Origin of the sequence: Microbispora sitophila, assembly GCF_014892245.1 — a bacterium.
GTDB classification, from domain to species: Bacteria; Actinomycetota; Actinomycetes; order Streptosporangiales; family Streptosporangiaceae; genus Microbispora; species Microbispora siamensis.
The window spans coordinates 172,533-228,215 of the sequence record NZ_JADBGC010000001.1 but is presented as its reverse complement, the minus strand read 5'-3'; the positions used below and the strand labels follow the sequence as shown (position 1 = coordinate 228,215).

Annotated in this window: 56 protein-coding genes and 1 pseudogene (2 of these 57 running past the window's edge); 18 read left to right on the top strand and 39 right to left on the bottom strand. The window is 71.5% G+C overall.

The window, feature by feature from the left end; genetic code table 11:
* Positions 1 to 971 carry the 3' portion of a translational GTPase TypA gene (gene typA, locus IL992_RS01010; RefSeq protein ID WP_193201398.1) on the top strand. Its footprint begins 883 nt before the window's first position, so 971 of the gene's 1,854 nt are visible here — the last part of the coding sequence; the start codon falls outside the window, past its left edge; the stop codon is at positions 969 to 971.
* 91 nt (positions 972 to 1,062) lie between these two features.
* Here typA and IL992_RS01005 read toward each other — a convergent pair whose 3' ends face one another.
* From IL992_RS01005 to IL992_RS00985, 5 genes are all read right to left on the bottom strand, one after another.
* The gene (locus IL992_RS01005; RefSeq protein WP_193201397.1) at positions 1,063 to 2,037 is read right to left on the bottom strand and encodes a helix-turn-helix domain-containing protein; all 975 of its coding nucleotides are present in this window, start codon (positions 2,035 to 2,037) and stop codon (positions 1,063 to 1,065) included.
* Between the two features lie 122 nt (positions 2,038 to 2,159).
* Positions 2,160 to 2,909, bottom strand: coding sequence for an SDR family NAD(P)-dependent oxidoreductase (locus tag IL992_RS01000; protein ID WP_193201396.1), 750 nt, complete (start codon positions 2,907 to 2,909; stop codon positions 2,160 to 2,162).
* The gene (locus IL992_RS48155) at positions 2,906 to 4,045 is read right to left on the bottom strand and encodes a 2,3-butanediol dehydrogenase (protein ID WP_319018246.1); all 1,140 of its coding nucleotides are present in this window, start codon (positions 4,043 to 4,045) and stop codon (positions 2,906 to 2,908) included. Before IL992_RS48155 ends, IL992_RS01000 begins: the two co-directional genes overlap by 4 nt.
* Positions 4,042 to 5,325, bottom strand: coding sequence for an MFS transporter (locus IL992_RS00990; protein WP_193201395.1), 1,284 nt, complete (start codon positions 5,323 to 5,325; stop codon positions 4,042 to 4,044). The genes IL992_RS48155 and IL992_RS00990 overlap by 4 nt, the downstream gene beginning before the upstream one ends.
* Positions 5,326 to 5,354: 29 nt before the next feature.
* The gene (locus IL992_RS00985; RefSeq protein ID WP_193201394.1) at positions 5,355 to 5,888 is read right to left on the bottom strand and encodes a 2,4'-dihydroxyacetophenone dioxygenase family protein; all 534 of its coding nucleotides are present in this window, start codon (positions 5,886 to 5,888) and stop codon (positions 5,355 to 5,357) included.
* Positions 5,889 to 6,186: 298 nt separating this feature from the next.
* Here IL992_RS00985 and IL992_RS00980 point away from each other — a divergent pair, with 298 nt between their 5' ends.
* Positions 6,187 to 6,834: a superoxide dismutase family protein gene (locus IL992_RS00980; protein ID WP_193201393.1), complete on the top strand. Its 648-nt coding sequence runs from the start codon at positions 6,187 to 6,189 to the stop codon at positions 6,832 to 6,834.
* A gap of 26 nt (positions 6,835 to 6,860) precedes the next feature.
* On the opposite strand, the gene IL992_RS00975 is transcribed toward IL992_RS00980, so the two are convergent.
* The 5 genes from IL992_RS00975 to IL992_RS48150 form a co-directional block, all read right to left on the bottom strand.
* The gene (locus IL992_RS00975) at positions 6,861 to 7,487 is read right to left on the bottom strand and encodes a DUF2461 domain-containing protein (protein WP_193201392.1); all 627 of its coding nucleotides are present in this window, start codon (positions 7,485 to 7,487) and stop codon (positions 6,861 to 6,863) included.
* Positions 7,488 to 7,545: 58 nt separating this feature from the next.
* Positions 7,546 to 9,051, bottom strand: a complete 1,506-nt coding sequence (locus IL992_RS00970; RefSeq protein WP_319018245.1) for a helicase HerA-like domain-containing protein — start codon at positions 9,049 to 9,051, stop codon at positions 7,546 to 7,548.
* Complete coding sequence (locus IL992_RS45645) at positions 9,048 to 9,869, bottom strand: polysaccharide deacetylase family protein (protein ID WP_226872046.1); 822 nt, start codon at positions 9,867 to 9,869, stop codon at positions 9,048 to 9,050. Before IL992_RS45645 ends, IL992_RS00970 begins: the two co-directional genes overlap by 4 nt.
* A 34-nt stretch (positions 9,870 to 9,903) precedes the next feature.
* Positions 9,904 to 10,188 (bottom strand): hypothetical protein, encoded by a 285-nt coding sequence (locus IL992_RS00965; protein ID WP_319018244.1) that lies wholly within the window; start codon positions 10,186 to 10,188, stop codon positions 9,904 to 9,906.
* Between the two features lie 142 nt (positions 10,189 to 10,330).
* A complete protein-coding gene (locus tag IL992_RS48150; protein ID WP_193201390.1) occupies positions 10,331 to 10,999 on the bottom strand; it encodes a helix-turn-helix domain-containing protein in 669 nt (222 codons plus the stop codon).
* 98 nt (positions 11,000 to 11,097) lie between these two features.
* Here IL992_RS48150 and IL992_RS00955 point away from each other — a divergent pair, with 98 nt between their 5' ends.
* Entirely contained in the window at positions 11,098 to 11,901 is an 804-nt protein-coding gene (locus IL992_RS00955) for a DMT family transporter (protein WP_319018243.1), read from the top strand.
* 85 nt (positions 11,902 to 11,986) lie between these two features.
* Here IL992_RS00955 and IL992_RS00950 read toward each other — a convergent pair whose 3' ends face one another.
* Positions 11,987 to 12,580: a sigma-70 family RNA polymerase sigma factor gene (locus tag IL992_RS00950; RefSeq protein WP_079312684.1), complete on the bottom strand. Its 594-nt coding sequence runs from the start codon at positions 12,578 to 12,580 to the stop codon at positions 11,987 to 11,989.
* 327 nt (positions 12,581 to 12,907) lie between these two features.
* Between IL992_RS00950 and IL992_RS00945 the strand changes: the two genes are divergently transcribed.
* Positions 12,908 to 13,978 carry a PLP-dependent cysteine synthase family protein gene (locus IL992_RS00945; protein ID WP_193201388.1) on the top strand — a complete coding sequence of 357 codons (1,071 nt, stop codon included), beginning with the start codon at positions 12,908 to 12,910 and terminating at the stop codon, positions 13,976 to 13,978.
* Between the two features lie 46 nt (positions 13,979 to 14,024).
* Here IL992_RS00945 and ftsY read toward each other — a convergent pair whose 3' ends face one another.
* From ftsY to IL992_RS00885, 12 genes are all read right to left on the bottom strand, one after another.
* Positions 14,025 to 15,206, bottom strand: a complete 1,182-nt coding sequence (gene ftsY, locus IL992_RS00940) for a signal recognition particle-docking protein FtsY (RefSeq protein ID WP_193201387.1) — start codon at positions 15,204 to 15,206, stop codon at positions 14,025 to 14,027.
* Between the two features lie 328 nt (positions 15,207 to 15,534).
* On the bottom strand, positions 15,535 to 19,263 hold the full coding sequence (locus IL992_RS00935; protein ID WP_193201386.1) for a chromosome segregation SMC family protein: 3,729 nt from the start codon (positions 19,261 to 19,263) through the stop codon (positions 15,535 to 15,537).
* 260 nt (positions 19,264 to 19,523) lie between these two features.
* Positions 19,524 to 19,718, bottom strand: coding sequence for a hypothetical protein (locus IL992_RS00930; RefSeq protein ID WP_036331364.1), 195 nt, complete (start codon positions 19,716 to 19,718; stop codon positions 19,524 to 19,526).
* Between the two features lie 188 nt (positions 19,719 to 19,906).
* The gene (locus IL992_RS00925) at positions 19,907 to 20,176 is read right to left on the bottom strand and encodes an acylphosphatase (RefSeq protein ID WP_179154936.1); all 270 of its coding nucleotides are present in this window, start codon (positions 20,174 to 20,176) and stop codon (positions 19,907 to 19,909) included.
* 46 nt (positions 20,177 to 20,222) lie between these two features.
* Positions 20,223 to 21,104, bottom strand: a complete 882-nt coding sequence (gene mutM / locus IL992_RS00920) for a bifunctional DNA-formamidopyrimidine glycosylase/DNA-(apurinic or apyrimidinic site) lyase (RefSeq protein ID WP_193201385.1) — start codon at positions 21,102 to 21,104, stop codon at positions 20,223 to 20,225.
* 16 nt (positions 21,105 to 21,120) lie between these two features.
* Positions 21,121 to 21,870, bottom strand: a complete 750-nt coding sequence (rnc, locus tag IL992_RS00915; protein ID WP_193201384.1) for a ribonuclease III — start codon at positions 21,868 to 21,870, stop codon at positions 21,121 to 21,123.
* A 246-nt stretch (positions 21,871 to 22,116) separates the two neighbouring features.
* On the bottom strand, positions 22,117 to 22,296 hold the full coding sequence (gene rpmF, locus IL992_RS00910; RefSeq protein ID WP_030506036.1) for a 50S ribosomal protein L32: 180 nt from the start codon (positions 22,294 to 22,296) through the stop codon (positions 22,117 to 22,119).
* 1 nt (position 22,297) lies between these two features.
* Positions 22,298 to 22,852: a YceD family protein gene (locus IL992_RS00905; protein ID WP_193201383.1), complete on the bottom strand. Its 555-nt coding sequence runs from the start codon at positions 22,850 to 22,852 to the stop codon at positions 22,298 to 22,300.
* Between the two features lie 70 nt (positions 22,853 to 22,922).
* Complete coding sequence (gene coaD / locus IL992_RS00900) at positions 22,923 to 23,399, bottom strand: pantetheine-phosphate adenylyltransferase (protein ID WP_142562236.1); 477 nt, start codon at positions 23,397 to 23,399, stop codon at positions 22,923 to 22,925.
* 17 nt (positions 23,400 to 23,416) lie between these two features.
* Entirely contained in the window at positions 23,417 to 23,986 is a 570-nt protein-coding gene (gene rsmD / locus IL992_RS00895; protein ID WP_193201382.1) for a 16S rRNA (guanine(966)-N(2))-methyltransferase RsmD, read from the bottom strand.
* Between the two features lie 437 nt (positions 23,987 to 24,423).
* Entirely contained in the window at positions 24,424 to 26,586 is a 2,163-nt protein-coding gene (gene recG / locus IL992_RS00890; RefSeq protein WP_319018241.1) for an ATP-dependent DNA helicase RecG, read from the bottom strand.
* A 36-nt stretch (positions 26,587 to 26,622) separates the two neighbouring features.
* On the bottom strand, positions 26,623 to 28,197 hold the full coding sequence (locus IL992_RS00885) for a DAK2 domain-containing protein (protein ID WP_193201381.1): 1,575 nt from the start codon (positions 28,195 to 28,197) through the stop codon (positions 26,623 to 26,625).
* Positions 28,198 to 28,402: 205 nt separating this feature from the next.
* Here IL992_RS00885 and rpmB point away from each other — a divergent pair, with 205 nt between their 5' ends.
* Positions 28,403 to 28,588, top strand: a complete 186-nt coding sequence (gene rpmB, locus IL992_RS00880; protein WP_079312702.1) for a 50S ribosomal protein L28 — start codon at positions 28,403 to 28,405, stop codon at positions 28,586 to 28,588.
* Between the two features lie 120 nt (positions 28,589 to 28,708).
* Positions 28,709 to 29,539 carry an NAD(P)H-binding protein gene (locus tag IL992_RS00875; RefSeq protein WP_193201380.1) on the top strand — a complete coding sequence of 277 codons (831 nt, stop codon included), beginning with the start codon at positions 28,709 to 28,711 and terminating at the stop codon, positions 29,537 to 29,539.
* A gap of 4 nt (positions 29,540 to 29,543) precedes the next feature.
* Here the strand turns inward: IL992_RS00875 and thiD are convergent, their stop codons facing one another.
* The 3 genes from thiD to IL992_RS00860 all read right to left on the bottom strand — a co-directional run bounded on the left by thiD (position 29,544) and on the right by IL992_RS00860 (position 32,927).
* Entirely contained in the window at positions 29,544 to 30,341 is a 798-nt protein-coding gene (gene thiD / locus IL992_RS00870; protein WP_193201379.1) for a bifunctional hydroxymethylpyrimidine kinase/phosphomethylpyrimidine kinase, read from the bottom strand.
* A gap of 94 nt (positions 30,342 to 30,435) precedes the next feature.
* Positions 30,436 to 31,644: a hypothetical protein gene (locus IL992_RS00865; RefSeq protein ID WP_226872044.1), complete on the bottom strand. Its 1,209-nt coding sequence runs from the start codon at positions 31,642 to 31,644 to the stop codon at positions 30,436 to 30,438.
* 332 nt (positions 31,645 to 31,976) lie between these two features.
* Complete coding sequence (locus IL992_RS00860; protein WP_193201766.1) at positions 31,977 to 32,927, bottom strand: thiamine-phosphate kinase; 951 nt, start codon at positions 32,925 to 32,927, stop codon at positions 31,977 to 31,979.
* A gap of 65 nt (positions 32,928 to 32,992) precedes the next feature.
* Between IL992_RS00860 and IL992_RS00855 the strand changes: the two genes are divergently transcribed.
* Positions 32,993 to 33,226, top strand: coding sequence for an Lrp/AsnC family transcriptional regulator (locus IL992_RS00855; RefSeq protein WP_193201377.1), 234 nt, complete (start codon positions 32,993 to 32,995; stop codon positions 33,224 to 33,226).
* A 23-nt stretch (positions 33,227 to 33,249) separates the two neighbouring features.
* A complete protein-coding gene (locus tag IL992_RS00850; protein ID WP_193201376.1) occupies positions 33,250 to 33,705 on the top strand; it encodes a DUF3515 domain-containing protein in 456 nt (151 codons plus the stop codon).
* On the opposite strand, the gene IL992_RS00845 is transcribed toward IL992_RS00850, so the two are convergent.
* From IL992_RS00845 to IL992_RS00835, 3 genes are all read right to left on the bottom strand, one after another.
* A complete protein-coding gene (locus IL992_RS00845; protein WP_193201375.1) occupies positions 33,706 to 34,821 on the bottom strand; it encodes a D-alanine--D-alanine ligase family protein in 1,116 nt (371 codons plus the stop codon).
* 75 nt (positions 34,822 to 34,896) lie between these two features.
* Positions 34,897 to 35,904: an NAD(P)H-dependent glycerol-3-phosphate dehydrogenase gene (locus IL992_RS00840; protein WP_193201374.1), complete on the bottom strand. Its 1,008-nt coding sequence runs from the start codon at positions 35,902 to 35,904 to the stop codon at positions 34,897 to 34,899.
* A gap of 53 nt (positions 35,905 to 35,957) precedes the next feature.
* Positions 35,958 to 36,743: a lysophospholipid acyltransferase family protein gene (locus tag IL992_RS00835; protein ID WP_319018240.1), complete on the bottom strand. Its 786-nt coding sequence runs from the start codon at positions 36,741 to 36,743 to the stop codon at positions 35,958 to 35,960.
* A 77-nt stretch (positions 36,744 to 36,820) separates the two neighbouring features.
* Between IL992_RS00835 and cofC the strand changes: the two genes are divergently transcribed.
* The gene (cofC, locus tag IL992_RS00830; protein ID WP_193201373.1) at positions 36,821 to 37,471 is read left to right on the top strand and encodes a 2-phospho-L-lactate guanylyltransferase; all 651 of its coding nucleotides are present in this window, start codon (positions 36,821 to 36,823) and stop codon (positions 37,469 to 37,471) included.
* A gap of 117 nt (positions 37,472 to 37,588) precedes the next feature.
* On the opposite strand, the gene IL992_RS00825 is transcribed toward cofC, so the two are convergent.
* On the bottom strand, positions 37,589 to 39,052 hold the full coding sequence (locus IL992_RS00825; RefSeq protein WP_193201372.1) for an MFS transporter: 1,464 nt from the start codon (positions 39,050 to 39,052) through the stop codon (positions 37,589 to 37,591).
* 198 nt (positions 39,053 to 39,250) lie between these two features.
* On the opposite strand from IL992_RS00825, the gene IL992_RS00820 reads away from it, so the two are divergent.
* Complete coding sequence (locus IL992_RS00820) at positions 39,251 to 40,003, top strand: TetR/AcrR family transcriptional regulator (protein WP_193201371.1); 753 nt, start codon at positions 39,251 to 39,253, stop codon at positions 40,001 to 40,003.
* 13 nt (positions 40,004 to 40,016) lie between these two features.
* Here IL992_RS00820 and IL992_RS00815 read toward each other — a convergent pair whose 3' ends face one another.
* On the bottom strand, positions 40,017 to 41,249 hold the full coding sequence (locus IL992_RS00815) for an MFS transporter (RefSeq protein ID WP_193201370.1): 1,233 nt from the start codon (positions 41,247 to 41,249) through the stop codon (positions 40,017 to 40,019).
* A gap of 71 nt (positions 41,250 to 41,320) precedes the next feature.
* Here IL992_RS00815 and IL992_RS00810 point away from each other — a divergent pair, with 71 nt between their 5' ends.
* Positions 41,321 to 41,521 carry a hypothetical protein gene (locus IL992_RS00810; RefSeq protein ID WP_193201369.1) on the top strand — a complete coding sequence of 67 codons (201 nt, stop codon included), beginning with the start codon at positions 41,321 to 41,323 and terminating at the stop codon, positions 41,519 to 41,521.
* Between the two features lie 52 nt (positions 41,522 to 41,573).
* Here the strand turns inward: IL992_RS00810 and IL992_RS00805 are convergent, their stop codons facing one another.
* Positions 41,574 to 42,365 carry an SDR family oxidoreductase gene (locus IL992_RS00805; RefSeq protein WP_193201368.1) on the bottom strand — a complete coding sequence of 264 codons (792 nt, stop codon included), beginning with the start codon at positions 42,363 to 42,365 and terminating at the stop codon, positions 41,574 to 41,576.
* Positions 42,366 to 42,476: 111 nt separating this feature from the next.
* Between IL992_RS00805 and IL992_RS00800 the strand changes: the two genes are divergently transcribed.
* Together IL992_RS00800 and IL992_RS00795 are read left to right on the top strand one after the other, a co-directional pair.
* Positions 42,477 to 43,091: a TetR/AcrR family transcriptional regulator gene (locus IL992_RS00800; protein ID WP_193201367.1), complete on the top strand. Its 615-nt coding sequence runs from the start codon at positions 42,477 to 42,479 to the stop codon at positions 43,089 to 43,091.
* A 286-nt stretch (positions 43,092 to 43,377) separates the two neighbouring features.
* A complete protein-coding gene (locus tag IL992_RS00795) occupies positions 43,378 to 43,560 on the top strand; it encodes a hypothetical protein (RefSeq protein ID WP_193201366.1) in 183 nt (60 codons plus the stop codon).
* 76 nt (positions 43,561 to 43,636) lie between these two features.
* On the opposite strand, the gene IL992_RS00790 is transcribed toward IL992_RS00795, so the two are convergent.
* The gene (locus IL992_RS00790; RefSeq protein WP_193201365.1) at positions 43,637 to 44,851 is read right to left on the bottom strand and encodes an RNA polymerase sigma factor; all 1,215 of its coding nucleotides are present in this window, start codon (positions 44,849 to 44,851) and stop codon (positions 43,637 to 43,639) included.
* Entirely contained in the window at positions 44,848 to 45,219 is a 372-nt protein-coding gene (locus tag IL992_RS00785; RefSeq protein WP_193201364.1) for a YciI family protein, read from the bottom strand. Before IL992_RS00785 ends, IL992_RS00790 begins: the two co-directional genes overlap by 4 nt.
* Positions 45,220 to 45,368: 149 nt before the next feature.
* Between IL992_RS00785 and IL992_RS00780 the strand changes: the two are divergent.
* Positions 45,369 to 46,891, top strand: a pseudogene (locus IL992_RS00780) (MFS transporter).
* Here IL992_RS00780 and IL992_RS00775 read toward each other — a convergent pair.
* The 5 genes from IL992_RS00775 to leuC all read right to left on the bottom strand — a co-directional run bounded on the left by IL992_RS00775 (position 46,870) and on the right by leuC (position 51,758).
* Entirely contained in the window at positions 46,870 to 48,900 is a 2,031-nt protein-coding gene (locus IL992_RS00775; RefSeq protein WP_319018239.1) for a SpoIIE family protein phosphatase, read from the bottom strand. The pseudogene IL992_RS00780 and the gene IL992_RS00775 sit on opposite strands and share 22 nt — an antisense overlap.
* A gap of 263 nt (positions 48,901 to 49,163) precedes the next feature.
* Positions 49,164 to 49,460, bottom strand: a complete 297-nt coding sequence (locus tag IL992_RS00770) for an HU family DNA-binding protein (RefSeq protein ID WP_142562214.1) — start codon at positions 49,458 to 49,460, stop codon at positions 49,164 to 49,166.
* 53 nt (positions 49,461 to 49,513) lie between these two features.
* Positions 49,514 to 49,774 (bottom strand): SCO5555 family protein, encoded by a 261-nt coding sequence (locus IL992_RS00765; protein WP_079312744.1) that lies wholly within the window; start codon positions 49,772 to 49,774, stop codon positions 49,514 to 49,516.
* The gene (gene leuD, locus IL992_RS00760; protein WP_193201362.1) at positions 49,753 to 50,340 is read right to left on the bottom strand and encodes a 3-isopropylmalate dehydratase small subunit; all 588 of its coding nucleotides are present in this window, start codon (positions 50,338 to 50,340) and stop codon (positions 49,753 to 49,755) included. The genes IL992_RS00765 and leuD overlap by 22 nt, the downstream gene beginning before the upstream one ends.
* A 32-nt stretch (positions 50,341 to 50,372) precedes the next feature.
* Positions 50,373 to 51,758 carry a 3-isopropylmalate dehydratase large subunit gene (gene leuC, locus IL992_RS00755; protein ID WP_193201361.1) on the bottom strand — a complete coding sequence of 462 codons (1,386 nt, stop codon included), beginning with the start codon at positions 51,756 to 51,758 and terminating at the stop codon, positions 50,373 to 50,375.
* Between the two features lie 140 nt (positions 51,759 to 51,898).
* On the opposite strand from leuC, the gene IL992_RS00750 reads away from it, so the two are divergent.
* The 4 genes from IL992_RS00750 to IL992_RS00735 all read left to right on the top strand — a co-directional run.
* On the top strand, positions 51,899 to 52,615 hold the full coding sequence (locus tag IL992_RS00750) for an IclR family transcriptional regulator (RefSeq protein ID WP_079312748.1): 717 nt from the start codon (positions 51,899 to 51,901) through the stop codon (positions 52,613 to 52,615).
* 37 nt (positions 52,616 to 52,652) lie between these two features.
* A complete protein-coding gene (locus IL992_RS00745; RefSeq protein ID WP_193201360.1) occupies positions 52,653 to 54,356 on the top strand; it encodes a hypothetical protein in 1,704 nt (567 codons plus the stop codon).
* Between the two features lie 100 nt (positions 54,357 to 54,456).
* Positions 54,457 to 55,179: an MgtC/SapB family protein gene (locus IL992_RS00740; RefSeq protein WP_404804718.1), complete on the top strand. Its 723-nt coding sequence runs from the start codon at positions 54,457 to 54,459 to the stop codon at positions 55,177 to 55,179.
* Between the two features lie 495 nt (positions 55,180 to 55,674).
* On the top strand, positions 55,675 to 55,683 hold the 5' end (the start) of the coding sequence (locus tag IL992_RS00735; protein ID WP_193201359.1) for an AAA family ATPase. 744 nt of this gene lie beyond the right edge of the window; only the first 9 of its 753 coding nucleotides appear in the window; its start codon is at positions 55,675 to 55,677; its stop codon lies off the right edge, out of view.

The following is a 55,683-nucleotide window of genomic DNA, read 5'->3' as shown; positions in this document are numbered from 1 at the left end:
AGACGCTGGCCGACCCGGACGACCCGCGCCCGCTGCCGCTGATCACGGTCGACGAGCCGGCGATCTCCATGACGATCGGCACCAACACCAGCCCGCTGGTCGGCAAGGTCAAGGGGGCCAAGGTCACCGCCCGCCTCGTGAAGGACCGCCTCGACAAGGAGCTGGTCGGCAACGTCTCGCTGCGCGTGCTGCCCACCGAGAGCCCGGACGCCTGGGAGGTGCAGGGCCGCGGCGAGCTGGCCCTGGCGATCCTCGTGGAGCAGATGCGCCGCGAGGGCTACGAGCTGACGGTCGGCAAGCCGCAGGTCGTGACCAAGGTCGTCGACGGCAAGGTGCACGAGCCGGTCGAGCGCCTCACGGTCGACTGCCCCGAGGAGTACCTTGGCGCCGTCACCCAGCTCCTGGCCGTACGGAAGGGCCGCATGGAGCACATGACCAACCACGGCACCGGCTGGATCCGCATGGAGTTCCTGGTGCCGGCCCGCGGCCTGATCGGCTTCCGCACCGAGTTCCTCACCGAGACCCGCGGCACCGGCCTCGTGCACCACGTGTTCGAGACGTACGAGCCGTGGTTCGGTGACCTGCGCACCCGCAACAACGGCTCGCTGGTCGCCGACCGCGCGGGCCAGGTCACCGCGTTCGCCATGCTCAACCTGCAGGAGCGCGGCACGCTGTTCGTCTCCCCCGGCACCGAGGTGTACGAGGGCATGATCATCGGAGAGAACTCCCGCTCCGACGACATGGACGTGAACATCACCAAGGAGAAGAAGCTCACCAACATGCGCTCCTCCACCAGCGAGGAGACCGAGAAGGTGATCCCGCCGCGCGTCCTGTCCCTGGAGCAGGCCCTGGAGTTCATCCGCGACGACGAGTGCGTGGAGATCACCTCGGAGACCGTGCGCATCCGCAAGGTCGTCCTCGACGCGGCCAGCCGTGGCCGCGCCGCCGCCCGCGCCAAGCGCGGCAACTGAGTTCCTTGCCCCGAAGCCCCCGCCGATCGATCGGCGGGGGCTTCGGCTTCTCCGCCCGCACCCGGCTCAGGCCGATGCGCGCCGATCCCGGTCAGCCGGCGAGACGCTCCCGTGCGGCCTCCCGCACCTCACTCGGAGTGCGCCCGAACCGGTTGCGGAAGACCCGGGCGAAATGGGCCTGGCTGGAGAACCCCCACCGGTAGGCGACGTCGGCGATCCGCGTATCCTCCGCCCGGGGCTCGCCGAGTTCGGCGCTGGCCCGCTGAAGCCGGCGTTCCAGGATGTAACGGGCCGGGGTCGTGCCGGCCGCCTCGAAGATCCGGGCGAGCTGCCGCACCGAGATCCCGAGGACGCGGGCGACCTCCGCGGCGTTCAGTCGCGGGTCGTGCAGGTGTCTCTCGATGTGCTCCTTGGCGATGACGAGCTGGGCCGCGGAGGGAGTCGATCCCCCGGACCGCTCCAGCGCGAGCAGGCGGATCAACCCGAGCACGGCTCGCTGCGTCTCCTCCGGGCCGTCGCCGCCGCGCATCGCGACGAGGTCGCCGAGCAGCGAGCGCAGGCGCGACATGAGCGCGCCCTCGTGCGCGCCGCCCCGGCCGAAGAGCATCGGCACCGGAACGCCGCCGGGCCGGCATGCCTCGTCGAACAGGTCGTGCGGGATGTCCACCAGGATCTGCCGCATCGACGAAGAGAAGCCGAAGAGGTACGGCTTGCGCGTGTCGTAGACCAGCAGGTCGCCGGCCGACGCGGACACGCAGCCGCTCTCGTGCAGGAAGACCGCGTCGCCCCTGAGCAGCAGGCTGGCGAAGACCGAGTCCTTCGGCGTGGACCTCGCCATCTGCGGGGTCCGCTCGATCACGTGCGCGTTGCCCGCGATGTCCGCGAGCCGTACGTCGCCGAGCCGGATGTTGATCTGCCTGGCCAGCAGGCCGCGGTCGGAGTAGGACCGGCAGGAAAGGCCCACCAGCGTCTTGCGGTTGTACTCTTCCCAGTAGTCGATCCGCTCCGCGGGCGCGACGTTCTCCGTCGTCGCCCGGGAGATCACGGAGACGGCGTTCGCGGGCATCACAGATCTCCTTACCGCTTCATGCCTTGGGTCGCCTGACAAATCAAGCCCTGCTGCTCGTGGCCCAGCTCACGACGGGCGGCATTTGCCGGACGCTCCTTAGCGCAGCAGTATGTCCGGAATCAGACGCACAGGTAACCCCCGTCCACCGGAAGCACCGTCCCCGTGATGTACGACGCGGCGGGCGAGCACAGGAACGCGATCACCGTGGCGACGTCGCCCGGTCTGCCGTACCGTCCCAGAGGAATGCGGGCCAGCACCTCCGCCGCGGCCCGCGAGTCGTCGAGCAGGCCCCGGGCGAGCCGAGTCTCCACGAACCCCGGCGCGACCGCGTTCACGCGGACGCCCTCGGCCGCGTACTCCGCCGCGAGCGACCGGGTGAGCTGGGAGATCCCTCCCTTGCTCGCGCTGTACGCCGGCCGGTCCCTGCTGCCGAAGAAGGCGAACATGGAGGAGGCGTTCACGACACAGCCGCCCGTCTTCGCCAGGTGCGGCCGCGCGGCCTCGCAGGCGACCATGGTGGCGGTCAGGTTGACGTCGATCACGCGCCGCCACCGCTCCAGGTCATACTCCTCGCGGTCGTGGCTGACGCCCGCGCAGTTCACCAGTATCCCGATCTCCGGCTCCGCGCGGACGAGCCGGGCCAGACCGTCCCGGTCGAGAACGTCGTGCTCGACCACGCGGACGCGCGGATGGGCCGGCAGCTCGCCGGCGGCCCCGGACGTCAGGCCGAGGGCCACGACGTCGGCGCCGAGCGCGGCGAGCAGGGTGGCCGTCGCCGCCCCGATCCCCGACGTCCCCCCGGTGACGAACGCCGTACGGCCGGCGAACAGGTCGCCGCGGAATGCCGTGGACGTGAACTGATCGGTCACGTGCGTGTGCTCCCTTCGCCTGGCCGCACCAGAACCTTGATCTGATCGCCGCCGCCCAGCAGGGCCTCGAACCCGTCACGGACGACGTCTCGCAGGGCGATGGTCGAGGTGACGATCGCCGTGAGGTCCACGCCCTCCTCGACCAACCGGATCAGGTCGGGATAGACGTCCCGATAACCGACCGTTGCGGTGATCGACTGCTCCCTGTTCACCAGCGCGAACGCGTCGACGCTCACCGTCCCGGCGAGCCCGACCAGCACGACCCTGCCACCGCTCCTGGTCGCGTCCAGGCAGGTGCGCAGCGTGCCTTCCGAGCCGACCACCTCGAACGCCACGTCCGCGCCCTCGCCTCCGGCCGCCCGCCGCATCAGGCCGGGTACGGCATCGCGTTCTCCCGCCCGTACGAGGTCGGTCGCGCCGAGCCGGCGGGCCAGGTCGAGTCGCGCCGGGGAGAGATCGGCGACGATCACCCGGCCCGCGCCCTCCCGTACCGCCAACATCACGATGAGCAGGCCGATCGGACCGAGGCCGACCACCGCGACCGTCTCGCCCGCCCGCAGACTCGACCGGCGCAGCGCGTGCAGGGCGACGGCCGCCGGTTCGAACACGGCCGCCTGCTCCAGGGAGACCGTGTCGGGCAGGCGGTGCAGCATGTAGGCGGGCACGGTCGCGCGCTCCGCCATTCCACCGTCGCCCATGAGCCCCGCGAAGCCGAAGTGGCGGCAGATGTTGTACTCGCCGTTCCGGCAGCGAGGGCAGGTGCCGCAGCGGTAGTGCGGCTCCACCGCGACCCGGTCGCCGGGCGCCAGGCCCGGCACTCCCGGGCCGACCTCGGTGATCGTGCCGCAGAACTCGTGGCCGAGGACGAGCGGCGCGGTCGCCCCCGACTCGGGATGGGGGTGGGTCACGGGGATGGCGTGCGGCCCGTCGGCGTACTCGTGCAGGTCGCTACCGCAGATGCCGCAGTAGGCGACCGCGAGGGTGACCTCTCCGGGGCCGGGGGCGCGGACGGCCACGTCGACGACCCGGACGTCCCGCGCCCCGTACCAGACGGCGGCCCGCACGAGGTCGTCCGGCCGGCCCGGTCCGTGATCCCCCGCCCGGACGCCCGCCTCGGCGCCCGCCGCGCCGTTCACCGGGTCACCTCTGCGGCCGCCCTGCGGCGCAGCACGGCCGGAGCCGTCTCCCGCAGGCCGAACGAGAGCAGGACGACGATCAGCGCGCCGCCTGCCGCGATGAACATCGCGGTCTGCAGACCCCACAGGTCGGAGGCCCACCCCGAGATCACCGGGCCGAGGAATCCGCCTGCGAGCTCCCCCACGCCCATGATCAGGCCGAGGGCCGTGGCCAGCGTGCCGGGCGGCACGGTCTCTGCCGGGATCGTGGCCATGAACAGCGTGAAGCACCCCAGCCCGGTGTAGGTGAAGATCATGATCAGGCCGAGCAGCGCCGGGCTGGAGACGTAGACGATCGCGATGGGGCAGAGCACCGCGAGGGCGGTGAAGCCGATGAGCGCCGGCTTGCGGCCGATCCGGTCGGAGATGCCGGGAGTGGCGAAGCCCCAGAGCACCCAGGCCACGCCGAGGCAGGTCATGACGCCGCTCATGGTGCCCGGCGCGAACCCCTTGACCTCGGTCAGGTAGGTGGGGGTGAACGTGATGAGGGTGACGAACCACGTCAGGTAGCAGCAGGCGATCAGCATGCAGATCACCACGTTCCGTTGCCTGAGCACGTCCTTCAGCGCGAGCTTGGGCTGTCCGGCGGCGCTGTCCCGTACGGCCTCCGGTGCGGTCCTGATCAGTGGCGGCCGCTCCCGGACGAACTTGGCGATCAGCGCGACGATCACCAGCCCGGGGACGATGGTGACGTAGAACGCGGTGCGCCAGCCGTACGATTCGGCGATCCACACCACGACGACCGGGGCCACGATGCCGCCGAGCAGACCGGCGGACGAGCCCTGCAGCAGGCCCATGTTCAACCCGCGCCGGCTTTCCCGGGACGCCTCCACCATGAGGGATTGCGCCATCGGGAGCACCGCCCCCTCGGCTGTCCCCATGAGGGCACGCGCGGCGAGCAGTCCGGCGAAGCCCGCCATCAGACCCGACACCGACGAGAAGACCGAGAAGAGCACCACGGCGGCGATGAGGATCGGCTTGCGCCGGCCGAGCCTGTCGGACAACCGGCCGGCCACCATCCCGGCCACCGCCCAGGTGAGCGCCAGCACGCCGGACAACGTGCCCAACTCGCCGTTGGACAGCCCGAAGTCCGCGTCCATGTACGGGGCGAGGAAGGCCAGGGCCTGCCGGTCGAAGAAGACGAACCCGAAGGCCAGGAAGAGAAGGAGGAGAAGGCGGTTCTCGTACCGCCTCGCGTCGCGTTCCACTCCGTGGGGTGTGGAAGTGGTGATGTCGGTCATCGCGTTCCTCGTTGGGGGGCGGCCGGCGGTCAGCGGAACAGCGAGTTGACGTAGTCGGCGCCGATGCCCACCTTCTCGTAATGCTCACGGCACATCGCGATGTAGTCGTGGACGTCGAAGATGCCCTGGGCTTCGCCGTTCTCGTCGAGCCACACGAGGGGCCCCTTGACGATGAAGAACGTCTTCATCGGCTCGCCGCTGTCGTAGGCCACCAGCGTGTGGCCCTCGCCCGGAGCCTCGTAGACGAAGTCCCCCGCCGTGGCGGTCCAGGGGCGCTCCAGGTAGCCCCACTTCCCGGAGATGGTGTAGGCGAACACCTCGTGCGGGTGGTAGTGCCGGTTGACCAGTCCCGCCTCCTTCGCCCGGAGGATGTCGGCCCAGCTGTTGTCCTTGACGTTGATCCACAGGGGGCGCGACCCGACGGTCTCGCTGAACGGCACGTAGTAACGGTCGTCATCGGTGGCGACCTTGGAAAGGTAGACTTCCGGCAGCGCGTCCGGCTTCTGTGAGTTCTCGATCGGCTTGAGGTTCTTCCAGAACTCCGACGTGGGGATTTCGGGCATGTTTCCCTCTCCTTACGTGTGTTGTTGGAGAGTGAACCCCCTCGTGGCGCCGGCCGTCTTTCCTCTCTCGGACATCGTCGCTTGCCTATTCCGGACATGCCGCAGCGCTTGCGCCCGCACGGGTCAGACGCCGGTCGGCCTTTCGGCGACGGCGTGCCCTCGGGGCGGGCGGCAGGGCGCAGGGCTCTGACGGCAAGAGCAGGTAAACGGCCGGCACAGATGGCGTCGTGTGCCACTCCCGGCCACACCCGGGCGTGCTCTGCTGTCGCAGGCATCGTGTGTCTGAGGAGGAGCGACCATGCCCCGCACAACCCGTTTCGCCCTGGCCGCCGGGCTCGCCCTGGGACTCGCCGCCGCGGCCGCCCCGGCCGTGCCGGTGCTGTCCGCCGGGATGGCGGCGGCCTCGCCCGCGCAGGCCCGTCCCCGGGAGTCGACGGGTGGGTCGGCGACCGCCGTCATCAAGAACACCGCCGGGCGTGTCCTCGGCACAGTGAGGGTCGAGCGGTACGACGCGAAGAAGTCGCGGGTCAGCGTCAGCGTGCGGGGGCTCACTCCCGGGTTCCACGGCTTCCATGTCCACGCCGCCGGCGTGTGCGACGCGCGCTCCGTCGACCGGGCGACGGGCAGCGCGTTCTCCAGCGCCGGAAGCCACCTCGGCCCCGGCGAGCACGGCGACGGAGCCGGGGACATGCCGCCGCTGCTGGTGGCCGCCGACGGCACCGCCTCCGCGTCGTTCGTGACCGACAGGTTCACCCTGGAACAGCTGGGCGACGCCAACGGCAGTGCGTTCGTGGTGCACGCCGGCCCGGACAACTTCGCGCACATCCCGGACAGGTACTTCCACCGCCCCGACGCCACCGGTGCCACGGGCCCGGACGCGACCACGCGCAAGACCGGCGACGCCGGTGCCCGGATCGGCTGCGGGGTCGTCAAGGTCCACGCCTGATCCGGATCCGTCGCTTCGCGGCGGCGTCAGGAGATGTGGCGGCGCAGCCAGTCGACCAGCGGGACCAGCGCCCGCCAGGTCGAGCGGACCCGGTCGAGGGTCTCGGGGGTGTGCAGCCACGGCTCCGGCTCGAACCGCCGCCCGGCGTGCAGCGTCTTGTGCCGGAGGAGTTCGAGCCGGGGGTGGTCCTCAGGCGTCCCGCGGGGCCGGGTCTTGAGCCGGTCGCCGCCGACCGCCAGGTCACCGGGCAGGGCCGCGAGGGTCTCCTCCAGCAGGGTCCCGGCGGTGTCGTCGTCCAGCGCCTCGCGGTAGCGGAGCACCTGGTCGCCCGGCATCCACCAGCCCGCCGCCACGTACAGGCCGTCGGCGTCCACCTGCACGTAGTAGCCGACGCCCTCCACGCCCACTCCGCAGTAGGCCCCCTGATGCGTCTTGTACGGCGACTTGTCCTTGGAGAACCGGACGTCGCGGTGCGGCCGGAACAGATGGGCCGGTCCGAACTCCGGCTCCAGCTCGTCCATGAGCGCGAGCATCGGCGCCCGGACCCCGGTCTCGTACAACTCCTTGTGGGCCGACCAGTACGCCTTCGAATTGTCGGCGACCAGGCCCTCGTAGAAGATGAGCGCCTCGTCAGGGAACCCGCTGAAACCCATGCCACCCACCTTCGCACGCCCCACCGACAGTCCCGGGACCGGGACCGCGCGGACGCGCTCAGCGCCGCCGTCTCGCCGTGCCGAAGATCGACCTGGTGATCTCCCGGCCGAGCGCGGTCGCGGCGGTGCGAGCAAGGGACCTGAACTCCTTCGAGGCGAGCATCTCTTCGAGCGCCGACTGCCTGGGGACCTTCTCCGGCCTCTCCTCCGGTCTCCCGGCCGGGGCTTCCGGCTCGGGCTGCTGCTGCCGGGCCAGACGCGCGGCGAGGATCTCGTACGCCGACTGCCGGTCCACGGCCGTGCCGTACTTCGGCAGGAGCGGGGACGCGGCGATGATCCCCTGGACGACCGCCGGGGCGGACGGCGCCATGAGCGACCGCGGCGCGCGCAGCCGCGTCCAGGCGACCGGCGTCGGGGCTCCGGTCTCGGACAGGACCGTGACGACCGCCTCTCCGATGCCGAGCTCGGTGAGCAGCCGTTCGAGGTCGTAGGAGGAGGTGGGGAACGTCGAGACGGTCGCCTTCAGGGCCTTGGCGTCCTGCGGGGTGAAGGCGCGCAGGGCGTGCTGAACGCGCGCGCCGAGCTGGGCGAGGACGTCGGCCGGCACGTCCTTGGGCGTCTGGGTGACGAAGAACACCCCGACCCCCTTCGACCGGATCAGCCGCACGGTCTGGGTGATCGACCTGAGGAACGCCTTGGACGCGTCCTCGAACAGCAGGTGCGCCTCGTCGAAGAAGAACACCAGCGACGGCTTGTCGGGATCGCCCACCTCGGGCAGCGTCTCGAACAGGTCCGCGAGCAGCCACATCAGGAACGTGGAGAACAGCTGCGGCCGGTCCTGAACGGCGGGCAGCTCCAGGATGGAGATCACGCCGCGCCCGTCCGGCGTGGTCCGCAGCAGGTCGTGCACGTCGAACTCGGGCTCGCCGAAGAACGCCTCCGCCCCCTGGGCCTGGAAGTTCACCAGGGCGCGCAGGATGACCCCGGCGGTGGACGCCGACAGCCCGCCGATGCCGCTCAGCGCGTCCGGCGTCTCGGTCAGATAGCGGATGACCGCGATCAGGTCCTTGAGGTCCAGCAACGGCAGCCCGTGCGTGTCGGCGAAGTAGAAGATCAGCCCGAGCGACGACTCCTGGGTCTCGTTGAGTTCGAGCACCCGCGACAGCAACGTCGGCCCGAACGCGCTCATGGTGGCACGCAGCGGGATGCCCTCCCCCACGCCGCCGAGGGAGAAGAACTCGGTCACGCAGCCCTCGGGCGCCCAGTCCTGGCCCACGTCGGCGGCCCTGCGGGCGATCCGGTCGCCCGGCGTCCCCGGCGAGGCCAGGCCGGACAGGTCGCCCTTGACGTCCGCGAGGAACACCGGCACGCCCTGAGCGGCGAGCTGCTCGGCCATGAGCTGCAGCGTCTTGGTCTTCCCCGTGCCGGTCGCCCCGGCCACCAGCCCATGCCGGTTCATCATGCGCACCGGGATGCGGACGCGCTCGGCGGGATCGGCCGCGCCGTCCTCGCGTACGAGCGCGCCCAGCTCCAGCGCCGGCCCCTCGAAGTCGTAGCCCTTCACCGGTTCGTGTACTTCTTCCCGGGCGTGGTGCTGCCGAGCATCTCCGAGACGGTCACGTACGTGAAACCCTTGTGGTCGAGCTCGTCGAGCAGATGGGGCAGCGCCTGCACGGTGGTGGGATGGATGTCGTGCATGAGCACGATGTCGCCCGGTTTGGCCGCGGCGCTGCGCTGGGCGATCGTCGTGGGGTTGCGGTTGAGCCAGTCGAGGGTGTCGACGGCCCACAGGATCTGCGCGAGCCCGGTCTGCTTCGTCTCGTTGTCCACCGCCTGGTTCGTCGCGCCGTACGGCGGGCGCATCAGCCGCATCGTCACGCCGGTCGCCTTCCGCACGGCCTCCTGCGTCCGGTCCAGCTCGCGGCGCAGGGCGTCGGACGACAGCCCCGGCAGCGAGGCGTGGTCCCAGGAGTGGTTGCCGATCTCGTGGCCCTCCGCGGCCATCCGCCGCACGAAGTCCCGCGTCTCGCCCGTGATCATCTGCCCGAGGATGAAGAACGTGGCCCGGGCGTGGTGGGCCGCGAGGAGGTCGAGGACGTGCCCGGTGTATTCGGCCGGCCCGTCGTCGAACGTCAGCGCCACGCATTTGTGCTGTCTGCAGTCGACGTGCCGCGGCGGCGGGACCGCGGGCAGGCGCGGCCCCGGCGCTCCCCGTTGCGCCCCCGCGAGCCGGAAGCGCAGCAGGTCGGCGTCGAAATGCCGGGGCGTGCCGAAGCGCGGATGCGGTGCCACGGGACGTTCCCCCGCGGCCGGTGCGGTTGTCCTGGCCTGGGCACATCCGCCGAGCAGCAGCAACGACAGCAGAACGGATCCGATCCGCATACGACCCCCCGGAGCAGGCGGGGGGCCACGAACGCTACGGATAGCCTCCGGCCGCTCCCCCCCGCAGAACCTTTTCCAGCTCCTCCCACCAGGGCGGCACGTCCGCCTTGAGTTCGGCGTACCTGCGCGCCACCCGGATGGCGCACCCTGCGGGGTCCGTACCCAGGTGCCGGCACTTCACGGCACCCTCGCGCCAACGGTAAAAGCCCTCACGGAAGGTCACGACCAGGCCTATCCAGACGGAGAGAGTAGCCTCGTCGCCGATCTCGTAGGCGTCGGCCACCCCGAGCGCGGCGAGTTCCGCGCGAAGTTTTTCCACCGCGACTCGCGACTCACTCACCGGCCACCGCCCCCTGCACAGCAGACACGCACAAAAAGGGATGTACCCAACCTTGGAGCGGCGCTTGCGGAATCATTCTGTAATCATCGGCTACTAAGAGTAACGACGCAGCCCTTACTGGTCAGTCATGTGCGGGTTCTCCGACACCAGGAGGCTCAAGGAGATCGGGCGTCACTGTCATATCGGGCGGCACTGTCATATCGGGCGGCACCCTCGCATCCGGTGGCGCGGGGGGCTCGGTGACCACCATCACGAACCGCAGCGGTTCGTCGTGCTCGTTGGCGTACCGGTGCGACCGGTCGGCGCTGAACACGACGGCGTCACCGGGCCCCACGACGTGGCTCCTGCCGTACACGGTCAGCGTGAGCCGTCCTTCCAGGACGGTGAGCATCTCGCGGGTGCCGGCGGGGTGCGCGTCGCCGTCGTGGTGCTCTCCCGGCCCGAGCCGCCAGTCCCACAACTCCAGGATCGCGGGCGCGTCCGTCCCCACGAGCAGGCGGGCCGACCCTCCCCCCGCATGCCGGAACGTCACCACCTCGGACGCGTGCACGACCCGTACGACCGGGGTGTCGGCGACCTCCACCAGCCGCGCGAGGGTCACGCCCAGTGCGTCGGCGATCCGGGTGAGCGTGTTGACGCTCGGGTTGGTGCGGCCCTGCTCGATCTGGATGAGCATGCCGCGGCTCACGTTCGACCTGGCCGCGAGTTCGTCGAGAGTCATCCCCCGGTGGGCTCGCTGGCCCCGTACGTTCGCGGCGATGGCCGCGGTGATCGTCGCAGGATCAGCCACGAGTACAGCCTAGTGATCTCCTACTACAATCCATTGCACTCTCGATGCAATCTCTTGGGGGATCTGTGACGGCGGTGGCCCTCGCTACGGCATGCGCGGTGATCTTCGGCACGGCCGACTTCTTCGGGGGGCTCGCCACCAGGCGGTCGAAGGTGCTGGCCGTCGTCGTGCTCTCCCAGCTCGGCGGCCTGCTGCTGGTCGCCGCCCTGCTCCCGGTGCTGCCGGGTCACGTGAGCACGGCCGCGCTGGCCTGGGGGATGGCCTCCGGGGTCGCCGGCGCCTTCGGCATCGTGCTGTTCTACCGCGGCCTGGCCACTGGGATGATGTCCGTGATCGCCCCGACCACGGCGACGACCGCGATGGCCGTCCCCGTGGTGTTCGGCCTCCTCACCGGCGACCGGCCGTCCGCCCTGGCTCTCGTGGGCGTCGTGCTCGGCCTGTTCGCAGTCCTGCTGGTCAGCCGCGAGCCGAACGGCGGGGCGAGCGGCCCGAAGGCGGGGCCGATCCTCGCCGCCCTGGTGTCGGGAGCGGGTTTCGGCGGGTTCTTCGTGCTGCTCAAGCTGGCCCCGGCCGACTCGGGCACGTGGCCACTGCTGGGGGCGAGGATCGCGTCGATCACGCTGGTCGCGCTGCTGGCCCTCGCGACGCGCAGGAGCCTGCGCCCGGTGCCCGGCAGCCTCACGGTGACGATCGCGGCCGGGGTGCTCGACATGGCCGCCAACGTGCTCTATCTCTTCGCCGCGCAGCGGGGGATGCTCACCTTGGTGGCCGTCCTGGTGTCGCTCTATCCGGCGAGCACGCTGCTGCTCGCGCGTTACGTCCTGGGCGAGCGGCTGAGCCCGGTGCAGATCACCGGCGTCGGGTTCGCGCTCGGCGCGATCGCCCTCATCGCCGCCGCCTGAACCGCGTCCCCAAGCGCATCCCGACCAGGGGCCCGGGGGCGCGGGACCACGTCCCGGCGCTCCTCACGGGCCCGTCAGGCACGGGTCAGGCGGCGCACACCTGCTCGGGGACGCGTACGACGCCCTCCTCGCGGGCGTAGTCCTCCAGCATCCCCCGGAGCTGGCGGCGGCCCCGGTGGAGCCTGGACATGACGGTGCCGATCGGGGTGCCCATCCGGTCGGCGATCTCCTTGTACGCGAAGCCCTCGACGTCGGCCAGGTAGACGGCCACCCGGAAGTCCTCCGGCAGGGCCCGCAGCGCGTTCATCACAACACTGTCCGGGATCTGGTCGAGCGCCTCGGTCTCGGCCGAGCGCAGCCCGGTCGACATGTGCGACTCGGCCGCGGCCAGCTGCCAGTCCTCGATCTCCTCGGCGGCCGACAGCTTGGGCGAGCGCTGCTTCTTCCGGTAGTCGTTGATGAAGTTGTTGGTGAGAATGCGGTGCAGCCACGCCTTGAGGTTCGTGCCCTCGCGGAACTGGTGGTACGACGTGAACGCCTTCGCGACGGTCTCCTGGACCAGGTCCTCGGCGTCGGCGGGGTTGCGCGTCAGACGCATGGCGGACGCGTAGAGCTGGCTCGTCACCGGCACGACCTCACGCTCGAACCATGCCTGCCGCTGCTCGTCGGTCGAGATCATCTCTTCCCCCTACGGAACTTCTCCCCCGTTACCCGTCCGGCCGGAACACATGCGAGGTCACTCGTTCATCGTTGTGCCAAGGACATCGTGCCGATTGGGGCCTAAGCACGGTGTTAATGTCGTCCGGCCTGGTCAGCGCCATCGCCGCAGAGACCAGGCCCGCGCGGCCAGGTCACGCGCAAGCCGAACAAGTCTCATTAGCGTAACACTGGAGCCTCAATCCGGAGTAAAATGTGGCAGATTTCACTGAGCGCCGGCAAGCGCAGGCCGTCGAAGCGGTGAGCCGCTCTTTGGTGTTCATGCCGAGGAGCGTGCCAGAGTGGCGCCATGAACCACCTGGATCGGCACGATCCGGTCACGAGGGCATGGGTGGCCGACGCCATCCAGGCCGTCGAGGCCGACGCCAACCGAAGCTGTGACACTCACCTGCATGTGTTCCCGCTCCCCTCGCACTGGGGTGTCGACCTCTATCTGAAAGACGAGTCGGTGCACCCGACCGGTTCACTCAAGCATCGGCTCGCCCGGTCCCTCTTCCTGTACGGCCTGGCCAACGGCTGGATCGGGCCCACCACCACGATCATCGAGGCGTCCAGCGGTTCCACCGCCGTGAGCGAGGCGTACTTCGCCCGGCTGCTCGGCCTGCCGTTCATCGCGGTGATCCCGGCGAGCACCTCGCCGGAGAAGCGGGAGATCATCGAGTTCTACGGCGGGAAGTGCCACCTGGTGGACGACCCGAGAGCGATCTACGACGAGTCGCACCGGCTCGCCGCCGAGACCGGCGGGCACTACATGGACCAGTTCACCTACGCCGAGCGGGCGACGGACTGGCGGGGCAACAACAACATCGCCGAGAGCATCTTCCAGCAGATGGCCCTCGAACGGCACCCGGAGCCCGCCTGGATCGTCGTCGGCGCGGGCACCGGCGGCACCTCGGCCACGATCGGCCGCTACATCCGCTATCGCCGCCACCAGACCCGGCTGTGCGTCGCCGATCCCGAGGGCTCGGCGTTCTATCCGTCCTGGATCTCCGGCGAGGAGCACGGCGGCGCCGGCTCGCGAATCGAGGGCATCGGCCGGCCGCGGGTCGAGCCGTCCTTCCTGCCGACGGTCATCGACCGGATGACCCAGGTGCCGGACGCTCTGTCGATCGCGGCCATGCACTGGGTCAGGGAGGTCACCCGCCGGGAGGTCGGCGGCTCGACCGGCACCAACATCGCGGCGGCGGTCCAGATCATCCGCGAAATGCGGGAGCGGGGTGAGCGCGGCAGCGTGGTCACGCTGATCTGCGACGGCGCCGAGCGCTACCGCGACACCTACGGCGACCCGCGCTGGCTGTCGGAGCAGGGCATCGACATCGGCCCTCACCTCGAAGAGCTGCGCGCCTTCCTCCGGAGCTGACGATCGGCGGGCCGGGGAATCCCGGCCCGCCGCCGTCTCCTGTCCGTCAGTCGCCGAGCAGGGCGTCGACGAAGACGTCGGGGTCGAACGGCGCGAGGTCGTCCGGACCCTCGCCGAGGCCCACCAGCTTCACGGGCACGCCCAGCTCACGCTGCACAGAGATCACGATGCCGCCCTTGGCCGTGCCGTCCAGCTTGGTCAGCGCGATGCCGGTGACGTTGACCACCTCGGCGAAGACCTGTGCCTGGCGCATGCCGTTCTGCCCGGTGGTCGCGTCGAGGACGAGGAGCACCTCATCCACCGCCGCCTTCTTCTCGATGACCCGCTTGACCTTGCCCAGCTCGTCCATGAGGCCGGTCTTGGTGTGCAGCCGTCCCGCGGTGTCGATGATGACGGTGTCCGCCTTGTCCTCGATGCCCTTGGCCACGGCGTCGAACGCCACGGAGGCCGGATCGCCGCCCTCCGGGCCGCGCACCACGCCCGCGCCGACGCGGTCACCCCACGTCTGGAGCTGGTCGGTGGCCGCCGCGCGGAAGGTGTCGGCGGCGCCGAGCACGACCTTCCTGCCGTCGCCGACCAGGACACGGGCGAGCTTGCCCGAGGTCGTGGTCTTGCCGGTGCCGTTGACACCGACGACGAGGACGACGGCCGGCCGCTCCCCGTGCGGCTTGGTGTGCAGGGTGCGGTCCAGGTCCGGCGCGACCTGCGCGAGCAGTTCCTCGCGCAGCAGCTTGCGCACCTCCTCGGGGGTGCGGGTGCCGAGCACCTTCACCTTCGTCCGCAGTTCCTCCACCATCGCACGGGTGGGGGCCACGCCGACGTCGGCCGTGATCAGAGTCTCCTCGATCTCGTCCCAGACCTCGTCGTCGAGCCGGTCCCGCGACAGCAGTTCGAGCAGGCCCCGGCCGAGGACGTTCTGCGAACGGGCGAGCCTGCCGCGCAGCCGCACCATCCGGCCGGCCGAGGGCGGCGGGACCTCGATCTCGGGAGCCTTGATCAGCTCTTCGATCGGAGGGGCGGGCGGCGGCAGTGTGGTCGTCGTGCCGCCGTCCTCTTCCCCCAGCCCCGTCTTCGCGGGCTCCTCCACAACGGGAGCCTTCGGCTCGGGCGGGGCCGGCGGCGCGGGCGGCAGGTCCTTCGCCTTCGGCCGGAACAACAGCCACAGGCCACCCACCGCCAATATGGCGACGATGGCCACGATCACGATGATGCCGAGGTAACCGTCCACACCATGCAGTTTCCCAGATGGCCCGCATTACTCCAGCCAGGGCATAGCTCAAGCGAGCGATCCGGAGGGGCGCGCCGCCGGTCTGGCACTGAGGAGCACGCGGGAGCAGCGAGGGGCGCGGCCGTGGTCTGGACTGAGGAGCGCGCGGGAGCGGAGCGACCAAGCGCGACGAGGGAAGACACGGCCTGACAGCGCCCCGAGCAGCCGAGCGCAGCGAGGCAAAGCAAGCACAGCGACCAAGCGCGACGAGGGCGATGTATCTGGCGCGCCTCCGGCACGGCCAAGGCGGGTGTGAGCGCCCCGATGGTGAGCGGGAAACGCGGTCTTCCTAGACCTTCTCGCGGAGGCGCTGGCTGACGACCTGGGTGACGCCGTCGCCGCGCATCGACACGCCGTACAGTGCGTCGGCGATCTCCATCGTGCGCTTCTGGTGCGTGATCACGATGAGCTGTGAGGTCTGTCTCAGTTCCTCGAACAGGGTGAGCAGCCGCTGGGTGTTGGTGTCGTCGAGTGCCGCCTCGACCTCGTCCATCACGTAGAACGGCGACGGGCGCGCCTTGAAGATCGAGATGAGGAACGCGACCGCCGTCAGCGACCGCTCGCCGCCGGACAGCAGCGACAGGCGCTTGACCTTCTTGCCGGGCGGCCTGGCCTCGACCTCGACACCGGTCGTCAGCATGTCCTCGGGATCGGTCAGCAGCAGGCGGCCCTCCCCGCCGGGGAAGACCCGCTGGAAGATCCCCTGGAACTCGCGCGCCACGTCCTCGTACGCCGCCGCGAAGACCTGCTCGACTCGGTCGTCGACCTCCTTGACCACGAGCAGCAGGTCGCGCCGGGTCTTCTTGAGGTCTTCGAGCTGCGAGGTGAGGAAGGCGTGCCGCTCCTCGAGCGCGGCGAACTCCTCAAGCGCCAACGGGTTGACCTTGCCCAGCTGGGTCATCTGCCGCTCGGCCGTCCTGGCCCGCTTCTCCTGCTCCTCCCGGACATACGGCACCGGTGGGTCGCCGGGCACCGGCACGCTCGGCCCGTATTCGGCGATCAGCGGTTCGAGCTCGATGCCGTACTCCTCCAGGGCACGCTGCTCCATCTGCTCCAGGCGCAGCCGCCGCTCGGTCCTGGCCATCTCGCTGCCGTGGACCCGGTTGACCAGGGCGTCCAGCTCGGAGCTGAGCTCCCGTACGCGCAGGCGCACCTGCTTGAGCTCGGCGTCGATCTGCCCGCGCGCCCGCTCGGCCTCGTCGCGTTCCTCGGCGGCGCGCGCGAGCGAGCCCTCCAGGGTGCTCAGGGCGGCACGGGCGCCGTCGGCCACCGCCGCCGCGATCTCCGCCTGCCTGCGGCGGCGTTCCCGGTCGGCCGCGGCCCGGGCGCGGTCCTGCCGCTCGCGCTGCGCCGCGCGCAGCAGGGCGTCGGCCCGTCCCGCGATGCCCCGCACCCGCTCCTCCGCCGTACGGACGGTCAGCCGGGCCTCCATCTCGGCCTGCCGGGTGACGCCGCAGGCGGCGGCCAGCTCGTCGCGGGTGTCGGTGGTCGGCTCCGCCTCCAGCTCGGCGGCGTACTCCGCCTCGGCGAGCTGCTCCTCCAGCTCCACCACCGCGGCCTGGGCCTGCTCGCGCGCCTCCTGGGCGTCCACGACGGACCGGCTCAGCCGGGCCGCCTCGTCCTGGGCTGCCTTGACGGCGGCCTCCAGCCGGGCGAGCTGCTTGGCCGCCGCCGCGGCCCGCTGGTCGGCCTCCCGCTGCCTGCCGCGCAGGCGGTCGAGCCCGGCCTGCGCCGCGTTCAGCCCGTTCTGCGCGGCGTTGACACCGCTCTGGGCGGCGCTCACGCCGCTCTGCGCCTCCGCGACCCGCGCCTGCGCCGCCTCCAGCGCGAGCTGGCACTCCCGCTCGGCGGCCACGGCCTCGGCCAGCGCCTCCGCGTGCCGCTCGGCCCCGGCTCTTGCGGTGGCGAGATCGGCGGCGGCCTCGTCCAGGGCCGTGCGCATCTGCAGCAGCGAGGAGCCGCCGCCCGAGCCGCCGTGCGCGGCGTGGACGCCGAGCAGGTCGCCGGACGTCGTGACGGCCCGCAGCTCCGGGTGGGCGTCCACGACCTTGCGCGCGGTGAGCAGGTCGGGCACCACGACCACGTCGGACAGCAGCGCGTCCACGGCAGGGCGCAGCTCGTCCGGCACGGTCACCAGGTCGGCGGCCCATTCCGCGCCCGCGACGGGCACCTCCGGCCGCGCAGCGCCACTCTGTCCACCGCCGCTCTGCCGGTCGCCCGCGATCAGGAGAGCGGCGCGACCGGCCTCGGCCTCGCGCAGGTGCTCGACGGCCGCGACGGCGGCGGTGAGCGAGGCGACGGCAACCCCGTCCACGGCCAGCACGGCCGCGACGGCCGCCTCCGCCCCCGGACGTACGGCGAGCAGCGTGGCGATCGGGCCGAGCAGGCCGGGCAGCCCGGCGCCGAGCAGCGCGGCGGCGCCGTCCGCTCCCCCGGCCAGGCTCATCTCCAGGGCCTCGCACCGCGCCTGGAGAGCGGCGACCGCGCGCTGTGACTCCTGGTCGGCGGCCCGGGCCGTGCTCACGGCGGCCTTGGCGGAGGACAGCGCGTCCCTGGGCGCGGCCAGGTCGGCCCGCGCCCGCTCCACGACGGCCTCGGCCTGCTCGGCCACGGCCCTGGCCTCCTCCACCGCGGCGCGGGCGAGTTCCACGCCTTCCTGCGCGGCCTCCAGCTCGGCCACGAGCTCGGGGTCGGCCGGCGGCTCGTCGAGCGCCTGCACGTCGAGCTCGTCCTGGGCCTGCTCCGCGCGCCGGGTGGCGTCCTCGACGGCCTTGGTGAGCCTGCCGATCTCGTCTCCGGCGGCTCTGGCCCGGCTCCTGGCCGACTCGACCTGGCCGCGGAGGCGGGCGAGGGCCTCGCGGCGGTCGGCCGCGGCGCGGGAGGCGGCGGTCAGGCGCCGCTCCTCTGCGGCCAGCGCCTCCTCGGCCTCGGCGCGGACCTCGACGGCGGCCGAGAGCCGCTCGCGCGCCTCGTCCAGCTCCTCCGCCAGCACCTGCTCCTGCTCCCGCACCTCGGCGGCCTCACGCTCCAGGTCCTCCGGGTCGCGCCCGCGCCGCTCGATGGACGCGGCGTCCGCGGCGTGCCGCCGCCGTTCGGCCGCGAGGCTCTCCACGCCGCGCAGCCGCTCCCGCAGGGCCGAAAGGCGGTAGAAGGTCTCCTGGGCGGCCTTGAGGCGCGGCTGGGCCTCGTTTTCCGCCGCCTCCAGCTCGGCCTCCCGGCGCTGGCCCTCGGCCAGCGCCGCCTCCACCTGAGCACGCCGCGCCTGTACGGCCGCCTCGTCGGCCTCCTCCCGCTGCAGCGTGTCGCGGAGGGTGATCACGTCGTCGGCGAGCAGGCGCAGCCGCGCGTCACGGAGATCGGCCTGGATGACGGCCGCCTTGCGGGCGATCTCGGCCTGCCGGCCCAATGGTTTGAGCTGGCGGCGCAGCTCGGCCACGAGGTCCTGGACGCGGGTCAGGTTGGCCTGCATCGCGTCGAGCTTGCGGAGCGCCTTCTCCTTGCGCTTGCGGTGCTTGAGTACGCCCGCGGCCTCCTCGATGAACGCCCGGCGCTCCTCGGGCCCCGCGTGCAGCACCTGGTCGAGCTGGCCTTGCCCGACGATGACGTGCATCTCCCGGCCGATGCCGGAGTCGGACAGCAGTTCCTGGATGTCGAGCAGGCGGCAGGTGTCGCCGTTGATGGCGTACTCGCTCTGGCCGGACCGGAACATCAGCCGGCTGATCGTCACCTCGGTGTAGTCGATCGGGAGCGCGCCGTCGGTGTTGTCGATCGTCAGGGTGACCTCGGCACGGCCGAGGGGCGGGCGGCTGGAGGTGCCCGCGAAGATGACGTCCTCCATCTTGCCGCCGCGCAGCGACTTGGCGCTGTGCTCGCCCATCACCCACGCGAGGGCGTCCACGACGTTGGACTTGCCGGAGCCGTTGGGGCCCACCACGGCGGTGATTCCCGGCTCGAAGCGGAGGGTGGTGGCCGAGGCGAAGGACTTGAAGCCGCGTAAGGTGAGCGTCTTCAGGTACACGTCCGCCCCCCCTCGGTGCCGCCTGGCGTTTGGGGGGAAAGACTACAGCTCCGAGGGCCGGGTATGCGGGGATAGGCACCGGCACCGCTCGGGGAATGAATACGGGGTAACGACAAGCCGGGCGGTTCACCCATCCCGCCCACGGCTCGTTATTAATGATCAGTTAGCCGTCGAATCAATTGCCGGGGAACGACGGCGGAAATGGCAAGGGACGCCTTTGCGGGGCGTCCCTACAATCCTTTCCCGTTTCCTGCCGGACCTCAGGTGAGAGCCGGCTCGCGATCCTGCAGCCGGACCAGGGCCTCGTCACGAGTTTGCGCCGCGAGCGCGTCGTTCTGGGCCTGGAGCCGGGTGAGTTCTGCCTCGAGGTCGCGGATGCGCTGCTGGAGACGGCGCATTTCCGAGATCATCCGAGGGTCAGGACCGCCGACGTGGCCGAGTAGAGCCTTCGCCATAGTAAAGGGTCCTCCACGCTGAGTGACCAGACTGGTTCGCGCACTTCATGCCGCGGGAGGGGTGCGCGTGGTTCCTCTCAAGAGTCGCACCGGCAATGGAGACGGTCAAGTTGAACGCTCCGCACAGGCGTGCCGGTGGGCACTCTCGCTAGATAAATATACCGGATTTGAGGGGTTTGAGGGAAGCCCTACCTCTCGACAAACCCGGCGATACCTCTCTTCGCATCGCTCCAGCGCTCGACCACCCCCTCAACGTGGCCGGGCGTGTCTCCGGTGCGTAACAACGACAGGAGCCTCTCGCACGACTCCCTCGGGCCTTCGGCGACGACCTCGACCCTCCCGTCGGCCAGGTTCGAGGCCCACCCGACGAGCCCGAGCTCCAGTGCGCGGGCACGGGTCCACCAGCGGAACCCCACACCCTGCACCCGTCCCCGGACCCATGCCGTCAACCGAACCACGCCTACAAGTATCCAGATCGACTTCAGCCGCGACAGACGGGGGTACCTACGGACGGGCGTTCCTCGGGCGGGGCTGGCACTTCGGGCAGCTGTAGGAGGACCGGTTCATGAACGCCTCGCGCCGGATAGGCGTCCCGCAGCGGCGGCACGGCTCGTCCCGCCTGCCGTAGACGGCGAGCGAGCGGTCAAAGTAGCCGCTCTCGCCGTTCACGTTCACATAGAGGCTGTCGAAGGAGGTGCCGCCCTGCCCCAGCGCCTCGCTCATGACCGCGCGGACCTCCGCCAGCAGTTCGACGATCTTCGGCCGGGTCAGCGTCTCCGTCGGGCGCGCCCAGTGCAGGCGCGCGCGCCACAACGCCTCGTCCGCGTAGATGTTGCCGACCCCACTGATCAGCGACTGGTCGAGCAGCGCCCGCTTGATCCCCGTACGGCGCAGCCGCAGCCGTACGGCGAACTCCGCGTCATCGAAGGCGTCCTCCAGCGGGTCGGCGGCGATGTGCGCGATCGGCTCGGGCACCGGCCGCCCCCGCCCTGCGGTCATGGGCGCCACCAGGAGGTGCCCGAAGGTGCGCTGGTCGACGAAGCGTAACTCCAGGCCGCCGTCGGTGAAGCCCATGCGCACGCGCAGGTGCTTCTCGATGGGCGACAACGGGTCCACGACGAGAAGCTGGCCGCTCATGCCGAGGTGGGCGATCAGCGCCTCACCGGGCTCCTCCTCGCCGGAGGCGCCGTCCCGCAGGGGCAGCCACAGGTATTTGCCGCGCCGCTCGGCCGACGCCAGCGTGCGGCCCTTGAGCTGGGCGGGCAGGTCGCCGACGTTGCGGCGGACCGCCCTGGGGTGCAGGACCTCGGCCGCGGCCACCGTCCGGCCGGCGACCCAGCTCTCCAGGCCCCTGCGGACGACCTCGACCTCGGGCAGTTCGGGCATGCGCCGTCTCCCGGGCTCAGGCGCGTACGGGGCCGGCGCCCTCGCGGGCGTCGCGCAGCGCGCGGATCGCGGTCCAGGCCGCCTCGGCCGCCTGCTGCTCGGCCTCCTTCTTGCTGCGCCCGGACCCCTTGCCGTACTCCTTGCCGCCCACACGCACGATCGCGGAGAACGACTTGGCGTGGTCGGGCCCGCTCTCGTCCACGTGGTATTCCGGCACGCCGAGCATCTCGGCGGCGGTGAGCTCCTGCAGGGACGTCTTCCAGTCGAGCCCCGCACCGAGCGACGCCGACCGCGTGATGAGCGGGTCGAACAGCAGGTGGACGACGCGGAACGCCTCGTCGAGGCCCTTGTCGACGTACACGGTGCCGATCAGGGCCTCGAGCGTGTCGGCCAGGATGGACGACTTGTCCCGGCCGCCCGTGCCCTCCTCGCCGCGGCCGAGCCGCAGGTATTTGCCGAGGTCGAGCGTCCTGGCGACGTCCGCGAGCGCCCGCATGTTGACCACTGCGGCGCGCAGCTTGGCGAGCTGGCCCTCCGGCAGGTCCGGGTGGTTGCGGAACAGCGTGTCCGTCACCACGAGACCCAGCACCGAGTCGCCCAGGAACTCCAGGCGCTCGTTCGTCGGCAGCCCGCCGTTCTCGTACGCGTAAGAGCGGTGCGTCAGCGCGCGCTCCAGGATGCCGGTGCTGAGCCGGACATCCAGAATCTGGGACAGCTCGTCTCTGGCGACCTCGACGGGCACGGGCTTTACTGACGGCGCGGCCATGAAATCCTCCCAACTCCTAGGTGCAGGCAGGGCCGTGCACGGGAGGCAGGTGGACCGGCCGAAGGCCCGAAGGCGTGGTGGACGCCGGTCCGCCGGGAGCCGAGGGCCCCGGCGTCCACCACGGCCGCGGGCGTGCATGTCGGTGCGTACCGTCCAACCGCCACCGCACGTTCCTGTGAAGCACGGTAACGCCGACCGGCTCGTTTTGACGATCCGGCCGGCGTCCCGACGTCCCTTACCGCGCGATCAGGCCGACGGCTCGACGACCTGACGGCGGTTGTAGGTGCCGCAGGTCGGGCACGCAACGTGCGGGCGCTTGGGCGAGCGGCACTGCGGGCAGCTCACGAGTGCGACCGCCGCCGCCTTCCACTGGGACCTGCGGGCGCGGGTGTTGCTCCGCGACATCTTCCGCTTGGGGACGGCCACGTCAACCCTCCTGATCGTCTTCCTGTTCCACAACCAAACCCTGCAGCGCCGCCCAGCGGGCGTCGATCGCTTCGTGCCGGTGGTCAGGGCCGGCCTCCGCCAGCCTGATCCCGCACTCCGCACAGAGACCGGGGCAGTCCTCACCGCAGACCGGGCTCAGCGGCAGTGCGAGCACCACCGCGTCACGGAATACCGGCTCGAGATCGAGCAGTTCGCCGTCGAGGAGCAGATCGTCCTCTCCGGCGTCCTCCGCCGAGTAGAAGTAGAGCTCCTGGAAGTCGACCTCGATCTCCGAGGTCAACGGGTCCAGGCAGCGCGAGCACTCCCCCGTCAGGGGAGCCTGCGCCGTGCCCGTGACGAGCACGCCCTCCATCACCGCCTCGAGCCGGATGTCCAGCTCGACGTCGGCGTCCTTGGGAACGCCGATCATTCCGACCGCGAGGTCCGCCGGTGCCGGGAGGACCGGGCTGAGCGTGCGCATCGATCCCGGTCGGCGCCCCAGGTCGTGGGTGGAGATCACCCAGGGGGCTCGGGGATCGAGGCTGTGCAGACTCATCCTGCTCTCGTTAGGCATGGCGAATCACCGCCGTCGTGCAAGGCTGAAAGGCAAGAATACCAGCCCCGGTTCAGCCTCTGAGCCGCTCCACGAGCAGCTGGTGAACGAGGTCGGGAACCAGGCCGGATACGTCCCCGCCGTACCGGGCGATCTCCTTGAGCCTGCTGGACGACAGGAAGGAGTACTCCGGGTTGGTGGACATGAACAGCGTCTCGACGCCCGACATCCGGTAGTTGAGCTGGGCCATCTGCAACTCGTAGTCGAAGTCGCTGACCGCCCGCAGGCCCTTCACGATGGCCGGGATGCCCTGCTGCCTGCAGAAGTCGACCAGTAGGCCGTGGAACTTCTCGACGCGGACGTTGCCGTACTCCTTCGTCACCGCCTGGAGCATCTCGATGCGCTCGTCGACGGTGAACAGGCTGTGCTTCTCGATGTTGATGAGCACGGCCACGACGACCTCGTCATATAGCCGTGACGTCCGGCCGATGATGTCCAGATGTCCGTTGGTCACGGGATCGAACGACCCCGGGCAGACGACACGACGCAAGGCGCACCCCCATAGATTCACGGGTTCCCGGCTGCGCGACCGTACCAAACGGCCGCTTCGCCGTATCGACGGACCCTGTCTTCCGTGAAGCCCGCGGGCCACACCAGGTCCTTACCCCTCGACTCCCGCTCGACGGCCACGAGCGCGCCCTCCGCGAGCCAGCCGTTGTCGCGCAGCGCCTCCAGCACCCGGGAGACCGCCTCGTCCGAGACGGCGTAGGGCGGATCGGCGAAGACGAAGTCGTACGGCTCCTCGCACGGCCGGCCCACCACCCGTTCGACCTTGTCGGCCCGCAGGGACGCCCCCGGCAGCCCGAGCGACGTGATGTTCTCCCTGATCGTGCGTACGGCCCTGGCGTCCGACTCGACCAGCAGCGCGTGGGCGGCCCCCCTGCTCAGCGCCTCGAGCCCCACGGCGCCCGACCCGGCGTACAGGTCGAGGACCCGGATCCCGTCCAGCGGGCCGAGCGCGGAGCCTACGGTGGCGAACAGGCCCTCCCGGGTGCGGTCGCTCGTCGGCCTGGTCGATCTTCCCGGCGGGACGGCCAGCCTGCGTCCCCCCGCCGTCCCTGCGATCACCCGCGTCACGCCTTCATTGTCCCGCCCGCGACGGCCTTCCCGGCACGGCGGGCGGAGGGGCCGGGAAGATCGCTCAGGTCAAGAGTGGGCAAGCGGCGGCGACGAATGAGTAAGAGCCGTATCGCGGGCTCCGTCACATGCGCATCATGAGTTCTGCGGCCTTCACGGTGACCCAGGGGAAGGCCGGCCGGCGTGGTCGTGAGCCCTTCCGCACGTCGGCGCCCTCGGCACCTGACCCGAGGGCGGGCCCGGCCGGGGACGGCATTCGGGGGGAGGCCGTCCCAAGGCTGGGCCCTGGGTCGTTAAACGGGCGTCGTGTTCACACGGCGCCCGTTTCACTTTCCGGCCCCCTTTCACTTGCCTGCCCCCGTCGCATGCCGCAGCGCCCCCGCCCGCCGGCCACCTCCCCCGCCCGCACCCGCGGCGCGCGGCGGCGGGGATGGCGGTCACGCCTTTTCGAGGAACTCGGCGCGTTCGTCGGTGACCATGGTGTCGATCTCGGCGCGCAGGGCCGGGTGAGCCGTCAGCTCGGAATCGGCGGACAGCAGGGCGGTCGCCTCGGCCCGGGCGGCCTCGATCACGTCCTCGTCGCGCAGGAGCTGCAGCAGCTTGAGCGAGGACCTGCGCCCCGACTGGGCGGCGCCGAGCACGTCGCCCTCCCGGCGCTGCTCCAGGTCGACACGGGACAGCTCGAAGCCGTCGAGGGTCGCCGCCACCGCGTCGAGCCTGCGGCGCGCCTGGGTGCCCTCCGGGGCCTCGCTCACGAGCAGGCACAGCCCGGGCAGGCCGCCCCGGCCCACCCGGCCGCGCAACTGGTGGAGTTGCGAGACGCCGAAGCGGTCGGCGTCCATGATGACCATCACCGACGAGTTGGGGACGTCGACGCCGACCTCGATGACGGTGGTCGCGACCAGGACGTCGATCTCGCCCCGGGTGAAGGCGCGCATCGCCGCGTCCTTGTCCTCGGGCGCGAGCTTGCCGTGCAGCGCCTCGATCCGCAGGCCGGCCAGCGGCCCCTCCCCGAGCATGCGCGCGACGTCGAGCACCGCCAGGGGCGGCCTGCGCTCGTCGTCGTCCTTCGCCAGGTCACCCTCGTCGCCCTCCTGGTCGCCGATGCGCGGGCACACCACGTACGCCTGGCGGCCCAGGCCGACCTCCTCGCGTACCCGCTGCCAGGCGCGGTCGAGGAAGTGGGGCTTCTCCGCGGCGGGCACCACGTGGGTGGTGATCGGGGCCCGGCCCGACGGGAGCTGGGACAGCGTGGAGACCTCCAGGTCGCCGAACACGGTCATCGCGACCGTGCGCGGGATCGGCGTCGCCGTCATGACCAGCACGTGGGGGCGTCCGCCGCCGCCCTTCTCACGCAGCGCGTCGCGCTGCTCGACGCCGAACCTGTGCTGCTCGTCCACCACGACCAGCCCGAGATCGGCGAACTGGACGTGCTCCTGCAGCACGGCGTGGGTGCCGATCACGATGCCGGCCGCGCCGGAGGCCGCGTCGAGCAGCGCGCCGCGCCGCGCGGCGGCCCCCATCGAGCCGGTGAGCAGCGCGACCGCGGTCCCGCCGAACATCCCGCCGGCCGCGAGGTCCCCCAGCATGTTCACGATCGACCGGTGGTGCTGCTGGGCGAGGACCTCGGTGGGGGCGAGCAGCACGGCCTGCCCGCCGGAGTCGACCACCTGGAGCATCGCGCGCAGCGCGACCACGGTCTTGCCGGCGCCGACCTCGCCCTGAAGGAGCCGGTGCATGGGATGTTCACGGGCGAGGTCGGCGGCGATCTCCTCGCCGACCTGCCGCTGCCCCTCGGTGAGCTGGAACGGCAGCCGCTTGTCGAACTCGCGCAGCAGCCCGTCGTCGCGCCCCGGGCGGGCCCTGGCGAGCCAGGCGGACGCGGCCATGCGCCGCCGCACCAGGACGGCCTGCAGGACGAACGCCTCGTCGAACTTCAGCCGGTCGTGCGACCGGGCGACGTCCGCCTGGCTGCGGGGCCGGTGGACGCGCCGCAGCGCCTCCTCGATCGGCAGCAGCCCCAGCCGCTCCCGTATCTCGGCGGGCACCGGGTCGTCCAGGCTGAGCACGTCGAGCACCGTGCGCACGGCCCGGCGGATCTTCCAGCTCGGCAGCCCCTGCGCGGACGGGTAGATCGGCACCAGCGCGGAGGCGAACTCCTCGGCCGTCTCCTCCGTCTCGTCGAACGACTCGTACTCGGGATGGGTGAGCGAGACGCGCCTGGTCCTCCCGCCGACGAAGACGCCGACCTTGCCGGAGAACATCGCCTCGGTGCCGGGGGTGAGCCGCTGCTCGGCGACGTAGGCGCCCTTGCCGAAGAAGGCCAGGTGCAGCTTCTCCTTGCCGTCGGTCACCTCGATGTCGAGCCAGGTGCCCTGCCGGTTCTTCATCGGCCTGCGCACGGCGGACGACACCTTGGCGACCACGGTGACGTGCTCGTCGTGCTCCAGTGACGCGATGGGCGTCAGCTCCCCCCGCTGCGCGTATCGCCGCGGATAGTGGCGCAGCAGTTCACCGACCGTGCTGATGCCCAGCGCGCTCTCCAGCGGGGCGGCCGACCTGCCGACCACCTTCTTGAGCGGCTCGTCGAAGCTCGTCACGACACCAATTCCTACCCGTGCAGGCCGACAATCCGGCTACTCGACGCCGATCAGGAGGGGATAGCCGCCCTGCCCGCCCTCGTACACGACGATCTCCAGGTCCGGGCGGACCCGCTCCAGATGGTCGCGTACGGCGTCGAGCAGCGCCTCGGGCGCGCCCGCGCCGATGACGAGCGTGACCATCTCGCTGCCGCCGGAGACCAGGCGCCGGACGACCTCGACCGCGGTCGCCGCCAGGTCCGCGCCGATCAGCGCGACCTCGCCGTCCACCACCCCGAGCACGTCGCCGGGGCGGCAGATCCCGGCGCTGGTCATCGCCTCGCGGTCGGCCACCCACACGTGCCCGTGGCGGGTGTGCCCGGCGGCGTCGGTCATCGCCACGATGTCGTCGTCGAAGCGGCGCAGCGGGTCGTGCACGGCCAGCGCGGCCAGGCCCTGCACCGACGCCCGGGTGGGCAGGACGCTGACCGTCACGCCCTCCTCCCTGGCGATCTCCGCGGCGGCCACGGCGACGTCGTACACGGCCGCGTCGTTGGGCAGCACCGCGACCTCGGTGCCGGCCTCGCGCACGGCCCGCAGCAGGGCCGCCGCCGCCGGGGCCGAGCCCGGCTCGCGCCGCACGACCACCGCTCCCGCCTCCCGGAACAGCGCCGCCAGGCCGTCACCGGCGGCGACCGCGACGACGCCCCTGGCCGGGCCCGGCTCGTGCGGCCGTCCCCCGAGGTAGGTCACCTTGATCCGATGCGGGCGCCCGGCCCGCAGCCCGGCCTCGATCGCCGCGCCCGCGTCGTCCACGTGGACGTGGACGTTCCACAGGCCCTCCCCGCCGACGATCACCAGGCTGTCCCCCAGCGCGTCGAGCTCGCCCCGCAGCCGGTCCACCTCGTGCGCGCCCGCGTCCAGGAGGTACATGACCTCGTAACCGGGGCCGCCCGCGTCCTGCCGTCCGAGCTCCTCCGGCGCGATCCGCGCGGCCGGGGCGGGCACCTCGTGCCGCTCGCTGTACGCCTCGGTCACCACCTCGGCCAGGCTCTCCAGCATGATCACCAGCCCGGCCGCGCCCGCGTCCACCACGCCGTTGCGGGACAACACGTCGAGCTGACCCGTCGTACGGCGCAGCGCCCGCCGCGCCTCCTCCGCCGCCCGGCGGGCCACCTCGGGCAGGTCGTCGGGCGCGTCGCGTACGGCATGCGCCGCGTCCGACAGCACGCTCAGCACCGTGCCCTCCACCGGCCGGACCACCGCCGCCCTGGCCATCGCGGCCGCCCTCGTCAGACCGTCGCGCAGGTCGGCGCCGCCTCCCGGCGCGCGCCCGAGCACCTCGCCCATGCCCCTGACGGCCTGGCTGACGATCACCCCGGAATTGCCCCGCGCGCCGAGCAGGGCCCCGCGCGTCAGGGCCTCCCACGTGGCGTCCGCGTCCGCGTCGCCGGGCAGCGCGTCCACCGCCTCGGCCGCCGACAGGATCGTGAGGTGCAGGTTCGTGCCGGTGTCGCCGTCGGGCACGGGGAACACGTTAAGCGCGTCGATCTCCGCCCTGGCCCGGCCGAGGGCCGCCGCGCAGTGGCGCGACCAGCGGCGGACCGCGGGGGGATCGAGCACCTTGAGCATCGGCCGACCTTCCTTCCGCGCGCTCCAGCCCCTCGATGCGCTACCGTTGGCGGGTACGAGACTATCCCCGTTCGCCGGAGTCCCGTTTGGCGTGCACCGGTGAACATCGGATATCCTCGTGTGGCCAGCCGGTTGTCCCGGCATTGCTCGGACGAGCCGCTGCACCGGCGCCGGGCCGATCGACTGATTCAAAGGAGCGATTACCGTGGCTTCCGTCTGCGACGTCTGCGCCAAGAAGCCGATCTTCGGCAACAACATCTCCCACTCGCACCGCCGCACCCGCCGCCGCTGGAACCCCAACATCCAGACCGTGCGCGCGGTGGTCAACGGGACGCCGAAGCGGATGAACGTCTGCACCTCCTGCATCAAGGCGGGCAAGGTCTCGCGCTGACCGACTGACTCCCTCGAGAGCCCGCCACCGGACCGGTGGCGGGCTTTCGTGCTCCTGTGACCGGCGACGGCACGGACATCGCACCGGAATATCCCTGTCGCGGTGCGGTTGATCACGGTCATGACCCATATTCTCGTGACGGGCGCGACCGGCAATGTCGGCCGGGAAGTCGTCACTCAGCTCGTATCCGCCGGTGTCCCGGTGCGCGCGTTCGTACGCGATGCCCTGACGACCCGCATGCCCGAAGGCGTGGAGATCGCGGCAGGAGACCTGTCCGAGCCGGAAACCCTGGAGAGGGCGCTGAACGGGATCACCACGGTGTTCCTGGTCTGGCCGTTCCTCACGTCCGAGGGCGCGCCGGCCGTCCTCGCCACGATCGCGGGCTCCGCCCGCCGCCTCGTGTACCTGTCGTCGTCGGGCGTGGAACGGCAGACCGATCCGATCAACCGGCTCCACGCCGACATGGAGAGCCTCATCGAGGCGTCGGGGCTGGAGTGGACCGTCCTGCGGGCCGACACGATCGCCTCCAACGCCCTGGGGTGGGCCGGGCAGATCCGGCAGGACGGTGTCGTACGCGGCCCCGACATCGCCCCCACGGCGGTGGTCCACCAGGCCGACGTCGCGGCCGTGGCGGCGCGCGTGCTGACCGGCCACGGGCACGTGGGCGCCACGCACGTGCTGACCGGACCACAGGTGGTGAGCAGGGCCGACCAGGTCCGCATGATCGGAGAGGCGATCGGCCGTCCGCTGCGCTTCGAGAAGGTCCCCGTGGAGACGGCACGGGAGCGGATGCTCGCGGACGGCAGGCCGCCCGCCCTGGTCGAGGCACTGCTGGCGAGCACGCGACGGCCCCGCTCCGACCTGATCACCTCGACGGTGGAGGAGATCACCGGAAGGCCCGCGCGGACGTTCCGGGAATGGGCCGCCGACCACGCCGGCGACTTCCGCTGACGACTCAGGTGTCCGTCCGCATCCGCCAGCCGTGGTCCACGGGGCCGATGCCCACGCCCAGCGGGAAGCCGTGCGCGATGGCGCCCGTGACATACTCCTTGGCCCGCCGTACGGCGCCGGGCACGTCCTCCCCGAGAGCGAGGTACGACGCGATCGCGGAGGCGAGCGTGCAGCCGGTGCCGTGGGTGTGCCGGTTGTCGTGCCGCTCGGCGGTGAAGCGGTGCTCGCTCGACCCGTCGGTGAGCAGGTCCACCGGCTCGCCAGGGAGGTGACCGCCCTTGATCAGCGCCCACTTCGGGCCGAGGGCAAGCACGGCCTCGGCGGCGCGGGGCATGTCGCCGGTGTCCTCCACCTTGACGCCCGTGAGCTGCTCGACCTCCCACAGGTTGGGGGTGACCACGGTCGCGGTCGGCAGCAGCACGCTCTTGACGGTCTCCACGGCCTCCGGCGCGAGCAGGCTGTCGCCGTGCTTGGAGACGCCGACCGGGTCCACCACGACGGGCGCGGTCACGCCCGCGAGCACCTCCGCGACGGTCTCCACCAGCACGGACGACGCCAGCATGCCCGTCTTGATCGCCTGGGCTCCGATGTCGCCGAGGACCGAGTCGAGCTGTGCCCGCACCGCCTCGGGGGGCAGTTCCCAGTAGCCCTGCACGCCCAGTGAGTTCTGCGCCGTCACGGCCGCGATGACGCTCATGCCGTGCACGCCCAGAGCCAGCATGGTCTTCAGGTCGGCCTGGATGCCGGCGCCGCCGCCGGAGTCCGAGCCCGCGATGGTCAGGACACGTGGTGGGGTGGTCATGCGCCCATCCAACCAAAACGCCGGCCGCTCCCCCGGGAACGCCCCCATCCCCCAGGGGGCGTCCCGGCCGGGCGGGCCTCACGATCAGGGCGGGTCAGTCGCGGTGGCGGGACGGGCCGGGGCCGGCCACCTCGCATCGCCCCTCGGAGAGCACGCAGTCGGCGGGTGCGGCGGACGCGCCGTCGGCGTGGACGGTCAGCGTCAGCGTGCCGCCCTCGCTCAGCGCGGTCTGCGAGCTCAGGGTCAGGGTGTCACCCTGCTGCCTCCAGTCCGCCCCCTCGACCGCCGTCACCTGCCCGCCGACGGCCAGCCGGATGGTCCAGGCGGGCAGGGCCGGTCCCTCGTTGCGTACGGTGAGCCGGGCCGCGTACCCGCTCCCGTCCCGTTCTGTGACCGTGAACCGCACCCGCACCGCCGGGCCGCCGGCGGCGAGAGCGGATTTCGTCCGCGCCGTGTCCGTGCCGGTGCCGGTCGAGCCGGTCGTGCCGGCGTCGGCCGCGTCCGTGCCCGAAGCGCCTCCTGTGTTCCCTGTGTTCCCGGTGTTGCCGGTGTCGTCGAGCGTGGTATCGCCGGGCGTCACGCCGTTGTCGGGCACGATCTCCGCAGGGTCGTCCGGGGCGGCCGTGTCGGTGGCGGGAGCATCGCCCACCCGTGGAGAGGCGTGGGCCGACGCACGCGGAGCGGCGGTGGACGGCGTGCGCGTACGGGCGGACGCGTGGTCGCGGTCCTTGCCCTTCGAGGTCGCCGTGGAAACCGGTGTGGCCTCAGGAGCCGCCGACCCGCCCTGCCCGGTGTCGTCGTCCTGCCCGGAACCGGTCGTGCCGGAGTCCTCCTGGCCTGACTGGTCCTGGCCGCTCTGGCCCGGGTTACCGGTCGGATCACCAGGCGCCGACGTCTCACCGAGGGCCTGGCCGGAGCCGAGCGCCCCGTACGGCCCGCCCGCGGCGGCGCAGTTCTCGGACGTCGGGCAAGCCGTCGTCGGCTGCTCCATGCTCAGGGAGGTCCGCCCGGCGATCAGCCGTGCGCCGCCGGCCGTGACGCCCACGGCCAGCAGCACGGACAGCCCCGACACGAGCGCGAGCCGCCGCGTACGCCTCGGCTGCTTTGCGCGGCCGTCCCGGCCCCGCCCGGAGGAGCCGCGGCCCCCGGAGCCCCCGGACGTCATCAGATGCTCGGACGGCTCCGAACGCCGGGACGATTCCGAACGCTCGGACGATGCCAGGCTCTCGGACTCCAGCCTCTCGGGCGACAGCGCGGCGAACATCCGGGTCGTCGCCTCCGAGGGCGGCACGGGCCACGGCACAGCCGCACCGGTCGTCACATGCCCGCCGATCGTCACATCGCCACCGGTCGTCTCCGGAGGCGGCGCCGGCCAGGGCGCGTCCCCGCCGCTCTGCCGCGGCCCTGGGTGGCCGAGCCCGGAAGGGGTCTGTGCGGCGTCACCCGGCGTCGCCGGAGGACGGAAGGCCAAGTGGTCCGGGCCTGCGGCCCTCCCTGGAGGGTCGTCCTGAGCCGGGGAGGGCTGACCCTCTCGTGAACTGCGTCCTGACGCGTGACGGCCCATGACGGTCCTTCCTGTTGCCTGACCGCCATACTTAATAACAGATCTAATACGCCTATGTCACAAATTTCACATCAAGCACGGAAGTGATCCCATCCCCCTCTGGTCCAGGTCTGTCCGTCGACTCGCACCCCGCGACCCTCCGCGACCGCCCCTACAGGCGTCCACTCGGGCGGCAGCCGTACCTCGGGAGGGAACGTCGCGGCCAGAGCGTGGTCGTCACCGCCGGTCAGCACCCACTCCAGCGGGTCCGCGCCGAGTTCGCGCGCCGCCGCGGACAGCGCCTCCGGCACGGGCAGAGCGGCGACGTCCAACTCGACGGCCACGCCGCTCGCGTCGGCGACGTGCCCGAGGTCCTGCAGCAGGCCATCGCTGACGTCGAGCATCGCGGTCGCACCGAGCAGCGCGGCCCGCGGACCGCAGGGGTATGGCGGCCGGGGACGGCGGTGCGCCTCCAACAGGGTCACGAGATCGGGGGCACCGCCGGTCACCCCCGCCCCGAGCAGGGCGAGGCCGGCCGCCGCGTGGCCGAGGCGGCCCGCCACCGCGACCACGTCACCGGGACGCGCGCCCGACCGGGTCACCGGAGCCCTGCCGCCGAGATCGCCCAGCGCGGTCACGCCGAGCACGACGGTCTCCGAGCGGGCGATGTCGCCGCCCGCCACGGTCGCCCCCACCAGGTCGCACTCGTCGCGGAAGCCGTCGGTCAGGGCGTCCACCCAGTCGGCGCCGACGTCCGGGGGCAGCCCCAGGCCGACCACGAGGGCGGTGGGATCGGCTCCCATGGCAACGATGTCGGAAAGGTTCTGCGCCGCCGCCTTACGGCCGATGTCGTAGCCACTCGACCAGTCGCGGCGGAAGTGCCTACCCTCGATCAGTAGATCCGTGCTCACGACAACCCGGCCGTCGGGGGCCTTCAGGACCGCGGCGTCGTCGCCGGGGCCCAGCAGTACGGCCGCAGTCCGCGGAAGGCGTCCCGATATCCGCTGAATTACTCCGAATTCGCCGAGATCTCCGACTGTGATAGCACACCCCTAGTGCATTCGAGGTACGGTTACGCTCCGGCACTGATCTCTACCCGGAGGGCGTCATGGTGCAGGCCTACATCCTTATCCAGACCGAGGTCGGCAGGGCCGCCAACGTGGCCGAGGAGATCGCCTCCATCCCCGGGGTGACGCAGGCCGAGGATGTCACCGGCCCCTACGATGTGATCGTCCGCGCCCAGGCCAACAACGTGGACGAGCTCGGCAAGCTCGTGGTGGCCCAGATCCAGGCGGTGCACGGCATCACCCGTACACTGACGTGTCCGATCGTCCACATCTGAGCGGAACACGAGCCGGGGAGACGATGCGAGAGGCGAAGGGGCCCGTACGCGCCGCGCTGGCAGGCACGGCCCTGGCGGCGCTCGTCCTGCTCACCGGCTGCTCGTCCACCGTCCACGTGGAGCCGCCCACGCCGACCGGCGAGGCGGCGGCGGCCTGCCGCAAGCTCGACGCGGCGCTGCCGAAGACGCTCGACGGGCTCGACCGGGCCGCCTCCGAGCCTCCCTCGCCGTACGTCGCCGTCTGGGGCGACGGCCAGATCGCCCTGCGCTGCGGCGTGCCCCGGCCGGCCGCCATGGAGCCGACGGCGGAGGTCGCCGACATCAACGGCGTCGGCTGGTTCCAGGACCCGCGCCGGCCGACGCTGTTCACGTCGACCAACCGGGTCGCGTACGTCGAGGTGACGATCGGGCAGGAGCACCAGGCCGGGGCCGTGCTGGTCGACCTCGCCGAGCCCATCAAGTCGAGCATCCCGGAGTAGCTACCGCAGGCCCGCGGGCCGGCGCAGCGCGAGCTGGATCAGCCGGTCGACCAGGGCGGCGTACGGCAGGCCGGTGGCGGCCCACAGCTGCGGCGCGACCGACAGCGACGTGAAGCCCGGCATGGTGTTGATCTCGTTGACGATCAGCTCGCCCGACGGCGTGTAGAAGAAGTCGACCCGCGACAGGCCCTCGCAGCCGAGCGCCTCGAACGCGCGCACCGCCATGGACCGCACCGTCTCCGCCACCTCGGCGGGGATGTCGGCCGGTGCCTGGAGCGCCATCTGGTCGGGGTAGTACTTGGCCTCGAAGTCGAAGAACTCGCGCTCGCCCCGGACGAGCACCTCGCCGGGGACGCTCGCCTCGGGCGCGGCGTCGCCGAGCGACTCCAGCACCGCGCACTCGACCTCCCGGCCGACGATGGCGGCCTCGACCAGCACCTTCGGGTCGTGCTCGCGGGCGAGTTCGATCGCCGCCTCCAACGACTCGGAGTCGTGCGCCTTGGAGATGCCCTGCGACGACCCGGCCCGGGACGGCTTGACGAACACCGGCCAGCCCAGCTCCTCGATCTCCTTGAGCACCCGCCCGCGGTCGAGCCGCCAGTCGCGGTCGCGTACGACCACGAACGGGCCGACCGGCAGCCCGGCGGCGCGCAGCACGAGCTTCATGTACGCCTTGTCCATGCCGACCGCGCTGGCCAGCACGCCCGAGCCCACGTAGCGGACCCCGGCCATCTCCAGCAGGCCCTGGATCGTCCCGTCCTCGCCGAACGGGCCGTGCAACATGGGGAACACGACGTCCACCCGGCCGAGCGCGCGCGGGATCTCGCCGGACTCGAGTGCCACGAGGGAGCCGGAGTCCCCGGGGAGCGCGAGCGCCGTGCCGGAGTCGTCGACGACGGGCAGGCGGCCGGACTCGATCGCGTAGGACTGGTTGCCCGACGCCAGCACCCAGCGCCCGTCCTGGGCGATGCCGATGGGGATGACCTCGTACTTCGACCGGTCGATGGCCTCCAGCACACTGCCTGCGCCCATCAGGGAGACGGCGTGCTCGGAGTTGCGGCCGCCGAAGACGACTGCCACGCGCACGCGTGACGGGGACTCGCGATCCTCATTCATGATGCCCGAATCTACCGTGTTCGAGGCGCAAAACGGCTTGTCAGCCGCGCGCGTCGCGGAGGTCCGAATCGCTGATCAGACGCCGTAGCGCTCCGGCTTGGGAGTACGCGACATCAGCAGCATGGCGGCCTCACCGGGGGTCATCCCGTCGTGGACGACGCCGACGACCACCTCGGTGATGGGCATCTCCACGTCGTGCTTCCTGGCCAGTTCGAGCACCGACTCGCACGACTTGACCCCTTCGGCCGTCTGCTTCGTGGCGGCGACGACCTCGGCCATCGTCATGCCGCGGCCCAGGTTCTCCCCGAAGGTGCGGTTGCGCGACAGGGGCGAGGTGCAGGTGGCGACGAGGTCGCCCATTCCGGCGAGGCCGGCGAAGGTGTGCTGGTCCGCCCCGAGCACCGCGCCCAGCCGGGCGATCTCGGCGAGGCCGCGCGTCATGAGCGTGGCCCGCACGTTGTCGCCCAGGCCCATGCCGACCGCGACCCCGACGGCCAGTGCGATGACGTTCTTGACCGCGCCGCCGAGTTCGACGCCCACCACGTCCGGATTCGTGTAGGTCCGAAACCACGGCAGGTGACACGCCTCCTGAAGCCGGGCGGCCACCTCCTCGTCGGAGCAGGCGACGACCGCGGCGGCGGGCTGCCGCTGCGCCAGTTCGGGGACCAGGTTGGGCCCGGAGACCACGGCCACCCTGCGCTCCGGCACCTCGGCCACCTCGCAGATGACCTCGCTCATCCGCTTGCAGGTGCCGAGCTCGACGCCCTTCATCAGGCTGACCAGCACGGCCTCCGGCGGGATGTGGGGCTTCCACACCTGGAGGTTGGCGCGCAGCGTCTGGGACGGCACCGCGAGGACCACGAAGTCGGCGCCGTCCATGGCCTCGGCGGGGTCCGTCGTGGCGCGGATCGTGTCGGGCAGCCGCATCCCCGGCAGATACTCGGGGTTCTCCCGGGTCTCGTTGATCGCGTCGACGATCTCGGCCCGCCTGCCCCACAGGGTCGTGGGGGTGCCGGCCTCGGCGAGGATCATCGCGAACGTGGTGCCCCACGAGCCCGTTCCGAAAACAGCCGCCCTGCTCACTGGCCGCACCACTCCTCTTGCTCCGCGCGCTCCCCCCTCACGGTACGCTCCGCTCAGCCGTTGGCCGCGTTCTTGGGGTCATAAGGGACCTCTGGCGCCTTCTCATCCCGAATCTCGGCGAGCAGGTCGGTGATGGCGGCCGTGATGTCCGCGGTCGCGTCGCGCAGGACCGAGCCGCGCATGGGCTGCCCGGCGTACTTGGACAGGTCGACCGGCGGCCCGGCCAGCACGTGGAAGGTCGAGCGGGGCAGCAGGCGGGGCTTCTTCGCCCCGTACGGCAGCAGTTCCTGAGCGCCCCAGTGAGCGATCGGGACGACCGGCACGCCGGTCGCGAGGGCCAGCCGGGCGACGCCGGTCTTGCCGACCATGGGCCAGAGGTCGGGATCGCGGGTGATCGTGCCCTCGGGATAGAACAGGATGCAGGCGCCGCTCCGCAACCGCTCCTCGGCGATCTTGAGCGACTTGGTGGCCTCGGTGCTGTTCCGCTCGACGGGGATGGCCTGGAGCTGGGCGATGGCGTGACCGAGCCCGCGGATCCGGAAGAGACCCGCCTTGGCCAGGATCGTCGGCCACCGCCCGTTGTTGTACAGGTAGTGCGAGAGCAGCACGGGGTCGGACCACGACAGGTGATTGGCCGCGATGATCAGACCGCCGGTGCGGGGGATGTGCTCCCCGCCGCGCCACCTCCGCTTCACGAACAGCCGTGAGATCGGCTTGACGACGACGACCGCGAGCGTCTCCCAGAAGCGCGGCGGCCGGCCGGCACGCCGGCTCACCGCGGCGGAGGCGGGCACTGACGGGGTGGTCGGGTCGGACGAGGGCTCGCTGGGGTGGCTCACAGGGTCTCCAAATCACCGGGATCCGGGACAAGTCTCCCGGTTGGCCATGGGCGATGTCGAGGCGGGATGCTACAGGCATGCACCTCGCGCGATGGTCAATAGTGGTCCCGGTGAAGACCCTGATCCGGGCCAAGACACGGCTCGCGGCGGCGGCCGGGCCGCACCGGGCCGATCTGGCGGTCGCGGTGGCCTCCGACACCGTGGCGGCGGCGCTGCGCTGTCCGCTGGTGGCGCGCGTGGTGGTCGTGACGGCCGACCCGCTGCCCGCGCGGCGGCTGGCCGCGCTCGGGGCCCACGTGGTGACCGACCCCGACCGGGGGCTGAACACCGCCCTGCGGACCGGGGCGGAGGAGGCCGTACGGCTCGCGCCGGACGACGCCGTCGGCGCCCTGCAGGCCGACCTGCCCGCCCTGCGGCCCGCGGAGCTGGAGACGGTGCTCGCGGCGGCGCTGGAGTTCGACCAGGCGTTCGTCCCCGACGCCGCCGAGGTGGGCACGACGTTCTACGGCGTACGGCCGGGCGTGTCCTTCCGGCCGGGCTTCGGCGGCGAGTCGCGGGCGAGGCACCTGTCCCGGGGAGCCAAGGAACTGGCCCCGCCGGGGATCGCCTCCGTACGCAGGGACGTGGACACGGTGGAGGACCTGCGTGAGGCCCTGGTCCTGGGCGTCGGCCCCGCCACCGCCGAGGTCGCCGCCCTGATCCTCGGCGGCACGGCTCCCCGGCCGTAGCGGACGGCTGCCGACGCGTCCCGCCGGCGCGGCGGGGGAACGTACGCGACGCCGCCGGACGCACGAAGGGCGACCACGCCGAGCCCCCGCTCCGGCATGGTCACCCGTGACGTCGCGTCAGTGGGCCGCCTCCGCGTTCTCGCGGGCCTGCTTCGGCAGGAGGAAGGCCACGACGAAGGTGAGCAGGAGCATTCCGGCGACCACCCAGAGGGTGATCTTCATGGCCTGGTCGAAGCTTCCGGCGGTGGGCACGTCGCCGAGCAGGTCGAAGAAGACCGTGCCGAGCAGGGCCACGCCGAACGCGTTGCCCAGCTGCTGCACCGCCGTCAGCGTGCCGGACGCCGAGCCCGTCTCGTGCTCCTCCACGCCGGCGAGCACGATGTCGAAGAAGGGCGACATCAGCAGGCCCATGCCGATTCCGCTGACGACCAGCGCGGGGGTGAGCTGCCAGGGGCTGACGTGCATGCCCGCCATGTTCAGCGTGAGCAGGACGCCGAGCACGCCCAGCGTCATGAGCAGGGTGCCGCCCTGCAGCAGCTTGCGGCCGAACTTCTGCAGCCCCTGCGCGATGCCGAATCCGAGGATCATGCCGCCCGACCAGGGAACCATCGCGAGCCCCGCCTTGAGCGCCGAGTAGCCGAGGCCCAGCTGGCAGTAGAGGTTGAAGGCCAGCATGAACCCGGCCATGCCGGAGAAGAACACCATGCCGGTGAACAGGCCGCCGGTGAACGCGCGCTTGCGGAACAGGCTCGGCACGATCAGCGGGTCGCCGCCCGAGCGGCTGCGGCGGGACTGGAACCAGCCGAAGACGGCGAACACGAGCACCGAGGCCGCGAGCATGACGAACGCCCACGCGGGCCAGTCGTGCTCACGGCCCTGCACCAGCGGGTAGATCACCAGGAAGGCGCCCACGGACGCGAGCACGACCCCGGCCAGGTCGAGCCGCGGCGGCCGCGGCGACCTCGATTCGGGCAGGAAGCGCAGCCCGGCGAGAAGCGCGGCCAGGCCGAGAGGCAGGTTGATGAAGAAGATCATCCGCCAGCTCGTGCCCCAGAAGTCGGCCGTCACGAGCCAACCGGCGAGGATCGGGCCGCCCACGGCCGACAACCCCATGACCGGCCCGAACATGCCGAACGCCTTGCCCATCTCCGCAGGCGGGAACATCTCCTTGATCATGCCGAGGCCCTGGGGCAGCATGACCGAGCCGAACAGGCCCTGGATCACCCGGGCGCCGATCAGCATCTCGGGCGACTGGGCGACGGCGCACAGCAGGGAACCCACGGTGAACCCGGCGGCGCCGATCAGGAACATGCGCCTGCGGCCGAAGATGTCCCCGAGCCGGCCACCGGTGATCAGACCCACGGCCATCGAGAGCGTGTAGGCCGCGCCCAGCCATTGGATGACGGCCTCGGAGCCGCCGAGGTCGGCGCGCATCTCGGGCGCCGCGATGTTGGTGACCATCGCGTCGAGAAGGTCCATGACCTCCCCGGCGAGGATCACGAAGAGAGCGGCCCAGCGCCAGCGGTACGGCGCTCCGGTCGCCGCTGCCGGCGGCGCCGCCGCCGTGATGGGTTCGGACATCGCCCCTCCTTGGGACTGAACAGTGTTCATAGTAAAGTGAGCGCTGTTCTATCACCGATCAGTGTTCAGCGCCAAGTTCGATGTTCACCACGATATATCGCGTTTTCCAGACGTACAAGATATATCTCGTTTCGAGAGCGGTGTTCGTGAGGACGGAGCGGTGTTCACTAGCATGGGCGGAACAGCGGGAGGTCCTCCATGACGCAGCCGGACATGCCCACACCGCCGTGGGAGCGTCCGCCCAGGCGACGTACACCGGCCAGGGTTCCCCTCACCCGTGAGCGGATCATCGACGCCGCCTACACGGTCCTCGACCGTGAGGGCTACGACCGGCTGAGCATGCGGCAGGTCGCCGCCGAACTCGGTGTCGCCGTCTCGGCGCTGTACGTCCACGTACGCGACAAGGACGAGCTGCTGCAGCTCATGTACACCCGCATGTTCGAGGGCTACGAGATTCCCGAGCCGGACCCCGAGCACTGGCGGGAGCAGGTCAAGGACTTCGCCCGCCAGGCGCGTGAGCGGCTGCTGAGCCGTCGCGATCTGGCGAAGCTCGCGATGGGCCACGTCCCGTTCACGCCGGAGTTGCTCCCCTACGTCGAGCGGCTGATGGCCGTCCTCGGCGCCGCCGGGATGCCGCGGCGGGTCCTGGCCGTCTCCGGCGACATGCTGTCCACGTACATCAACGGGTTCGCGCTGGAGGAGAGCCTCTGGCAGCAGCGTTACCGCGAGAGCCACACCTCGTGGCACAAGCTGCGCGAGGAGGTCAACGACTACTTCGCCTCGCTGCCGCCCGATCGGTTCCCGAACCTGGTGCGGCTCGCCGACATCATGGTGGACGAGTCGAACGACTACCGGTTCGAGCTCGGCCTGGAGATCATCCTGCGCGGCCTCGCCTCCTACATCGGCGAGCCGGACCCCGATGAGGAGGGCAGGGAGAGCGAGGAGGGCTAGGAGACCTCGCGGATCAGGAGACCTCGCGGATCCGCGGCGCGAGCAGGACCGGCAGGTGGGCGAGCGTGTAGGCCCCGCACGCGGCCCAGAACGCGACCCGCACCCCGGCGAGCTGCCCCAGCGTGCCCGCCAGCAGGCCGCCGAGCGGCATCGGGCCCCACATCAGGAAGCGCATGGTGGCGCTCAGGCGGCCGAGCAGGTGCGGCGGGCAGATCGACTGGCGGTAGGCCCCCTGCGCCACGCTGAACACGGTGGTCGCCACCCCACTGGCCGCCAGGGCCACCGGAAGGATCAGCAGGCGGGGGCCCGCCGCCGTCAGCGCGAGCGGGGCGGTGCACACCGTGGCCGCCCACGCTGCGGCGTACATGGCCCGGCCCGTTCCCAGGCGGGCCGCGATCCGCGGGGCGAGCCAGGCGCCGGCCACCCCGCCGACCGCACCGGCCGACAGCAGCGTGCCGTACGTGCCGGGGCTCGTGCCGACCTCGCGGACGAGGTAGAGCGGCACCGTGGCCGACCACAGGCCGAACGACAGCATCATCAGCGCCCCCACGGCGGCGACCCGGCGCAGGACGGGCTGCCCGGCGACGAACCGGAGCCCTTCGGCGATCTCCGGCCACAGCCGGCTCCCACCCCGGACGCCCCTTCCGCCGGGCTTCTCGTCCGCGCGTACGCCGAGGAGCAGCAACGCGGACGCCGCGTAGCTGAGGGCGTCGGCGACCACCGCGATCGGGGCGGTGAGCGCCTGCACCAGCCACCCGCCGATCCCCGGGCCCGCGAGCTGGGCGAGCGACTGGTTCGCGGCGAGCGCGCCGTGCCCGCGGGCGAGGTCCTCCCGGCCGACGATGGACGGGAGGTAGCTCTGGTGGGCGACGTCGAAGAAGACCGTGCACAGCCCGATCACCAGGGCCACGGCGTACATCTGGGGCAGGCCGAGCACGCCGAGCACGGCCGCGGCCGGGATCGACAGCAGCGCCAGCGCGCGGACCACGTCGGCGGCGACCAGCACGGGACGGCGCCGCATCCGGTCCACCCAGGCTCCGGCGGGCAGGCCGACCAGCAGGAACGCCACCATCTCCGCGGCGGTGAGCAGGCCCACCTGGAACGGGCTCGCGTGGAGGGTGAGCGCCGCCGTGAGCGGCAGGGCGACCAGGGAGACCTCGCTGCCGAGCTTGCTGACCGCGTCGGACCCGGCGTATCGCCGGAAGTCGCGGACGCGCCACAGGCTCCTCCGTGCCGCCTCGGTCATGGCGGGACATGCTGGCAGCCGGAAGATCCACTGGTCAAAGGATTTTCCGCACGCGGCGGTAGGCTGGCCGCGTGCAGGCGACGGTGCAGAGCTTCGACCCCGCGACCCGCTCGGGCTGGGTCTTCCTCGACGACGGCACCCGGGTCCCGTTCGACGGCGAGGCGTTCGACGCCGGGCCGCTGCGGCATCTGCGCCCCGGCCAGCGGGTCGCCCTCGTCGTGGCGGACGGCCGCGTCACCTACGTGACGCTCTCGACGTTCCCGACACCCTGAATCTCCTACACCCTGAATCTCCTACACCCTGGGTTTCCGGCAAACTGGCGCGTCAGACCGTTTTGATCGCTCCTCCGTCGATCACCAGGTCCGCGCCGTTGACGCTCGCCGCGCGTGGCGAGGCGAGGTAGGTCACGAGGGCTGCCACCTCCCCCGGTTCGACCAGCCGTCCCGTGGTCATGCCCGTCTGCGCCGGCAGCCCGGCCAGCAACTGCTCGTGCGGCACTCCCAGCGCCGCCGCCAACTCGGCGCCGTAGCCGTCGGGCGCCTCCCACATCGCGGTGCGGACCGCACCGGGTGAGACCGTGTTCACCCGCACCCCCTGCGGCCCGAACTCCTCCGCCAGGGCCTTGCCGAACGCGGTGAGCGCCGCCTTCGCCGTGGTGTACGGCACCGGACCCGCGTGCGGCATCCGGGCGCCGTTCGAAGAGATGTTCACGATCACGCCGCGGCGGCGCAGGACGCCGGGCAGCGCGGCGCGGGTCGTACGGACGGCGGCGAAGAAGTTGAGCTCGAACCACGAGAGCCACTCGTCGTCCGCGAAGCCGAGGAATCCCCGGACGGCGTTCGCACCGGGGTCCCCGCCGCCCACGTTGTTGACCAGCAGGTCGAGGTCCTCCCCCAGCTCGGCGACGGCGCGCTCGACCAGGTGCGCCGGGCCCTCGGGCGCCGAGAGGTCCACGGGCACGGCGATCGCGCCGGTCTCCTTCAGCTCCGCGGTGACGTTCCGCGCCGCCGCCACCACGCGGACGCCCTCCGCGGCGAGCGCCGCGACGGTCGCCAGCCCGATGCCACGACTGGCACCCGTCACCAGCGCCGTACGTCCCTTGAGTCCCATGTCCATGCCGAATCCCTCCGCGCTAGTCGCAACTTCGATGACGCGAAGACACTATTACTCGCTACATGACTGTTGCAAGTAATGGGTTAAGGTGGAGCCCTCCGGTAGCATGTAGCGGTGACGGCAGCCCAGCAGTCTTCGCAGCACGGGAAGCGTCCGCTCCGGGCCGATTCCGAGCGGACGGTACGGACGATCCTCGAGGCGGCCGAGCGCGTGTTCGCCGCCAATCCGGCGGCGACCATGGAGCAGGTCGCCCAGGCGGCCGGGGTCGCCCGCACAACCGTCCACCGCCGTTTCGCCACCCGCGAAGCCCTGGTGGAGGAGCTCACCGGCTGGGCCGCCCGCCAGTTCGCCGAGGCCGTCGAGTCGGCCCACGCGGACAGCACCCCGCCCCTCGTCGCGCTCTACCAGGTCACCGCCAACGTCCTGCGGGTGAAGACGAACTGGTGGTTCGCCATGAGCCGTACGGCCGACGGCGCCCACCCCGAGGCCGCCCGCGTGCACGCGGAGGTCCGCGACGACTGCGAGCGGCTGTTCCGCCGGGCCCGCGAGGCGGGCGTGCTGCGTCCCGACGCCGACCTCGACTGGACCCGCCGCGTCTACTACGCCCTCATCCACGAGGCCGCCGCGGAGGGCGCGGCCGCGGGCGGGGACGCCGAGGCCCTCGCGACCCGGGTGGTGGACACCCTGCTGCGCGGATTCGGCTCCCCCACCGCGCCGGTCATCGCCTGACCGGTCGCCCACGGGACGCTCTCCCCGCTTCCGGCCTCCTGACCAGGGCGGGTTTGACCCGATCACCCGGCCGGGGTTCTACTGGAGGGGCTCTAACGTGTCGCCGCACGACTATGAGGAGGTGGTCGGGATGACTTCCGGCAGTAGTCCACAACCATCCCATCCCGTCACCTTCCCCGGCACGACGCGAAGCTCCGGCGTCGTCGAGGCGGTCGCCGCCCGCTGTCACGCCAGGTGACGGGTTCTCACCCGTGCCGGACGCCCGGCACGAGACAGGAGGTCCGTCATGACGATCACGATTTCCGTGCCGTTCGCGCTGCCGCACATCCTGGCCCGGACAGTCCGTGTCCTGTTCCCCGTCCTGATGCCACTCGCCCTCGCGCTGGTGGGTTCCGCCGAGGCGGGGATCGGCCTGCAGGTGGGGCTGGAGATCGGGCTGCTGGTCCTCCGGCACCTGCTGGGAATGTGAGAAGAACCGGGCTCCGGACGCCCGCCGGCGGCGATGCCGTGGCGAGCGTCCGACGGGGCCCAGGGCCGGGCGGAGCCTATGCCCTTACCCGGCCGGCCCGAGACTCCAGGTAGCGTTGCTCGGCGATGCTGGCGGTGGACTTCGCGGCGCGCCGGTAGTGCTCGTACGCCCCGGCCGTGTCGCCGGTCTTCTCCAGCAGATGCGCGCGCACGGACAGCAACCGGTGATGCCCGGCCATCCGCTCGTCACCGTCCAAGGTGGACAGCAGGGCCAGCCCGGCCGCCGGGCCCTCGGTCTCGGCGAGCGCGATCGCCCGGTTGAGAGTGACCATCGGGTTGGGCGCGATCCGCTCAAGGATCAGGTAAAGGGCGTGCACCTGCGGCCAGTCGGTCTCCTCGGCCGTGGCCGCGTCGGCGTGCGTGGCGGCGATGGCGGCCTGCAGCTGGTAAGGCCCCAGCGCCGGGCCGGCCAGCGACGCCTTGACCAGCTCGACGCCCTCGTCGATCAGCCCGCGGTCCCACTTCGTGCGGTCCTGCTCGTCCAGCGGCACCAGGTCGCCGGTCGGGGTCGTACGGGCCTCCCGGCGGGCGTGGGTCAGCAGCATCAGCGCGAGCAGCCCGGTGACCTCGCCGTCGTCGGGCAGCTGGGCGTGCACCATCCTGGTCAGCCTGATCGCCTCGTGCGCGAGGTCGGCGCGGTGCAGCTCGCTGCCCGAGGAGGCGGTGTAGCCCTCGTTGAAGATCAGATAGAGCACGTGCAGGACAACCCGGAGCCGCTCCTGGAGCTCCGCGCCGTCCGGCAGGCCGAACGAGCTGCCGGCGGCCTTGATGCGCTGCTTGGCCCGGCTGATCCTGGCCGCCATCGTGGCCTCCGGCACCAGGAACGCGCGGGCGATCTCGGCAGTGGTCAGGCCGCCGACCGCCCGCAGCGTCAGGGCGACCTGGGAGGCCGGGGTCAGCGTGGGATGGCAGCACAGGAACAGCAGGACGAGCGTGTCGTCGGTGTCCGGCACGTCCTCAGGCGGCACCTCGACGGCGGCCGTCGCCGACTCCCGCTCGCGGCGCGCGTGATCGCTGCGCATCTGGTCGATGAGCCGCCGGGACGCGACGGTCAACAGCCAGCCGCGCGGGTTGTCCGGCACTCCCTCCGACGGCCACTGCACGGCGGCGGCCAGGACGGCCTCCTGCACGGCGTCCTCGCACCCTTCGAACCGGCCGTGTCGGCGTACCAACGCGCCGAGGACCTGCGGCGTGAGCTCACGCAGCAGGTCCTCGATGACCGGTGCTGTCATGCCTCCAATTGTCCGTCGGCGAACATGACCTGCCGCACCTCGATCCCGAGACCCTCGATCGCGGCGTCCGGGATCTGCGCCGCCAGCTCGATCGCCCGCTCCTTGTTCTCGCAGTCGATCAGGTAGAAGCCACCCAGATACTCCTTGGACTCCAGGAAGGGGCCGTCGGTGACCACCGGCTGGCCGTTGCGCACGGACACCACCGCGGCCTGCGACGGGTCGGCCAGCGCCTGCGTGGTGATCAGCTCGCCGGACTGCTTCAGTGCCTCGATGAACCTGCCGTGGCCCTCGCCGATCGCCGCCTTCTCCTCGTCGGTCAGCGCGTCCAGCACGGCCGGGTTGATGTGCAGGCTGATCAGGAACTTCATCTCGTTCTCCTCGTGGTTCGCGAGCCCCGTCGGGCCATTCCACCGGTTGGTCGGAGCCGTCGCCGCCGTCTTGACACATATCCGTGTCAAAAAACTTCCGGCCGCTCCGACCAACCGGCGAGTCGTCGAGAGAACAGGGAGTTCCACATATGCGAGTCAACCGGGCGTGGCTGGGACTGGTCGTCCTGGCGCTGCCGGCATTGCTCGTCGCGATCGACGCGACGGCGTTGCTCCTCGCGCTGCCACAACCGGACTGGGAGCCACCAACGTCGAGCAGCTGTGGATCAGTGACAGCTACGGATTCATGGTGGCCGGCCTGGTCATCACGATGGGCACGCTCGGCGACCGGATCGGCCGCAGACGGCTGCTGCTGATCGGCGGAGCGGCGTTCCTGGTGCTGTCGGTCGTGGCCGCCTTCGCGGTCACCCCGCTGATGCTGATCGTCGCGCGGGCGCTGCTGGGGGTCGCGGGGGCGACCCTGGCGCCGTCCACCCTCGCCCTGATCACCAACATGTTCCGCGACGAACGCCAACGCGGTAAGGCCATCGCGATCTGGGCGACCTGCCAGTTCACCGGCGGCGCGCTCGGTCCCGTGCTCGCCGGATTCCTGCTCCAGCACTTCTGGTGGGGATCGGTGTTCCTGGTCTCCGTGCCGGCGATGGCGTTGCTGCTGCTCGCCGGGCCGGTCCTGCTGCCGGAGTTCCGCGGCGAGCGGGCCGGCCGGCTCGACCCGGCCAGCGTCGGGCTGTCGCTCGTGGCGGTGCTCCTGATGGTCTACGGAATCAAGCAACTGACCGTCGAGAGCGTGCCGGTCGTCCCGGCGGTGGCCCTCGTCGCCGGCGCGGCCGCCGGGTTCCTGTTCGTACGCCGGCAACTGCGGCTGGAGGCGCCGCTGCTGGACCTGCGGCTGCTGCGCAACCGCCCCTTCACGGCCGTGCTCGTCGCACTGGTCTTCGCCGGGGTCGCCATGGCCGGCACGGGCCTGATGGTGACCCAGTATCTGCAGGGCGTGCTGGGCTACTCGCCGTTCGCGTCGGCGCTGCTGTTCGCGCCCATGGGCCTGGGCGTGGCGGCCGGCACCATGGCCGCGCCGGCGCTGGCCCGGCGCATGAAGCGGACGACCGCCATCGCCGGCGGGCTGGCGGGGTCGGCGGTGGGCAGCCTGCTGCTGGTCGGCGTCGGCGGTGCGGGCGCCCTGCCGCTGGTGATGATCGGCATCACCGCGCTCGCGCTGGGCACCGGCCCGCTGTTCGCGCTGGGCACCGGGCTGGTCGTCGGGTCCGTGCCGCCCGAGCGGGCCGGGTCGGCCGCGTCGATGTCGGAGACCGGCAACTACTTCGGCGGTTCGCTCGGCCTCGCGCTGCTCGGCGTGGTGGCCGCGGTGGTCTACCGCGGCCGGATGGACGGCACGTCCGACTCGCTGGCCGGCGCGGTCGCCGCCAGCCGGCACCTTCCCGCCGGTCAAGGCGCGCACCTGCTGCACGCGGCGCGGGAGGCGTTCACCGCCGGCCTGCACGTCACCGGCGTCGTCGCCGCGGTCATCTTCGCCGGGCTTGCCGTACTGGTCGTGGCGATGCGCCCGGCGGCCCGCACCGCCCCGGCCGCGCCGCCCCATCACGAAGCCGGCCACGGGGCCGGCTACGAGGCGGGCTACGAGGCGACTCCCTCATAGCGCCCTGCCGCCGGCACACGCAGCGCGATCATGGCGACGTCGTCCTCCCCCGTCACCGGCATCCCGGTGAGCAGTTCGTCGCAGAACCGGCCCAGGGGCTCGCGGGCGAGCGGCTCCGCACACCGCCGCAACCGTTCGAGCCCGTCGCCGAGATCCTCTCCCCGCCGCTCGATGAGGCCGTCGGTGTAGAGCAGCAGGGTGCTGTGCGGCGGCAACGGCTCCACGGCGCTGATCCACGGCTGGTCGTGGTAGAGGCCGAGGAGTGGGTTGCCCGCGCCCTGGAGGAAGCGGCCCTCCCCCCCGCCGGTCACCAGCAACGGCGGCGGGTGCCCGGCCACGGAGTAGGCCAGCCGCCACAGGCCGTCGCCGTCCCTTTCCAGGCGCGCCAGCACGCACGTCGCCGTGCTCTCGCCGTTCAGGGTCTCCAGCGCTCTGTTCAGCCGCCACAGGACGTCGCCCGGGGAGCCGTCGCGGTCGACGGCGAGCGCCCGCAGCATGTTCCGCACCTGGCTCATGCAGACGGCGGCGCCGAGGTCGTGCCCGGCCACGTCCCCGATGACCAGCTTGACGGCGCCGCAGGGCAGCGGGAATGCGTCGTACCAGTCTCCGCCGATCTCGGCGGCGGTCGGGCTCGCCTGATAGCGCGCGGCGAGCTCCAGGCCGGGGACGTGGGGCGGCTCGGCCAGCAGGCTGTGCTGCAGGGCCAAGGCCACCCTCTGCGTGCGGCGGAACCGCAGAGCCTTGCTGACCGCGTCGTGCGCGTGGTCGAGCATCTCCCGCATCAACTGGACGTCGCCACACGGGATCGGAGGGCGATCCCCGCAGACACCGGTAGTGACCACGGCCGCCACCTCGCCCTCGACGACGATCGGCAGGAGGGCCAGGCTGTGCGACCCGATCTCGGCCATCCAGGTCCTCACGGCCTCAGGGCAGGAGAACGAAGGACGGCCCGGAGGGTAGGAGAGCTTGACAGGGCGGCGCCGCCGTACCGCGCGCACCAGCGCGCCGTCGACGGTGTGATACTCCTTGCGCCGGGTCGGCAGTCTCGGCAGTCCTTCACGTACGGCGGAGGCGATGCGCTCGGTGACGATGGGCGCGTGCGGGAGGCCGCCGCTCGACTCGGGCAGCAGGTAGACGTGGCACGAGTCGGCGAGCTCCGGCACGATCACACCGGCGAACGCCTGGCACATCTCCTCCAGGTTGGTGATGTCGGTCGCCGCGGCGGCGGCACGGTCCAGCAGCCGGCGGCGGCGGTCCTCCTGCCACTCCTGCTCGACGTCGGTGGAGGCTCCCACCCACTCCGTCACCGCGCCGTTCTCGTACACGGGCACGGCCCGGAACCGGATGTGCCGGTATGTGCCGTCGCGGGTGCGGACACGGTAGATCTGCTCGTAGAGCGAGAGCCCGTCTCCCGTGGCCTTGTCCCACGAGTCCCTGGCGGGCACGCGGTCCTCCGGATGCAGGGCGTCCAGCCAGCCGTGGCCGAGACTCTCCTCCGTCGTCTGTCCCGTCAGCCGCTGCCAGCCCTGGCTCACCTCCCTGGACTCGCCGTGCGGGCCGGTCACCCACACCATGTGCGCGTCCGCCCACACCATGCTCTGGTAGCGGCGCTGGAGGCGGAGCCACTCCTTCTCCATCAGGTGGAGCCGCCGTGCGGCGGAAACCTGCTCCGTGACCTCCTGGACCGCCGCCAGGAGTCCGCTCTCGCCGCCCTGCAGGGGAATCTTGGAAAGGCTCATCCGGAAGAGCCGCTCGCGTGGGCCGCCACTCCGGTCCACGGTCACGCGGACCTCGTCGAGGCGCGCCGTCTCCCCCGTCTCCCGGACCTCGTCGAACACGGCGAGAACGTCCTGCCCGAGGACGTCGCGGAGACCCTCCCGCACCGGCGCCCCGATCGGCCGGTCCCCGAACATCGCACGGAAGGCGTCGTTCGTGTAGAGCAGTCGATGCTCGTCCCCGCAGGTCACCAGGACCGCGACCGGCGCCCGGTCGAACACGTCCAGCGGCACCCGGCTGGACTCGCGTTTTCGCCCTGCTTGTGTCTCAGGTTTTTGACCGACTTGCACTGCGTCTTCCCCCGGTCTGACCATACGCACGCGATCGAGAGGTCCCCCGCATACGCGCCCTACGACTCGCTTACCTGAGATTACACACGTTTACGCAGGTCAGGGAGGGAGAGACCGCGCCCTCGTGCGGCTGCGGCACCGGGCATGGAACGACGAACGGCGCCCGGGGGCTCCGAGCGCCGTCCACTGGTGCGGGGTGGGGCCGGCTACTTCTTCTTGGCAGCCTTGCCACCCGCGTTGACCTGCTCCTTGAAGTCCGCCCCGGGGCGGAACCTGGGCGCCCAGCTCTCCTCCACCTTGATCGGGTCGCCGGTGGAAGGGTTGCGGGCCGTACGGGCCGGCTTGTGCACCATCTCGAAGGCGCCGAAGCCGGTGATCGAGACCTTGTCCCCGCTCGCGACAGCGCTCTGGATGGCGTCGAGGACGGCGTTGACGGCTTCGGTCGCCGTCTTCTTGTCACCGACACGATCAGTGATCGCGTCGACGAGTTCTTTCTTGTTCATTTCGGTTTCCTCCCCCTTACGCGCTTGAAATTAGGGGACGAGGTCGCGGGACTTCAATCACCGGGGGGCATGTTTCGCCTGCTCGGCGTGTCGAATGTGCCGTCCAGATAGGCGATGAAGGCGTCCAGCCGGGCGGCCGCATGGGCTATGTCCCGCTTTGCCACGTCACAGATAGCAAGCAGCCGTCGCGCCAGGCGGGCCTGCTCCTCCTGTGGTAAGGCTAACGCTCTGACGCGGCGATGCGCATCACGCAGTCGCCGCGCCAGCAGCTCATCTCCGGTCTGAGGATCGTTCAGACGGTCGTCGGCAGCCATGGCTGCCGTCCATTCTCGTACTCCTCGATGGCGTCCGCGTGACGCAGGGTCAGCCCGATGTCGTCGAGGCCCTCCATCAGCCGCCAGCGGGTGTAGTCGTCGATCTCGAACGAGGCCACGAGGTCGCCCGAGCGCACCTGGCGTTCCGCCAGGTCGACGGTGATCTCCGTCTTCGGGTCGGCCTCGGCCGCGTCCTGCAGGCGCTCGACCACGTCCTCGGGCAGGACGACCGGCAGCAGGCCCATCTTCGTGGAGTTGTTGCGGAAGATGTCGCCGAACCGCGAGGCGATCACGACGCGGAAGCCGTACTGCTGCAGGGCCCAGACGGCGTGCTCACGCGAGGAGCCGGTGCCGAAGTCGGGCCCGGACACCAGGATCGACGCGCCCTCGTACGCCGGGTCGTTCAGCACGAAGGACGGGTCCTCGCGCCAGGCCGCGAACAGGCCCTTCTCGAAGCCCGTACGGCTGACCTGCTTCAGCCAGACCGCCGGGATGATCTGGTCGGTGTCCACATTGCTGCGGCGCAGCGGCACGGCCCGGCCGGTGTGAGTGGTGAAGGCATCCATGATGATCTCTTCCTGGGACTGAGGCGGGCGGACTAGAGGTCGGCGGGGGCGGTCAGCCGGCCGGTCACCGCGGTCGCGGCCGCCACCTGCGGCGAGACGAGGTGGGTGCGCCCGCCCTTGCCCTGGCGGCCCTCGAAGTTGCGGTTGGAGGTCGAGGCGCTGCGCTCGCCCGGCTTCAAGGTGTCGGGGTTCATGCCCAGGCACATCGAGCAGCCGGCCTCGCGCCACTCGGCCCCGGCCGCCTTGAAGACCTCGTGCAGGCCCTCCTCCTCGGCCGCCTTCTTGACCCCCATGGAGCCCGGGACGATCAGCGTACGGGTGACGACCTTGCGGCCGCGCAGGATCTCGGCGGCGGCGCGCAGGTCCTCGATGCGGCCGTTGGTGCAGGAGCCGACGAAGACGGTGTCCACCTGGACCTCGCGCAGCGGCGTGCCCGCGGCCAGGCCCATGTATTCCAGCGCCCGCTCGGCGGCGGCCCGCTCGACCGGGTCGGCGAACTGCTCGGGCGACGGCACGGCGGAGCCGAGCGGCGCGCCCTGGCCGGGGTTGGTGCCCCATGTGACGAACGGCGTGAGAGCCGAGGCGTCGATCTCCACGACCTTGTCGAACTCGGCGTCGTCGTCGGTGCGCAGCGTCTTCCAGTACTCGACGGCCCGGTCCCAGTCCTCCCCGGTGGGCGCGTGGGGACGGCCGCGCAGGTACTCGAACGTGGTCTCGTCGGGGGCGATCATGCCCGCCCGCGCGCCGGCCTCGATCGACATGTTGCAGACGGTCATGCGGCCCTCCATGGAGAGCTTGCGCACGGCCTCGCCCCGATACTCGACGATGTAGCCCTGGCCGCCGCCGGTGCCGATCTTCGCGATGATCGCGAGGATCAGGTCCTTGGCGGTCACGCCGACCGGCAGCTCGCCCCTGACCTCGATGGCCATCGTCTTGGGCCGGTAGGCGGGCAGCGTCTGGGTGGCCAGCACGTGCTCGACCTCGGAGGTCCCGATGCCGAACGCGATCGCGCCGAACGCCCCGTGGGTCGAGGTGTGCGAGTCGCCGCAGACGATCGTCATGCCGGGCTGGGTGAGGCCGAACTGCGGGCCGATGATGTGCACCACGCCCTGGCCGGCGTCGCCCATGGGGTGCAGGCGGATGCCGAACTCCGCGGCGTTCTTGCGCAGCGTCTCGACCTGCGTGCGGGACACCGGGTCGGAGATCGGCCCGAGCACGGTCGGGACGTTGTGGTCCTCGGTGGCGATCGTGAGGTCGGGGCGGCGCACGGTGCGGCCGGCCATGCGCAGGCCGTCGAACGCCTGCGGGCTGGTCACCTCGTGGATGAGGTGCAGGTCGATGTAGAGCAGGTCGGGTTCGCCGTCGGCACGGCGTACGACGTGCTGCTCCCAGACTTTCTCAGCCAGTGTGCGACCCATGGTTGTGACGCCTCCTCGCGTTCAGACCCCCGCGGTCGTGTCTCTCATGATGAGACGGAAATATCGGGATATGGACACTGTATCTGCTGATTCCCAACATTGCGTTTGCATCTCGTATGGCGAGACGGCAGTATCGGGGTATGGACAACTCTAGCGGGGTCGGAGTACTCGACAAGGCGGTTCTCGTACTCAACGCCCTGGAGGCGGGCCCCGCTTCCCTGGCACAGCTCGTCCAGGCGACCGGTCTGGCCAGGCCGACGGCCCACCGGCTGGCCGTCGCGCTGGAGCACCACCGCATCGTCTCCCGCGACACGCAGGGCCGGTTCATCCTCGGGCCCCGCCTGTCGGAACTGTCCACCGCCGCGGGCGAGGACCGGCTGCTGGCCGTCGCCGGGCCGGTGCTCACCCAGCTTCGCGACCTCACCGGGGAGAGCGCTCAACTCTACCGGCGCCAGGGCGACGAGCGGGTCTGCGTGGCCGCCGCGGAGCGCGCCAGCGGGCTGCGCGACACCGTGCCGGTCGGCTCCGCGCTGCCCATGACCGCGGGGTCCGCCGCGCAGATCCTGCTCGCCTGGGAGGAGCCCGACCGGCTGCACCGCGGCCTGCGCGGCGCCAAGTTCACCGCCGCCACGCTCGCGAGCGTACGCAGGAGGGGCTGGGCGCACAGCGTCGGCGAGCGCGAGCAGGGCGTGGCGAGCGTCTCCGCGCCCATCCGCGGCGCCGGCGGCAAGGTGATCGCCGCGGTCTCCGTGTCCGGCCCCATAGAGCGGCTGACCCGTACGCCCGGCCGGATGCACGCCGCCCCCGTCGTCGCCGCCGCCGAACGGATAACCGAAGCCATGCGCCGCGCGAACTGATTGGAGAGCGGTGTCCCGATAGCCCTAGGCTGGCGGGGTGACAGACCGCATCGAGGCAGCCGCCGCTGAACTGCGTCCCCTGCTCCAAGAATTCATCCTCTGGGCGCCGGACAACGCACCCGGCAGCGACCCCGATCTCGTGGGCCCCGTCGCCCTGTGGCACCGCCTGATCGCCCGCGACGACGTCGGGCTGTGGAAGCGCGGCGACCTGCGCACGGTCCTGCTGGAGCGCATGCCCCAGGTTGTCGAGGACCCCGACGCCGCCGCAGACGGCATGATCCCCGCCGTCCGGGCCTACCTGACGTTCCTGTCGTCCACCGGGCGGCTCTCGCCGGGCTCGGCCTCCCTGGAGACCCTGCTCGCGGAGCTGGACGAGGTCGAGGACGACTTCGTGGACGCGATGGAGGACACCATCGCCGAGCGCGACTGGGACGAGGAGGAGGACGAGCTCGACGAGGACGAGGCCGACGAGGGCCTCGGCGACTTCGAGCCGTTCGCCGACGAGATCGGCGCCCTGCCCACGATCCGGCTGCGTCCCGACACCGAGCTGGCCGAGGCGGCCCGCCGGGTGACGCTCATCGCGCAGGCCCGCGACCTGGCGCTGTGGGTCGGCACCGGGCGCAAGGTGGGCGAGGAGACGCTGCTCACCGAGTCCGAAGTGGACGAGGCCGTACGCACGCTCGGCCTGCCCGACGCGCGCAACATCTGGAACCTCTGGAACCTCGCGATCGACCTGGAGTTCCTCGCCCCCGACGGCGACGACACGGTCAGCGTGGACTCCGACACCGCCGCCTGGCCCTTCGAGGACGACGACGACGTCCTGGACGCCTGGATGCTCGGCCTGCACTCGCTCGACTACGGCGACCCGGAACTGGACGACGACGACCTCACGCTGGCCCTGTCCGGCCTGACCCGCGCGCTGCTGATCCGGGTGCTGCTGGCCGGCGGCACGCGGCCGGTGTCCTCGCTGCGCGAGGAGCTGGCCGAGGCCGCGGCGGAGTACGACGACCTGGGCGCCGACGCCTGGGCCGCGGCCGGCGACCCGCTCGCCTCCGTGCTCGCCTGGCTGACCGGTTACGGCATGGTCACCGTCGAGGGCGACGCGGTGACCTTGACGCCGCTCGGCACCGAGGGCCTCGTCCACCTGCTGGACGACGAGGACATCGAGATCGACGCCCGGCCCGCGATCGACGCCATGACCGCGCTCGACCTGCTGTCGTTCAGCGCCGACATGTCCGAGGAGGAGGCCGACGAGGAGTTCGCCGCCTGGCTCGCCCTGCGCGACCCGGCGCGGGCCGCCTCCGAGCTGCTCGAAGCCGCCGCCGAGGAGGAGTCGGACGCCCTCGTGCGGGTCCAGGCCGCCAGCCTGGTGGGCTCGCTGGGCGAGGCCGCGATACCCGCCTGGCAGGAGGCGCTGAAGGAGCCCTCGCTGCGGCCGTACGCCGCGACGCACTTGACCCAGATGGACGTCGAGGACGCTCCGGAGCCGACCCAGGCGGACACCCACTGGCTGATCCTCGACATGTGGACGATCTCCGCCGGGCTCGGCCGGCCGGAGTTCGTGTCCAGCCTGCATGACATCGGCCCGGCGCAGACGCTGATCGGGCTGCTCGACGTGATCTGGAAGGTCCACCACCCGCACATCGAGGAGCTGCTGGACCTCATCGGCGAGACCCACCCGGACAAGCAGGTGGTCAAGGCCGCCAAGCGGGCGCTGTTCAAGGCGCGGTCGGGACGCTAGCGGCTCAATGAGGCCGGGACGGCGACGTCCGCCCCGGCCTCGCCGCCACCGCGGTCACGACAGGATGACCGACTCGGGCGTGCGGACTTAGTCTGGTCGCGTGACGCCGATCTCACTCATGGTGAGCCCTGTGGCGTGGTGGCAGCCGGCCGTGGACCTCGCCATCGCGCTCGTGCTGTCGGCGGCCATCGGGCTGGAACGGGAGATCCGGCAGAAGAGCGCCGGGCTGCGCACCCATACGCTGGTGGGGTTCGGCGCCGCGCTGTTCATGCTCGTGTCCAAGTACGGCTTCTCCGACGTCCTCGGCGACTCCGTGGTGCTCGATCCGTCGCGGGTGGCGGCACAGATCGTGTCCGGCATCGGGTTCATCGGCGGCGGGCTGATCTTCGTGCGTCGCGACGCGGTCAAGGGGCTGACCACCGCCGCCGCCGTGTGGCTCACCGCCGGAGTCGGCATGGCCGCGGGGGCAGGCCTGTGGCTGCTGGCCGTCCTGGCCACGGTGGGGAACTTCGTCGTGATGCTTGGGCTCACCCCGCTGGCCGCCCGGCTCCCCCGCTCCAGGCACGCCCAGTCGCGGCTGCGCCTGTCGTACCTGGACGGCCGGGGCGTGCTGCGGCAGGCGCTGGCCGAGTGCACGGGCCGCCGTTTCGTGGTCGACGAACTGTCGCTGGAGCAGCCCGGCCGGGGCCAGGACACCGGCGCGGTAACGGTCACCCTGCTGATCCACGGCCCGGGCTCGATCGGAGACCTCACGAGCAGGCTGGCCGAGATAGAGGGCGTGCTCACCGTCTCCTGCGACGACGCCAACGCCCAGCATTTCTAGAGAGTTCACAAGCAGCCTCGGGGAGCTGGCACTCGCTCGGCCGCATCTACGCCGACTGACCGCGTCCGCACCGCCCGCGTATGAGAAGGCAGGGCATGCGGACGGCGCGGGGGCGGCCTGCCGGTCACGCGGGTTGGGGTGGGCGGTGAGCGCGTCGGCCCGGGCCCGGCCGGCGGCTGTGCAACCCTGATAGGAACTGCCGGCCGAACAAGTGCCGGCCCACTTCTGCAGGAGGCCACACACCGTCATGACCAGCCGCGGACAACCGCGCTCGGGTCAGCGCGTGTTCTTGCGCCGCATCCTGGACAAGGGCGCGGAGTCGCTCGGCGTCGGCGCCGCTGCTTTTGGCTGGTTTGACCGCGCCATCGTTACAGCGGGTGGGGGCCGATTCCGGCTCGACTCCCGCGCCTACCTGCCGGACCTGGAGCGCCTCTTCGGCCGTGCTCTTGATCGACCCGCCCCGCGAACGCGTGTTCGGGCCTCGCAGAGCTGATCATGTTGATC

Coding starts and splice junctions, on each gene's coding strand:
- IL992_RS01005 (WP_193201397.1), bottom strand. CDS start 2,037: ATGCCCGCGAACGCCGTCTCCGTGATCTCCCGGGCGACGACGGAGAAC.
- IL992_RS00990 (WP_193201395.1), bottom strand. CDS start 5,325: ATGACCGACATCACCACTTCCACACCCCACGGAGTGGAACGCGACGCG.
- IL992_RS00985 (WP_193201394.1), bottom strand. CDS start 5,888: ATGCCCGAAATCCCCACGTCGGAGTTCTGGAAGAACCTCAAGCCGATC.
- IL992_RS00980 (WP_193201393.1), top strand. CDS start 6,187: ATGCCCCGCACAACCCGTTTCGCCCTGGCCGCCGGGCTCGCCCTGGGA.
- IL992_RS00975 (WP_193201392.1), bottom strand. CDS start 7,487: ATGGGTTTCAGCGGGTTCCCTGACGAGGCGCTCATCTTCTACGAGGGC.
- IL992_RS45645 (WP_226872046.1), bottom strand. CDS start 9,869: ATGCGGATCGGATCCGTTCTGCTGTCGTTGCTGCTGCTCGGCGGATGT.
- IL992_RS00950 (WP_079312684.1), bottom strand. CDS start 12,580: ATGATCTCGACCGACGAGCAGCGGCAGGCATGGTTCGAGCGTGAGGTC.
- IL992_RS00945 (WP_193201388.1), top strand. CDS start 12,908: ATGAACCACCTGGATCGGCACGATCCGGTCACGAGGGCATGGGTGGCC.
- IL992_RS00930 (WP_036331364.1), bottom strand. CDS start 19,718: ATGGCGAAGGCTCTACTCGGCCACGTCGGCGGTCCTGACCCTCGGATG.
- mutM (WP_193201385.1), bottom strand. CDS start 21,104: ATGCCCGAACTGCCCGAGGTCGAGGTCGTCCGCAGGGGCCTGGAGAGC.
- rnc (WP_193201384.1), bottom strand. CDS start 21,870: ATGGCCGCGCCGTCAGTAAAGCCCGTGCCCGTCGAGGTCGCCAGAGAC.
- IL992_RS00905 (WP_193201383.1), bottom strand. CDS start 22,852: ATGAGTCTGCACAGCCTCGATCCCCGAGCCCCCTGGGTGATCTCCACC.
- IL992_RS00885 (WP_193201381.1), bottom strand. CDS start 28,197: ATGCTCAAGGTGCTCGATCCCCCCGCGGTCCGCCGCTGGTCGCGCCAC.
- IL992_RS00875 (WP_193201380.1), top strand. CDS start 28,709: ATGACCCATATTCTCGTGACGGGCGCGACCGGCAATGTCGGCCGGGAA.
- thiD (WP_193201379.1), bottom strand. CDS start 30,341: ATGACCACCCCACCACGTGTCCTGACCATCGCGGGCTCGGACTCCGGC.
- IL992_RS00855 (WP_193201377.1), top strand. CDS start 32,993: ATGGTGCAGGCCTACATCCTTATCCAGACCGAGGTCGGCAGGGCCGCC.
- IL992_RS00850 (WP_193201376.1), top strand. CDS start 33,250: ATGCGAGAGGCGAAGGGGCCCGTACGCGCCGCGCTGGCAGGCACGGCC.
- IL992_RS00845 (WP_193201375.1), bottom strand. CDS start 34,821: ATGAATGAGGATCGCGAGTCCCCGTCACGCGTGCGCGTGGCAGTCGTC.
- cofC (WP_193201373.1), top strand. CDS start 36,821: ATGCACCTCGCGCGATGGTCAATAGTGGTCCCGGTGAAGACCCTGATC.
- IL992_RS00825 (WP_193201372.1), bottom strand. CDS start 39,052: ATGTCCGAACCCATCACGGCGGCGGCGCCGCCGGCAGCGGCGACCGGA.
- IL992_RS00820 (WP_193201371.1), top strand. CDS start 39,251: ATGACGCAGCCGGACATGCCCACACCGCCGTGGGAGCGTCCGCCCAGG.
- IL992_RS00815 (WP_193201370.1), bottom strand. CDS start 41,249: ATGACCGAGGCGGCACGGAGGAGCCTGTGGCGCGTCCGCGACTTCCGG.
- IL992_RS00805 (WP_193201368.1), bottom strand. CDS start 42,365: ATGGACATGGGACTCAAGGGACGTACGGCGCTGGTGACGGGTGCCAGT.
- IL992_RS00795 (WP_193201366.1), top strand. CDS start 43,378: ATGACGATCACGATTTCCGTGCCGTTCGCGCTGCCGCACATCCTGGCC.
- IL992_RS00790 (WP_193201365.1), bottom strand. CDS start 44,851: ATGACAGCACCGGTCATCGAGGACCTGCTGCGTGAGCTCACGCCGCAG.
- IL992_RS00785 (WP_193201364.1), bottom strand. CDS start 45,219: ATGAAGTTCCTGATCAGCCTGCACATCAACCCGGCCGTGCTGGACGCG.
- IL992_RS00770 (WP_142562214.1), bottom strand. CDS start 49,460: ATGAACAAGAAAGAACTCGTCGACGCGATCACTGATCGTGTCGGTGAC.
- IL992_RS00765 (WP_079312744.1), bottom strand. CDS start 49,774: ATGGCTGCCGACGACCGTCTGAACGATCCTCAGACCGGAGATGAGCTG.
- leuD (WP_193201362.1), bottom strand. CDS start 50,340: ATGGATGCCTTCACCACTCACACCGGCCGGGCCGTGCCGCTGCGCCGC.
- leuC (WP_193201361.1), bottom strand. CDS start 51,758: ATGGGTCGCACACTGGCTGAGAAAGTCTGGGAGCAGCACGTCGTACGC.
- IL992_RS00750 (WP_079312748.1), top strand. CDS start 51,899: ATGGACAACTCTAGCGGGGTCGGAGTACTCGACAAGGCGGTTCTCGTA.